49 protein-coding genes, 4 tRNA genes and 1 pseudogene (2 of these 54 cut by a window edge) are annotated in these 56,275 nt (G+C 66.0%); 20 read left to right on the forward strand and 34 right to left on the reverse strand.

From position 1 onward, the window contains the following. The 6 genes from OEJ36_RS04840 to OEJ36_RS04865 form a co-directional block, all read right to left on the reverse strand. Window positions 1-447: the 5' end (the start) of an alpha-hydroxy acid oxidase gene (locus OEJ36_RS04840; protein WP_263400570.1), read on the reverse strand. Its footprint begins 672 nt before the window's first position; the window shows 447 of its 1,119 coding nt (coding positions 1-447); the start codon lies at window positions 445-447; its stop codon lies beyond the left edge, outside the window. Between the two features lie 121 nt (window positions 448-568). Continuing rightward, window positions 569-2,818 carry a TonB-dependent receptor gene (locus tag OEJ36_RS04845; RefSeq protein ID WP_263400571.1) on the reverse strand — a complete coding sequence of 750 codons (2,250 nt, stop codon included), beginning with the start codon at window positions 2,816-2,818 and terminating at the stop codon, window positions 569-571. A gap of 216 nt (window positions 2,819-3,034) precedes the next feature. Then, a complete protein-coding gene (locus OEJ36_RS04850) occupies window positions 3,035-4,198 on the reverse strand; it encodes a type III PLP-dependent enzyme (RefSeq protein ID WP_021217731.1) in 1,164 nt (387 codons plus the stop codon). A gap of 608 nt (window positions 4,199-4,806) precedes the next feature. After that, window positions 4,807-6,756, reverse strand: a complete 1,950-nt coding sequence (locus tag OEJ36_RS04855) for a TonB-dependent receptor domain-containing protein (protein ID WP_263400572.1) — start codon at window positions 6,754-6,756, stop codon at window positions 4,807-4,809. A gap of 87 nt (window positions 6,757-6,843) precedes the next feature. After that, a complete protein-coding gene (locus tag OEJ36_RS04860; RefSeq protein ID WP_263400573.1) occupies window positions 6,844-8,181 on the reverse strand; it encodes a sensor histidine kinase in 1,338 nt (445 codons plus the stop codon). After that, complete coding sequence (locus OEJ36_RS04865) at window positions 8,178-8,876, reverse strand: response regulator transcription factor (protein ID WP_263400574.1); 699 nt, start codon at window positions 8,874-8,876, stop codon at window positions 8,178-8,180. Before OEJ36_RS04865 ends, OEJ36_RS04860 begins: the two co-directional genes overlap by 4 nt. A gap of 166 nt (window positions 8,877-9,042) precedes the next feature. Between OEJ36_RS04865 and OEJ36_RS04870 the strand changes: the two genes are divergently transcribed. Together OEJ36_RS04870 and OEJ36_RS04875 are read left to right on the forward strand one after the other, a co-directional pair. Continuing rightward, on the forward strand, window positions 9,043-10,626 hold the full coding sequence (locus OEJ36_RS04870) for a peptide chain release factor 3 (protein ID WP_263400575.1): 1,584 nt from the start codon (window positions 9,043-9,045) through the stop codon (window positions 10,624-10,626). A 97-nt stretch (window positions 10,627-10,723) separates the two neighbouring features. Continuing rightward, a complete protein-coding gene (locus OEJ36_RS04875; protein ID WP_263400576.1) occupies window positions 10,724-11,512 on the forward strand; it encodes a TatD family hydrolase in 789 nt (262 codons plus the stop codon). A 115-nt stretch (window positions 11,513-11,627) separates the two neighbouring features. Here OEJ36_RS04875 and OEJ36_RS30560 read toward each other — a convergent pair whose 3' ends face one another. From OEJ36_RS30560 to OEJ36_RS04895, 5 genes and pseudogenes are all read right to left on the reverse strand, one after another. Then, window positions 11,628-12,341, reverse strand: a complete 714-nt coding sequence (locus OEJ36_RS30560) for a methyl-accepting chemotaxis protein (RefSeq protein ID WP_411860969.1) — start codon at window positions 12,339-12,341, stop codon at window positions 11,628-11,630. Between the two features lie 144 nt (window positions 12,342-12,485). Continuing rightward, window positions 12,486-13,625 (reverse strand): annotated as a pseudogene (locus OEJ36_RS30565) (HAMP domain-containing protein); the annotation flags it as partial. Window positions 13,626-13,942: 317 nt separating this feature from the next. Continuing rightward, window positions 13,943-14,779 (reverse strand): regulatory signaling modulator protein AmpE, encoded by an 837-nt coding sequence (gene ampE / locus OEJ36_RS04885; RefSeq protein ID WP_263400578.1) that lies wholly within the window; start codon window positions 14,777-14,779, stop codon window positions 13,943-13,945. Then, the gene (gene ampD / locus OEJ36_RS04890; RefSeq protein WP_263400579.1) at window positions 14,776-15,339 is read right to left on the reverse strand and encodes a 1,6-anhydro-N-acetylmuramyl-L-alanine amidase AmpD; all 564 of its coding nucleotides are present in this window, start codon (window positions 15,337-15,339) and stop codon (window positions 14,776-14,778) included. The genes ampE and ampD overlap by 4 nt, the downstream gene beginning before the upstream one ends. Before the next feature lie 105 nt (window positions 15,340-15,444). Then, complete coding sequence (locus OEJ36_RS04895; protein ID WP_021221841.1) at window positions 15,445-17,784, reverse strand: DUF1631 domain-containing protein; 2,340 nt, start codon at window positions 17,782-17,784, stop codon at window positions 15,445-15,447. A gap of 320 nt (window positions 17,785-18,104) precedes the next feature. Between OEJ36_RS04895 and nadC the strand changes: the two genes are divergently transcribed. Beyond that, window positions 18,105-18,953 (forward strand): carboxylating nicotinate-nucleotide diphosphorylase, encoded by an 849-nt coding sequence (gene nadC / locus OEJ36_RS04900; RefSeq protein ID WP_263400580.1) that lies wholly within the window; start codon window positions 18,105-18,107, stop codon window positions 18,951-18,953. A 61-nt stretch (window positions 18,954-19,014) separates the two neighbouring features. On the opposite strand, the gene OEJ36_RS04905 is transcribed toward nadC, so the two are convergent. The 3 genes from OEJ36_RS04905 to OEJ36_RS04915 form a co-directional block, all read right to left on the reverse strand. After that, window positions 19,015-19,090, reverse strand: a tRNA-Thr gene (locus OEJ36_RS04905). Between the two features lie 50 nt (window positions 19,091-19,140). Continuing rightward, window positions 19,141-20,817, reverse strand: coding sequence for a PglL family O-oligosaccharyltransferase (locus OEJ36_RS04910; protein WP_263400581.1), 1,677 nt, complete (start codon window positions 20,815-20,817; stop codon window positions 19,141-19,143). Between the two features lie 70 nt (window positions 20,818-20,887). Beyond that, window positions 20,888-21,376, reverse strand: a complete 489-nt coding sequence (locus OEJ36_RS04915) for a pilin (protein WP_263400582.1) — start codon at window positions 21,374-21,376, stop codon at window positions 20,888-20,890. A 224-nt stretch (window positions 21,377-21,600) separates the two neighbouring features. Between OEJ36_RS04915 and pilB the strand changes: the two genes are divergently transcribed. The 5 genes from pilB to yacG are packed head-to-tail and all read left to right on the forward strand — an operon-like array spanning window position 21,601 to window position 26,206. Further along, window positions 21,601-23,304 carry a type IV-A pilus assembly ATPase PilB gene (pilB, locus tag OEJ36_RS04920; protein ID WP_263400583.1) on the forward strand — a complete coding sequence of 568 codons (1,704 nt, stop codon included), beginning with the start codon at window positions 21,601-21,603 and terminating at the stop codon, window positions 23,302-23,304. Between the two features lie 3 nt (window positions 23,305-23,307). Next, a complete protein-coding gene (locus OEJ36_RS04925; protein ID WP_263400584.1) occupies window positions 23,308-24,525 on the forward strand; it encodes a type II secretion system F family protein in 1,218 nt (405 codons plus the stop codon). A 3-nt stretch (window positions 24,526-24,528) separates the two neighbouring features. Beyond that, on the forward strand, window positions 24,529-25,398 hold the full coding sequence (locus OEJ36_RS04930) for a prepilin peptidase (RefSeq protein ID WP_263400585.1): 870 nt from the start codon (window positions 24,529-24,531) through the stop codon (window positions 25,396-25,398). Then, window positions 25,398-26,009 (forward strand): dephospho-CoA kinase, encoded by a 612-nt coding sequence (gene coaE / locus OEJ36_RS04935; protein ID WP_263400586.1) that lies wholly within the window; start codon window positions 25,398-25,400, stop codon window positions 26,007-26,009. The genes OEJ36_RS04930 and coaE overlap by 1 nt, the downstream gene beginning before the upstream one ends. After that, window positions 26,006-26,206, forward strand: a complete 201-nt coding sequence (gene yacG / locus OEJ36_RS04940) for a DNA gyrase inhibitor YacG (protein ID WP_021221832.1) — start codon at window positions 26,006-26,008, stop codon at window positions 26,204-26,206. The genes coaE and yacG overlap by 4 nt, the downstream gene beginning before the upstream one ends. 3 nt (window positions 26,207-26,209) lie before the next feature. On the opposite strand, the gene OEJ36_RS04945 is transcribed toward yacG, so the two are convergent. From OEJ36_RS04945 to OEJ36_RS04960, 4 genes are all read right to left on the reverse strand, one after another. Then, the gene (locus OEJ36_RS04945; RefSeq protein WP_043244210.1) at window positions 26,210-26,425 is read right to left on the reverse strand and encodes a hypothetical protein; all 216 of its coding nucleotides are present in this window, start codon (window positions 26,423-26,425) and stop codon (window positions 26,210-26,212) included. A 107-nt stretch (window positions 26,426-26,532) separates the two neighbouring features. Then, the gene (locus tag OEJ36_RS04950) at window positions 26,533-27,219 is read right to left on the reverse strand and encodes an energy-coupling factor ABC transporter permease (RefSeq protein ID WP_263400587.1); all 687 of its coding nucleotides are present in this window, start codon (window positions 27,217-27,219) and stop codon (window positions 26,533-26,535) included. Then, entirely contained in the window at window positions 27,216-27,683 is a 468-nt protein-coding gene (locus tag OEJ36_RS04955) for an FAD/FMN-containing dehydrogenase (protein ID WP_263400588.1), read from the reverse strand. The genes OEJ36_RS04950 and OEJ36_RS04955 overlap by 4 nt, the downstream gene beginning before the upstream one ends. Next, window positions 27,680-28,105, reverse strand: a complete 426-nt coding sequence (locus tag OEJ36_RS04960; protein ID WP_263400589.1) for a GNAT family N-acetyltransferase — start codon at window positions 28,103-28,105, stop codon at window positions 27,680-27,682. Before OEJ36_RS04960 ends, OEJ36_RS04955 begins: the two co-directional genes overlap by 4 nt. 113 nt (window positions 28,106-28,218) lie before the next feature. Here OEJ36_RS04960 and OEJ36_RS04965 point away from each other — a divergent pair, with 113 nt between their 5' ends. The 10 genes from OEJ36_RS04965 to OEJ36_RS05015 all read left to right on the forward strand — a co-directional run bounded on the left by OEJ36_RS04965 (window position 28,219) and on the right by OEJ36_RS05015 (window position 35,586). After that, window positions 28,219-28,845 carry a DUF1780 domain-containing protein gene (locus tag OEJ36_RS04965; protein ID WP_021221827.1) on the forward strand — a complete coding sequence of 209 codons (627 nt, stop codon included), beginning with the start codon at window positions 28,219-28,221 and terminating at the stop codon, window positions 28,843-28,845. 86 nt (window positions 28,846-28,931) lie between these two features. Beyond that, window positions 28,932-29,105, forward strand: a complete 174-nt coding sequence (locus tag OEJ36_RS04970; protein WP_021221826.1) for a DUF3094 family protein — start codon at window positions 28,932-28,934, stop codon at window positions 29,103-29,105. 63 nt (window positions 29,106-29,168) lie between these two features. Beyond that, complete coding sequence (locus tag OEJ36_RS04975) at window positions 29,169-30,470, forward strand: NAD(P)/FAD-dependent oxidoreductase (RefSeq protein ID WP_263400590.1); 1,302 nt, start codon at window positions 29,169-29,171, stop codon at window positions 30,468-30,470. Between the two features lie 320 nt (window positions 30,471-30,790). Beyond that, window positions 30,791-31,801 carry a LysR family transcriptional regulator gene (locus OEJ36_RS04985; RefSeq protein WP_271660074.1) on the forward strand — a complete coding sequence of 337 codons (1,011 nt, stop codon included), beginning with the start codon at window positions 30,791-30,793 and terminating at the stop codon, window positions 31,799-31,801. A 26-nt stretch (window positions 31,802-31,827) separates the two neighbouring features. Further along, on the forward strand, window positions 31,828-32,532 hold the full coding sequence (locus OEJ36_RS04990; protein WP_263400654.1) for a 2OG-Fe(II) oxygenase: 705 nt from the start codon (window positions 31,828-31,830) through the stop codon (window positions 32,530-32,532). A gap of 54 nt (window positions 32,533-32,586) precedes the next feature. Next, the gene (locus OEJ36_RS04995; protein ID WP_263400591.1) at window positions 32,587-32,823 is read left to right on the forward strand and encodes a hypothetical protein; all 237 of its coding nucleotides are present in this window, start codon (window positions 32,587-32,589) and stop codon (window positions 32,821-32,823) included. A 10-nt stretch (window positions 32,824-32,833) separates the two neighbouring features. Continuing rightward, on the forward strand, window positions 32,834-33,379 hold the full coding sequence (locus OEJ36_RS05000) for a methylated-DNA--[protein]-cysteine S-methyltransferase (protein WP_031288647.1): 546 nt from the start codon (window positions 32,834-32,836) through the stop codon (window positions 33,377-33,379). Window positions 33,380-33,556: 177 nt separating this feature from the next. Then, window positions 33,557-34,690, forward strand: a complete 1,134-nt coding sequence (ada, locus tag OEJ36_RS05005) for a bifunctional DNA-binding transcriptional regulator/O6-methylguanine-DNA methyltransferase Ada (protein ID WP_184488616.1) — start codon at window positions 33,557-33,559, stop codon at window positions 34,688-34,690. After that, entirely contained in the window at window positions 34,687-35,301 is a 615-nt protein-coding gene (locus OEJ36_RS05010) for a 2OG-Fe(II) oxygenase (protein ID WP_263400592.1), read from the forward strand. Before ada ends, OEJ36_RS05010 begins: the two co-directional genes overlap by 4 nt. A 3-nt stretch (window positions 35,302-35,304) precedes the next feature. Beyond that, complete coding sequence (locus OEJ36_RS05015; protein WP_263400593.1) at window positions 35,305-35,586, forward strand: Ada metal-binding domain-containing protein; 282 nt, start codon at window positions 35,305-35,307, stop codon at window positions 35,584-35,586. A 251-nt stretch (window positions 35,587-35,837) separates the two neighbouring features. Here the strand turns inward: OEJ36_RS05015 and OEJ36_RS05020 are convergent, their stop codons facing one another. The 14 genes from OEJ36_RS05020 to OEJ36_RS05085 all read right to left on the reverse strand — a co-directional run bounded on the left by OEJ36_RS05020 (window position 35,838) and on the right by OEJ36_RS05085 (window position 50,048). Next, a complete protein-coding gene (locus OEJ36_RS05020; protein WP_263400594.1) occupies window positions 35,838-37,088 on the reverse strand; it encodes an acyltransferase family protein in 1,251 nt (416 codons plus the stop codon). 25 nt (window positions 37,089-37,113) lie between these two features. After that, entirely contained in the window at window positions 37,114-37,860 is a 747-nt protein-coding gene (locus tag OEJ36_RS05025; RefSeq protein ID WP_263400595.1) for an SDR family NAD(P)-dependent oxidoreductase, read from the reverse strand. 29 nt (window positions 37,861-37,889) lie between these two features. Further along, window positions 37,890-38,660 (reverse strand): aldolase, encoded by a 771-nt coding sequence (locus tag OEJ36_RS05030; protein WP_263400596.1) that lies wholly within the window; start codon window positions 38,658-38,660, stop codon window positions 37,890-37,892. Between the two features lie 58 nt (window positions 38,661-38,718). Then, entirely contained in the window at window positions 38,719-40,437 is a 1,719-nt protein-coding gene (locus OEJ36_RS05035) for a GMC family oxidoreductase (protein WP_263400597.1), read from the reverse strand. A gap of 56 nt (window positions 40,438-40,493) precedes the next feature. Then, on the reverse strand, window positions 40,494-41,258 hold the full coding sequence (locus OEJ36_RS05040) for an SDR family oxidoreductase (RefSeq protein WP_021221813.1): 765 nt from the start codon (window positions 41,256-41,258) through the stop codon (window positions 40,494-40,496). A 35-nt stretch (window positions 41,259-41,293) separates the two neighbouring features. After that, on the reverse strand, window positions 41,294-42,019 hold the full coding sequence (locus OEJ36_RS05045) for a cupin domain-containing protein (protein ID WP_021221812.1): 726 nt from the start codon (window positions 42,017-42,019) through the stop codon (window positions 41,294-41,296). A 36-nt stretch (window positions 42,020-42,055) separates the two neighbouring features. Further along, a complete protein-coding gene (locus tag OEJ36_RS05050) occupies window positions 42,056-43,786 on the reverse strand; it encodes an FAD-dependent monooxygenase (protein ID WP_263400598.1) in 1,731 nt (576 codons plus the stop codon). Window positions 43,787-43,808: 22 nt separating this feature from the next. Further along, window positions 43,809-44,522: a class I SAM-dependent methyltransferase gene (locus OEJ36_RS05055; protein ID WP_263400599.1), complete on the reverse strand. Its 714-nt coding sequence runs from the start codon at window positions 44,520-44,522 to the stop codon at window positions 43,809-43,811. A 35-nt stretch (window positions 44,523-44,557) separates the two neighbouring features. Beyond that, on the reverse strand, window positions 44,558-47,026 hold the full coding sequence (locus OEJ36_RS05060) for an AMP-binding protein (RefSeq protein WP_263400600.1): 2,469 nt from the start codon (window positions 47,024-47,026) through the stop codon (window positions 44,558-44,560). A 55-nt stretch (window positions 47,027-47,081) separates the two neighbouring features. Continuing rightward, window positions 47,082-47,879 (reverse strand): class I fructose-bisphosphate aldolase, encoded by a 798-nt coding sequence (locus OEJ36_RS05065; RefSeq protein WP_263400601.1) that lies wholly within the window; start codon window positions 47,877-47,879, stop codon window positions 47,082-47,084. A gap of 9 nt (window positions 47,880-47,888) precedes the next feature. Then, window positions 47,889-49,214, reverse strand: coding sequence for a 3-dehydroquinate synthase II (locus OEJ36_RS05070; protein WP_263400602.1), 1,326 nt, complete (start codon window positions 49,212-49,214; stop codon window positions 47,889-47,891). A gap of 585 nt (window positions 49,215-49,799) precedes the next feature. Beyond that, window positions 49,800-49,875 (reverse strand) — tRNA-Lys (locus OEJ36_RS05075). A gap of 11 nt (window positions 49,876-49,886) precedes the next feature. Continuing rightward, window positions 49,887-49,963 (reverse strand) — tRNA-Pro (locus tag OEJ36_RS05080). Window positions 49,964-49,972: 9 nt separating this feature from the next. Continuing rightward, window positions 49,973-50,048, reverse strand: a tRNA-Asn gene (locus OEJ36_RS05085). Between the two features lie 204 nt (window positions 50,049-50,252). Here OEJ36_RS05085 and OEJ36_RS05090 point away from each other — a divergent pair. Both OEJ36_RS05090 and OEJ36_RS05095 read left to right on the forward strand, forming a co-directional pair. Continuing rightward, window positions 50,253-52,565: a DUF1631 domain-containing protein gene (locus OEJ36_RS05090; protein WP_263400603.1), complete on the forward strand. Its 2,313-nt coding sequence runs from the start codon at window positions 50,253-50,255 to the stop codon at window positions 52,563-52,565. A 10-nt stretch (window positions 52,566-52,575) separates the two neighbouring features. Continuing rightward, the gene (locus OEJ36_RS05095) at window positions 52,576-52,908 is read left to right on the forward strand and encodes a PilZ domain-containing protein (RefSeq protein WP_263400604.1); all 333 of its coding nucleotides are present in this window, start codon (window positions 52,576-52,578) and stop codon (window positions 52,906-52,908) included. Between the two features lie 62 nt (window positions 52,909-52,970). Here the strand turns inward: OEJ36_RS05095 and clpB are convergent, their stop codons facing one another. Together clpB and pgeF are read right to left on the reverse strand one after the other, a co-directional pair. Continuing rightward, entirely contained in the window at window positions 52,971-55,535 is a 2,565-nt protein-coding gene (gene clpB, locus OEJ36_RS05100; RefSeq protein WP_021219354.1) for an ATP-dependent chaperone ClpB, read from the reverse strand. A gap of 167 nt (window positions 55,536-55,702) precedes the next feature. Further along, window positions 55,703-56,275, reverse strand: partial view of a peptidoglycan editing factor PgeF gene (pgeF, locus tag OEJ36_RS05105; protein WP_263400605.1) — the 3' portion only. It continues 153 nt past the right edge of the window; only the last 573 of its 726 coding nucleotides appear in the window; its start codon lies off the right edge, out of view — the gene reads right to left on this strand; it ends in the stop codon at window positions 55,703-55,705.

The raw sequence follows: 56,275 nt of genomic DNA on the forward strand, positions 1-56,275 counted from the left end.
CAGGGTGAAGTCGCGGTCCGGCTGGATGTAGAGCTGGAACCACAGTGGTGCCTGCGCCGCCTCGGCGATCGCTTCCAGGCTGATGCCGGCCTGGGTGCTGACCACCATCGCGGCCTTCATCGCCGACGCGCCGAGCACGCTGGCCAGTTCGCCATCCGGGTGTGCCAGCTGCTGGAAGGCCACCGGCGCCAGGAGGATCGGGTAGTCCAACTCCAGCCCGCACAGCTGCAGGCGCGTGTGGCCGCCGCTCAGGTCCTCCAGCACCCGGTTGAGCAGGCGCACGCGCTGGAAGGCCGCGCGGTTCTCGCCCAGGGTGAGTTCGTCCGCCGCGCCGCCGGCCATATAGGCCCAGGCCTGGGGCGTCATGCGCTCACGGGCGAAGGGTTCGTAGTCGGAAACGGCGGCGATGGTGGCGGGTATCTGTTGCAGCGGGGGCAGAGGCGTCATGGGGTCACCTGGGGAAGCGCGGCTGCACATGGTAAGGGCGGGATGCAGCGAGGCAACCGCGACAAGACGCCGCCATCCGCACGACGGCCCTTCCGCGACCACGCGCGGAAGGGCCAGGGGGCTAGAACGACAGGGTGGCGGAGAGCACCGCCGAGCGCGCATCGCCGTACTCGATGGCAGAGGAGCGCGCGCCCTGGCTGCCGGCACCGAGGGGTCGACCGACCTGTGCACGCACGCGCTCGACATAGTCCTTGTCGAACAGGTTGTTCAGGTTCAGCTGCAGGTCGAACCGCTCATTGACCCGGTAGCCGAGCATGGCGTTGTGCAGCCAGTAGGCGTCCAGCTTGGCGCGGTCGGCGGCCGTGACGTTGCGCTCGCTGACATGGCGGGCACCGTAACCGAGACGCCAACGGGCATCGAGGTCGTAGGTGGTCCACAGGTTGAAGGAGCGTGGCGGGGTGTTGGCCAGTGCCTGCCCCTTTTTGGCGAGACCTTCGAGGGTGTCGGCAGCCTTGCGGGTCTCGCTGTCGAGCAGGGTGTAGTTGGCGAACAGGCTCCAATCGCGGGTCAACCGTCCGCTGGCGCCAAGCTCCAGGCCCTGGACCCGCTGCTCGCCGGCCAGGGCCGTGGTGCCGTCGGCCATCTGCTCGCGGGCGTTGATCTTCTCCAGGCGGAACAGCGCGCCCTCCAGGGCCAGGCGCTGGTCCAGCAGCTCCCACTTGCTGCCCAACTCCCAGCTGCGGCTCTTCTCCGGGCCGAGCTTCTCGTTGGCGGCGTTGAGGCCGCCGCCGGTGGTGGCGAGGTTCTCCGCCGACGGGTTGAAGGAGTTGCCATAGGCCAGATACAGCCGGCCGTTGTCCGTCGGTTTGAACACCAGGCCGGCGCGGCTGCTGAGGCGCTCGTCGCTGCTGCGGGTGGTGGTACGCACCCAGTTGCCACGGTTGAGGCTCAGGTTGTCGGCATCGCCGTCGACCCAGTCGTAGCGCAGGCCCAGGCTGAGGTCCCAGCGCTCATCGAGGGCGAGGGTGTCGAACAGGTAGAGCGCGCGGTCGATCAGGCGGGTACGGATATGGGCGGACTCGCCACGGTGGGTGGGGCCGCTCCAGTAGCCGGGCGGCGCGGCCAGGTCGTAGCCGCTGTCGGGGAAGCTCAAGCCATGGTCGTAGGTGGTGCGGTGGTAGGTCTCGCGGGACAGTTCCACGCCGGCGATCAGGGTGTGGTCGATACCGAGGGTGGCGAATTCGCTGGTGAGGTTGGTCTGGTTTATCCACAGGCGGGCGTTGACGTCCCAGCCGTAGCCCTGGGGGCCGGCCGGCAGGTACTTGCCAGGCTCCAGCTGCGGCCCGGTGCCGCTGGCGTTGCGCCGACGGTCGAGGTTGACGTGGGCAGCGGAGATCACCGTGTCGCGGTGGATGTCGCTGTAGCGGCTGAGGTTCTGCAGGGCCAGGCTGTCGCTGAACTGGTGCTCCAGGCGCAGGGTGAGCGAGTCGGCGTCGATTTCCTCCTTCTCCAGGTTGCGCCAGCCGAAGTAGGCATCGCGGCTGACACCGGCCACACGCTTGCCATCGAAGGCCGGCACGCCGTAGTCGGGCAGGTTGTCGTCGGCCTGGTGGAAGTAGCTGAGGGTCAGGCGGGTGTCTTCGCCCAGGCCCAACGTCAGCGAGGGTGCCACGCCCCAGCGCTCGCGCTCGATCTGCTTGCGTTCCGCCACATCGTTCTCGTGGGCCATGAGGTTCAGGCGCAGGGCGCTGCCGCTGCCGACACCCTCCAGGGGCTGGTTGGTGTCGAGGGTGAGGCGCCGGTAGCGGTCCGTGCCGAGGCCGGCGCCAACCTGGGTGAAGGCCTTGCCACTGGGCTGCTTGGTGATCTGGTTGACGGTGCCACCGGTGGTGCCGATGCCGCCGAACACCGAACTCGGCCCCTTGATGACTTCCACCTGCTCGACGTTGAACAGGTCGGTGCGGTTGTTCTGGGCGCTGTCGCGCAGGCCGTCGATCTGCATGTTGGCGTTGGCCGAGAAGCCCCGGATGTTGATGCTGTCGCCCGAGCCACCGCCGCCCTCGCCGGCGTTGAAGGTGATGCCGGAGACGTTCGCGAGCACACTGCGCAGGCTGAGGGCCTGCTGGTCCCGGATCACTTCCTGCGGCACCACGGTGACCGTCTGCGGCGTATCCAGCAGGGCGGCACCGAACTTGGCCGAGGCCGAACGCTCGATGCGGTAGCCGTCGCGCTCACCATCGACGTTGACCTCATCCAATTGCACGGAACCGTCTGCGGTAGCCGGCAGGCTCTGCCCGGCCAGGCCGAGACCGATCGCGGCGGCCAGCAATGGGGCATGGGTGGGTTTGAAAGGTGCTTCCTGATGACTCATGAGAGGTCTCCTCCTTTAGGAGGGAGCGACTCTATTTGCTAGTGATTCTCGATAACAGGTAGTGAATGCAGCATGGGAAATGCCCAGCCGAGTAGCGGATATGGCCTACAGACGAATGCCTGGAACATGACCGCGCGCCCCCAGGGAGCACCGGATCGCAAATCCCGGGCATAAAAAAAGCCTGCCGCGAGGCAGGCTTCTTCGGTTGCGTGGCGCTTACAGGTAGAAGGCCTTCAGCGGCGGGAAGCCGTTGAATTCCACTGCGCTGTAGCTGGTGGTGTACGCACCGGTGGAGAGCCAGTAGAGGCGGTCGCCGCTGGCCAGGTTCAGGGGCAGGCCGTACTTGTAGTTCTCGTACATGATGTCGGCGCTGTCGCAAGTCGGGCCGGCGATGACCACTTCCTCCATCTCGCCTTTCTTCTCGGTCCAGATGGGGAACTTGATGGACTCGTCCATGGTTTCGATCAGGCCGGAGAACTTGCCCACGTCGGTGTAGACCCAACGCTCCACCGCGGTGCGGGACTTGCGCGCCACCAGCACCACTTCGCTGACCAGGATGCCGGCGTTGGCGATCAGCGAGCGGCCCGGCTCGAGGATGATTTCCGGCAGCTCGTCGCCGAAGTCTTCCTTGAGGAAGCGGGTGATTTCCTCGGCGTAGGTTTCCAGGGCGTTGGTGCGCTGGATGTAGTTGGCCGGGAAGCCGCCGCCCATGTTGATCATCTTCAGGGTGATGCCGTCTTCTTCCTTGAGGCGCTCGAAGATCACCTTGACCTTGGCGATGGCGGCGTCCCAGACGTCGATGTCGCGCTGCTGGCTGCCCACGTGGAAGGACAGGCCGTAGGGCTCCAGGCCCAGCTGCTTGGCGAGGATCAGCAGGTCCAGCGCCATGTCGGGGTTGCAGCCGAACTTGCGCGACAGCGGCCAGTCGGCGGAGGTGGAACCCTCGGTGAGGATGCGCACGTAGATCTTCGAGCCCGGGGCGGCCTTGGCGATGTTGCGCAGGTCGGCTTCGGAGTCGGTGGCGAACAGACGCACGCCCTTCTCGTAGAAGTAGCGGATGTCCCGGGCTTTCTTGATGGTGTTGCCGTAGCTGATGCGCTCCGGGCCGACGCCGGTCTTCATCACCTTGTCCAGCTCGTAGATGGAGGCGATGTCGAAGTTGGAGCCCTTGTCACGCAGCAGCTCGGTGATTTCGGTCGCCGGGTTGGCCTTCACTGCGTAGTAGATCTTGGCGAAGGGGAAGCAGCCGACCAGTTGGTCGTAGGCGTCGGCGATGGTCTGCTTGTCGATCACCACGAAGGGGGTCTCGTGCTGATCGGCGAATGCCTTCATGCGTTGGAAAGTAGCGGGTGCGAAATAGTCTTCGACCTTGATCGACATGCGCGGGGACTCCAGATGGCTGAACGTTATAGGTAAGGTGGAGTGGTTCCATTACATAGATATGGAACCGCGAACGCCTGATCAGTTTCCCCACTTTGGTTCGCCTACTTCCCAAGGCATGTCGCCGAGGATCTACAACCTTGCGGTTGCCAACCTCTCGTCGTCAGTACTTGAGCCGGATGGATCGTTGCCAGCATGGGCGTTCGGGCGCGAACTTTAGGACCATGAGCCGTCGATGGCAATCAAAAAATGCCGCTTTCCCGCACGGCTTTGTCGCTTGCCCGGTTGACTGTTTCATATCTTCAACGAAGCGCTCTGGAATGCTGCACACATGCGGGTTTCAAGGGTGATTCAGGGGGCCGATCCGCTCTTAATTCCGGGGCGGTCCATCGGCCCCGGATCGCGCCCATTGGCCCATTGAAAGAGGCGCAACCAGACCCCGGAGCATTCAACAGCCGCTCACTTCGGACGTAGGGTGTGCTGCGCGCACCTGGAATTCGCAGGAAGCACCGAGCTGAGCCCCAGAGGCCGGTCCTTCGGCCCGGATCGCGAATGAATTCGCTCCTACAATTTCGCGCCCCAGCCGGCTGGACCGGCTTCGCTGCGGGTCAGATCCGCAGCGCGACGCCCAGGCGCAGCTCGCGGCCCGGGTCGTAGGCGCCGCGCACGCCTTCGTAGCCAGGGATGTGCTCGAAGTCTTCGTTGCTGGCCTGGTCCAGGTACTGCTTGTCGAAGAGGTTCTTCAGGGTCAGGTTGACGGTCAGGCGCTCCGGCAGGGCCTGCCATTCGGCGTAGAGGTCGTGCACGCCGTAGCCGAGCTTCTCCACGGTGCCGACACCGGTGTGCAGGGTGTCGATGGATTCCACGAAGCGGCCCTGCCAGCCCAGGGTCAGGCTGTCGCTGGCGCGGTAGTCGGCGAAGGGGGTCCAGGTGTCGCCGAAGCTGGCGCCCAGGCCGTTGTGCTCGTAGACGTTGAGGCGCTCGCCGTCGATGCGGGCGCTGTTGTGGTGGTAGCCCAGGCCGATGCTGACCTGCTGCCAGTGGTAGGCGGCCTGCAGCACCACGCCCTTGCTCTTCAACTCACCGACGTTCTCGTAGAGCGCGGGACGCGGCACGGAGTCGGCGATGGCGTCGTCGATACGGGTGACGTAGGCCTTGGCGTCCAGCTCCCAGCCCTGGTGGCGGTACTCGAAGCCGGCCTCGGTGGTGCGTGCCTTTTCCGGCTGCAGGTCGGCGGCGTTGCGGGCCGAATCCAGCTTGAACGCATCACGCACCTGCGCGCCGCGCATGGCCCGGGTGTGGCTGACGAACAACGCCAGCTCGGGGGTCAGTTCATAGCGCAGGCCGAGGTTGGGGCTGAGGCCGTCGTCGCGGAAACTCTGCCCGTCGCGGTCGTCCAGTTCGTAGCGGTCATAGCGCACGCCCGCACTCAGCAGCAGGCGCGAGGTGAGCTGGTAGGCGTCCTGCAGGAACAGGCCGGTGACGTTGCCGTCCTCGTGGTCCAGTTCGCGGTCGCCGGCCGGGCCGAGGGTGGAGCGGTCGTCACGGTAATCGACGCCGTAAGTCAGCTTGTGGGCGCCGAGGTGGCTGGTGTTGCGCAGGTCCAGGCCGGTGCTGCGGGTATTGCCGAAGTAGAGGCCGAAGCGGCCGTCCTGCTGCAGCTCGGTGTCGGTGTGGTAGGTGGTGGCTTCGAGGTCGATCAGTTCGTTGTCGGTGGGGCGCCAGGCGTAGTTCAGGGTCCAGGTCTCGCGCTCGCTCTGCATGGGGTAGAGGCGGTTGAAGCTGCTGGGGATCCACTGCGGGCGCTGGCTGCGCTCGCCTTCGTCGGTGCGCTGCTCGTAGGAGAGGCGCAGGGTCTGCTCGTCGGTGAGCTTGCCCACCAGCTTGGCGAAGCCGAGCTTCTGCCGTGCACCGGTGCCCGGCACGTCGTCGTTGTTGCCGTCCTCGTAGTCGTTCTGGTCCTGGTAGCTGGCCACGGCCAGGGCCGACCAGTCGGGGCTGAAGCGGCCGAACAGGCTGGTGCTGGCCTTGTAGCCCTCGCCGTTGCCGAAGTAGCCGCTCTTGATCAGGGCGCCGAAGTCCTCGCCCTCGCGCAGCAGGTCGTCCGGGTCCTTGGTGACGAAGCGGATGGCACCGCCCAGGGCGCCGGCGCCCGCGGTGGCGTCGCCGGTGCCGGCCTGGGTCTCCACGCGCTTGAGCAGCTCCGGCTCGACGCCGATGCGGCCGGTGTGGTGGAAGGTCTGCCCCGGCTGGTTGGCACCGTCGATGGTGATGTTCAGCTGGGTGTCTTCCAGGCCGCGCATGTAGAGCTTCTGGGCGATGCCCGGGCCGCCGCTGACGTTCACCTCGGGGCTGGCTTCGAAGACGTCTTCCAGGTCATTGGCCTGGAGCTTCTCGATCTGCTCGGCCTGGACCTGCTCGCCGCGCTTGATGCGCTCGGCATTGATTTCGCTGACCGCCAGCTCCAGCGGCTTGGTTTCCGCCTGGGCCGCGCCGGCCAGCAGGCCGCTGAAGGTCATGGCACCCAGCAGGGTCAGGGGACGGGGGCAACGGAGCATGGCGGTTCCTCGGGGATAGATGAAAATACTTCGCATTTGCAAATTCTCATCCGACCGCCCGCGTCGGTGATATCACTTTTACAACTGTTACGCGTCCACCGGCCGGGGCAGCAGCAGCTCCATGGACAGGCCACCCGGGACACGGTTGCGCGCGCGGATGCAGCCGCCGGTGGCCTTTACCTGGCGCTGCGCCAGGGCCAGGCCGAGGCCGAAGCCCTTGCGCTCCCCCGGGGCGCGGAAGAACGGTAGGAAGATGCGTTCCAGCCATTCCTCGGGAACCCCGGGCCCTTCGTCCGCCACCTCCAGGCGGTAGTGCGCGCCCTGCACCGCCAGGCCGACCTGCACCCGGCCGCCGGGTGGCGTGTGGTCCAGGGCGTTGCGCACCACGTTCTCGATGGCCTGGCCCAGGGCGCGATGGTTGCTGGCCGCCAGGGGCGCTTCCCCCGGCAGCTCGGTGTCGATATGGCGATCGGGGTACTCGAAACGGGCATCGTCGAGGATGCTGTCGAGCAGCTCGGTGAGGTCCAGGGCTTCATCGCGCAGCTGCGGCCGCTCGTTCTCCAGCCAGCTGAGGGTGAGGGCGTCCTCCACCAGCCGGCGCATGTCCCCGCAGTCGTCGCGGATGCGCGCCAGCAGCGGGCCGCGACCGCCCTCCTGCTCGGCCAGGCTGACCGCCATCTCGATGCGCGTCAGCGGCGTACGCAGCTCGTGGGACATGTCCGCCAGGCGCTGGCGCTGGTCGATGATCAACTGGCCGGTGCGCTCGGCCATGGCGTCGAAGGTATCGGCGAGGCGGGCCAGCTCGTCGTTGCGCGAGCCCAGCAACGAGCGCACCCGCACATCGAAGCGGCCCTCGCTGAATTGCCGGGTGGCCTGCTCCAGACGCCGCAGGGGCTGCATCAGGTGGCGGTAGAGCGCGAGGCTGACGATGGACAGCAGCACCAGCGGCACCACCAGCTCCAGCAGCAGGCGCGCGTAGTGCCAGTAGAGGCCGGGGCGCATGCGCTGGGGCAGGACGATCAGCAGGTGGCTGCGCCCGTCGGCGAAGGGCAGGTCCATGATGGGGTTTTCCGGGAAGTACAGGTGGATCTTCCAGGAGACGTCGCGGCCCAGGGTAAAGGTGTCGACGAAGCGCCGCGACAGCTCGCTGCCCGCCAGGGCGCGCACCTCGGAATCCACCACCGCTGCCCAGGTCTGCTCGCGCTGCTGCAGGTCCGCCACCCAGCGGCCCAGGGCTGCCTCGTCGCCGGCACGGTACAGCGCCTCGGCCTGGGCGCCGTAGTCGCGCAAGGTGCGCTGATGCTCGGGGGCGATGAAGCTCATGCTCTCCTCGGTCTGCCAGGCCAGCCGGGCGATGCCCCAGACCAGCGCGACCCCGCCCACCGCCAGGAGGAGGGCGAGCTTCCAGAACAACGGCCGATTCATGGGAAGACGTAGCCCCGCCCGTGCAGGGTCTGCAGGCGGTCGGCGCCCAGCCCGGCCTCCACCAGGCGCCGGCGGATGCGGCTGACGTGCATGTCCAGGCTGCGGTCGTAGCTGCTGTAATCGCGCTCGAGCACGCTGCGGTAGAGGTAGGGCTTGCTCAGGGCCTCACCCCGGTTGACCGCCAGCAGCCAGAGCAGGCGGAACTGGATGGGGGTGAGTGCCAGGTCGCGCTCGCCGACCCGCGCCGCCAGGGCGTGGCGGTCCAGGTGCAGGCCGTCCAGCTGCAGGGATTGCGGCTGCTGGGCGCGGCCACCGTCCTGGGGGCGGGAGCGGCGCAGCACGGCGTCGATGCGCAGTTGCAGCTCGGTGAGGTTGAAGGGTTTGGCCAGGTAGTCGTCGGCGCCATGGCGCAGCCCGCGGATGCGCTCTTCCTCGGCACCGCAGGCGGTGAGCATGATCACCGGCGTCTGCTGTTGCTCGCGCAGCCGGCGCAGCACGGAGAAGCCGCTGGTATCCGGCAGCATCACGTCCAGCAGCACCAGGTCCGGCTGTTCGGCCAGGGCCAGCTCCAGCCCTTCCTCGCCGCGCAGGCAGGCGTGGGTGGCGTAACCCTGGCCGCGCAGCAGCTCGGTGAGCTGGCGGCTGAGGGTGAGATCGTCTTCGATGATGAGAATGCGGCCCAGGCTGGCGTTCATGCCATCCGCTCCTTGGGGGACAAAGAAGCGAAAGATAATAATTCTCATCTATCCAGGTAAAGCCCTGCGCGCCCGGTGGCGCTGATCGGCGCGGCGTTTCCCGCTATAATTCCGCGCTTTTCGGGCCGCACATGGCCCGCAACCGTTTCCAGCCAGGCACATATACATGACCATCCAGGCCGCCGAAGTCGCCAAACGCCGCACCTTCGCCATCATTTCCCACCCTGACGCCGGTAAGACCACCATCACCGAGAAGCTGCTGCTGATGGGCAAGGCGATCGAGGTCGCCGGTACGGTGAAGTCGCGCAAGTCCGACCGCCACGCCACCTCCGACTGGATGGAAATGGAGAAGCAGCGCGGCATCTCCATCACCACCTCGGTGATGCAGTTCCCCTACCGCGAGCACATCATCAACCTGCTCGACACCCCCGGCCACGAAGACTTCTCCGAAGACACCTACCGCACCCTCACCGCGGTGGACTCGGCGCTGATGGTCCTCGACGGCGGTAAAGGCGTAGAGCCGCGCACCATCGCGCTGATGGACGTGTGCCGCCTGCGCGACACGCCCATCGTCAGCTTCATCAACAAGCTCGACCGCGATATCCGCGACCCCATCGAGTTGCTCGACGAGATCGAGGCGGTGCTGAAGATCAAGGCCGCGCCCATCACCTGGCCCATCGGCTGCTACAAGGACTTCAAGGGCGTCTACCACCTGGCCGACGATTACATCATCGTCTACACCCCGGGCCACGGCCACGAGCGCACTGCGGTGAAGATCATCGAGAAGCTGGACTCCGACGAGGCCCGTGCCCACCTGGGCGACGAGTACGACCGTTTCGTCGATCAGCTGGAGCTGGTCCAGGGTGCCTGCCATCCCTTCGACCAGGACGAGTTCATCAGCGGCCAGCTGACCCCGGTGTTCTTCGGCACCGCGCTGGGCAACTTCGGTGTCGATCACGTGCTCGACGCCGTGGTCGACTGGGCGCCCAAGCCGCTGCCCCGCGCAGCCAACGAGCGCAGCGTGGAGCCGCAGGAAGAGAAATTCAGCGGCTTCGTGTTCAAGATCCAGGCGAACATGGACCCCAAGCACCGCGACCGTATTGCCTTCATGCGCATCTGCTCGGGCAAGTACAGCCAAGGCATGAAGATGCGCCACGTGCGCCTGGGCAAGGACGTGCGCGTCGGCGACGCCCTGACCTTCTTCTCCAGTGAGCGCGAGCAGCTCGAGGAAGCCTTCGCCGGCGACATCATCGGCCTGCATAACCACGGCACCATCCAGATCGGCGACACCTTCACCGAAGGCGAGGCCCTGGGCTTCACCGGCATCCCCCACTTCGCACCCGAGCTGTTCCGCCGCGTGCGCCTGAAGGACCCGCTGAAATCCAAGCAGCTGCGCCAGGGCCTGCAGGAACTGGCCGAGGAAGGCGCCACCCAGGTGTTCTTCCCCGAGCGCAACAACGACATCATCCTCGGCGCGGTCGGCGTGCTGCAGTTCGACGTCGTCGCCAGCCGCCTGAAGGAGGAATACAAGGTCGAGTGCGCCTATGAGCAGATCAACGTCTGGTCGGCCCGCTGGATCGAATGCAAGGACGAGAAGAAGCTCAAGGAGTTCAAGGACAAGGCCTTCGAGAACCTTTCCGTGGACGGCGGCGGCCACCTCACCTACCTGGCCCCGACCCGCGTCAACCTGGCCCTGATGGAAGAGCGCTGGCCGGACATCCAGTTCCGCGCCACCCGCGAACACCACTGATCGCACCGCATCGATCTGATGCACGACAGGGGCGCCGCTTCCCGGCGGCGCCTCTGGGCTAGGCTGACACCCATCCCCTGATGCGACCGCCGCCCCGATGCTGATCGACACCCACACCCACCTGGACTTCCCCGAGTTCGACGCCGACCGCGCCGAAGTGCTGGCCCGTGCCCGCGCGCTGGGGGTGCAGCGCCAGGTGCTGATGGGCGTGACCCGGGGCAACTGGCAGCGCATCTGGGAGCTGGCCACCACCGAGGGCGACCTCTACGCCGCCTTCGGCCTGCACCCCATCTACCTGGACGAGCACCAACCAACCCATCTGGACGAGCTGCGCGAGACGCTGCTGACCCATGCCGGGCACCCCAAGCTTTGCGCAGTGGGCGAGATCGGCCTGGACTATTACCTCGAAGCGCTCGACCGTGACGCCCAGCAGGCGCTGTTCGAGGCCCAGCTGGCCATCGCCGCCGATGCACAACTGCCGGTGCTGCTGCATGTGCGCAAGAGCCACGCGGCGGTGATCGCCACCCTCAAGCGCTTCCGCCTGCAGCGCGCCGGTATCGTCCACGCCTTCGCCGGCAGCTTCGAGGAAGCCCGCGAGTACCTGAAGCTGGGCTTCCGCCTCGGCCTCGGCGGCGCGCCCACCTGGCCCCAGGCCAACCGCCTGCGCAAGGTGGTGCCGCAACTGCCGCTGGACGCCATCGTGCTGGAGACCGATTCCCCGGACATGGCCCCCTCCATGCACCCGCACCAGCGCAACAGCCCCGAGTACCTGCCGGACATCTGCGCCAACCTCGCCGAGCTGCTGGGCATCACCCCCGATGAGCTCGCCGCCGCCAGCAGCCGCAATGCCTGCGAGCTGTTCGGCTGGCCGCCCCTCCCGGGCTGAAGCCCGGGCTACGAAGCTCCACAGGCCAGATGTAGGGTGGGCTTCAGCCCACCGGCGGCGCCTCCAATAAACGAAAAAGCCCGCCAATCGGCGGGCTTTTGCATGGCGCACTGGATCAGACGCGGAACGCGCCGATCAGCTGCTTGAGCTGCGCCACCTGGTCGGAGAGCTGGCGGCTGGCCTGCTCGGTCTGGCTGGCGCCTTCGGCGGTGCGCTCACCGGCGCTGTTGATCTCGACGATGTTCTGGTCGATGTCATGGGCCACGGCGGTCTGCTGTTCGGCAGCGGCAGCGATCTGCTGGTTCTGGTCGACGATCATGCCCACCGCACCAAGAATGTTCTCCAGTGCCTGCTGCACGCGGCCGGACTGGTTGACGGTGCCGTCGGCCATCTGGTGGCTGGTGTTCATCGCCTTGACCGCCGCACCGACGCCGCCCTGGAGGCGGACGATCATCTGCTCGATCTCTTCGGTGGACTGCTGGGTGCGTTTGGCCAGGGTGCGCACCTCGTCGGCCACCACGGCGAAGCCACGGCCCTGCTCACCGGCCCGTGCAGCTTCGATGGCGGCGTTGAGGGCCAGCAGGTTGGTCTGTTCGGCGATGCCCTTGATCACTTCCAGCACGCGGCTGATGGAGGCGCTGTCGGAGGCGAGCTGGTTGATCACGTTGACCGACTGCTCGATCTCCTGGGCCAGGCGCTCGATGCTGCCCAGCTGGGATTCCACCAGGGCGCGGCCGCTGACGGTTTCCTGGTTGACGCTCTGGGCGCTGTTCACCGCGGCGGCCGCACTGCGGGCAACTTCCTGGGCGGTGGCGGACATCTCGTTCATCGCCGTGGCCACCTGCTCGATCTGGCTGCGCTGGCCGGCGACGGCCTGGTTGCTCTCTTCGGACACGCTCTGCACGCGGCCGGCCTGGCGCTCGACCTCGGTGACGGTCTGGCCGACCAGTTCGATCAGGTCGTGGATCTTCGCCACGGTGCCGTTGAACACCTGGCCCAGTTCGCCGAGCTCGTCCTTGCTCTGGGCGCGGAAGTTGACGGTCATGTCGCCGGCGGCGACCTGGTCCATCACCCTGCCCAGGCTCTTGAGGGTGGTGCGGGTGGAAACGTAGAAGCCGCTGTAGAGGTAGACGATGGCGAGGAACACCACCAGCAGCGCGACGACCAGCAGCACGGTCTGGGCGCGCTTCTCGCCGAGGCGCTTCTCCAGTTCGCTCTTGAGCAGGCCGAGGGCGGCGTCGTTCAGTTGGTAGGTCTTGTCCATCTGCACGGTGACCTGGTCGTAGAACTGCGGCCAGGGCGTGTCGAGGGTGTCGGCCATGATCACCTGGTCCTCGAACAGCGTGGCGCTCTGCTTGAGGGTTTCACGGCTGGCGGTGGCCAGGTCGCCCAGCGCGGCCTGGGCGCGGGGGTTGCCGTTGAGCGCGTCCTGGACCTTGAGGCCGTACTCGGAACCGATCTTCTCCAGCTCCAGCAGCAGGTCGTCCAGCTTGGTGCTGGCGGCGGAGTTGAGGAACCCCTGGCCCAGGGAATAGGCGCCGATGGCGCGGCCCTTGCTGATGGCGGCGGTGACGGTCGGCGTAACGCCGGTGACCAGCTCGGCCACCTGGCGCACATCGCGCTGGCTGTCCTGGCTGAGGCCGGCCTGGCTGGCGACCAGCTTGATGAACACCTGGGCATTGCCCAGCTGCTTCTCGATCATGGCGCTCTTGCTCTGCAGGGAGGTTTCCGTCTCGGCGGCCTGCAGGCCCTTGAGCATCTCTTCGCGCTTGTTGTTGAACTCGGCGACCTGCTCCGGCTCGGAGGTGACGGGGGCGAGGTTCTCCAGCGCGCCCGTGAGGTCCTTCTCCAGCTTGCCGATGCGTGTGTCGAGGTCACCGGACTGGCCGGACTGGCCGATCAGCGAGTTGATCAGCACCAGGTCGTTGAGGTTTTCCAGGTTGCGGCGGATGCCCTGGCTGGTACCCAGCAGGTCGAGGCTTTCCAGCTCGGAGCGGGTACTGACGAACTGGTCGTAGGACTCGCGCACCAGGTAGAAGTTGGTGACCAGCATGGGCAGGAAGAACAACACGCTGATCAGACTGAATTTCATGCCAAAGCTGAGGCGATTCATCAGCGCGATGGCCGGATACAACACGGTCTTCACAAGACGTCTCCTGTTTCCTAATTATTCTTATGGGTCGCCTCGGGGGCGGCCAAGGATCGCATCTGGCAGTGCGGCCGTCCCAGATCGTCCGACCTGTGGGTGACAGATAAGGACTACCAATGCCGGATAATAATCGTGACGCATTTCACGAAAAAGCCGGCGAGGTTCAAGAACTGTGTACCTGATATCGGCGGAAGTTTCTGTAACTTAAGGTTAAGAAAGCACCGTGAGCAGGAGCGGAAAAGGTAGCGGCGGGCCGGCGGCATTGCACCGCCGGCCATCCGTCAGAACAGCAGGGTCCAGACCGCGAAGCCCGCGTACCAGAGCACGGCGGCGCGCACCAGCAGATGCCAGAGCGCGTCCAGGCTGGCCACGCCCGCCTCGCCGGCCGTGTCATCCGGCAGCTCACCGGCAGCACGCCCGGCGATGACCACGAAGCGCTCGGCAGCGATATCCCAGTTCAACAGCTCGTGCAGCAGCACGCGGCTGACCGCGACGAAGTTTCCCACCAGCGAAAAGCTTGCGGCCAGTACCCGTACCGGCAGCCAGTCGAAGGCGTGGCGCATCTGCGCGGCCCGCTCACGCAGGGCCGGCTCTTCGGCGTGGTCGGCGGCCAGCGCCAGGAGGCGATAGGCCAGGGCAGCCACCGGGCCGAGCAGGAAGTACCAGAAGATCACCGCGAAGAAGCTTTGATAGGCCTGCCACACGAGGTGGCCCTGGACCCGCAGCAGCAGGTCGTCGCCCTCCTCCACTTCCAGGCCGAGGTCACGCTCGGCGACGTGGTAGGCGCCCTGTACGTCGCCCCGGCGCCAGGCATCGCGGAAGGAGCCGAGGTCCGCCTGCACATCGCCACGCCCCAGGGCGTAGATCACCACCAACAGGTGCAGCGGCAGGGCCAGCCAGCCATAGGCCAGGGGCTGCAGGGCCATCAGCACCAACGTCAGGAGCACCAGCGGCAGCACCACCAGCAGACCCAGCACCGCCCAGGGGCGACCAGCCAGGCGCGGGTTGGCGGAGAGACGGACCAATTGGCGGAGCCAGGGCCCGTCCTGCTGGATGCGCTGGCGCAGGCTGGAGAACTTCTCCACCCACAGCACCAGCAGGAGAACCAGGAAACTCATGGGTGTACCTCCTTGTCGAGCAGGCTGGCGCGGAATCGCGCCCAATCGAATGCGGGGCCGGGATCGGTCTTGCGCCCGGGGGCGATGTCGCTGTGCCCCTGGATGCGCGCCGGGGTGATGCCGGGGTAGGCGCGCAGCAGGCCGCGAGCGAGCTGGCCGAGCACGGCGTACTGGACATCGGAATAGGCCTGGTCATCAGTGCCTTCCAGTTCGATGCCGAGGGAGAAGTCATTGCAGTTCTCACGGCCGTCGAAGAAGGACTTGCCGGCGTGCCAGGCGCGCTCCAGGCAGGAGACGAACTGGGTGACGGCACCGTCGCGCTCGATGAGGAAATGCGCCGAGACCTGCATGGCGGCGATATCGGCGAAATAGGGATGCTCGTCGGCATCCAGGCGGTTCTGGAAGAACTGCTGGACCTTGCCGGTGCCGAACTGCCCGGGCGGCAGGCTGATGTTGTGGATCACCAGCAGGGAGATTTCCCCCTCCGGGCGGGCATTGAAATTCGGCGAGGGGCAGTGGCGGGCGCCTTGGCACCAACCTGTTGAGGGGTCCGGCTGCATGAAGGGCTCCTTGGTTGGCGGACACTCTAGAGCAGGCCGCGCCCAGGGCCAAGGCCCGAAAACGACGACGCCCGGCAAGCCGGGCGTCGTGGAGGGAGCGATGACTCAGGCGCCCTTGAGGCGGCGCAGGTTGCCGATGACCGATTCCAGCGCACGGTCGAACAGCAGGGCATCGTCCAGCAGGCGGATGGCTTGGCGGCGGAACTCCACGGCCAGGCCCATGCGGGTCTTTTCCAGCACCTTCATGCCGGTGCGGTTGACGAAGATGTACTTGCCGGTGGGCTTGATGATCGCAGCCAGCTTGCAACGCACCTTGTGCTCTTCGTCTTCCTGGAACTCGACCCAGCTGCCGACGCGCAGGTTGTCGACGTGACCCAGCGCCTCGTCGTCATCCGGCAGGGCGGCATCGGGCTCGGGCGCACGGGTTTCGCCGGGGGCGAGCAGGACGATTTCCTCGACCACCTCGACCATCGTCGGCGCTTCGGCGGGCATGCCCACTTCCAGGTCGGCGGGCAGATCGAGCAGGGGCATTTCGACTTCCGCGGTCAGGCTCTCGCCCTCGCCTTCGGTGGCCGCCGGCACGCTGACCGGCTCCGGCTCGACGCGCTTGAAGCGCTGGAAGGCCTGCACGTGCAGGGTTTCCAGCTGACTGAAGAATTCACTGGTGGAGAAGGGATCGAAGGCAGCGCTGGTCAGCCCCTCGCGCAGGGCCTTGAGCAGCCCCGGTACCAGCTCCAACAGGCGCATACGCGCCTCGGGCGCTTCGTGGGATTCCACGCTCCAGATCAGGTCGTCCATGGTCGACAGGGTGGCCTGCCATTCCTCGGAGTCGACACCGTGCTTGAGGCAGGTCAGCAGCATGACCTTGCTCCAGGCTTCCTGCAGCAGGCGCACCACCACTTCGGGCAGGGTGCGGCCCAGCAGGCGCTCGTTCAGGGCCTGCTCGACCTGCTGGCGGGCCAGTTCGGCCTTGGCACGGCCCTCCTCGGCGTCGCGGGTGCGCTGCTCCAGCAGGTCGCTGCGGCGGCGCTCGTCGCCGGTGTAGGCGAGGAAGTCGGACAGCAGGTCGGAGAAGATGGTCGGGTCGTCGACGAAATCGTTCAGCAGGCGCAGCACTACCTGTTCGATGCGCTGGTAGAGGGCATCGCGCTGGACATCGTCCTGCTCGTTCCAGCCCATGGCCGCCGAGGCGATTTCGTTGAGCAGGCGACGCGCCGGGTGGCTGCCGCGGCTGAAGAAGGTCTTGTCCAGCACCGCGACCTTGAGCATCGGGATCTGCAGACGGCCGATCAGGGCCTTGAGCGAATCCGGCAGGGAGCGGTCGTCGAGGATGAACTCGAAGAGCATCGACACCAGGTTGATGACGTCGTCATCCACCTGGCCCACGACACGGGACTTGCCACTCTTGGCGCTGGCGCGGGTGAGCAGGTTGTCGAGCTGGAAGCGCAGGTCGACATCGCCGGCGTTCTGCACGGGCAGGTGCTGCTGCAGGTGCGAGAGCAGGCGCATCAGGTCGTTGCTGGTGATGGGCACCGCATCGGCGGGCATCTCGCGGCGCTGGCCGCCCATGCCCATTCCCACACCGCCGCCGGAGCCACGGACCTGGGACAGCAACTCCTGCAATGCGCCGAAGACTTCCTGCACGCCCTCGTCGGCGTAGGCGCCATCGCCCATTGCCTCGCCGCCTGCGGCAGCCTGAGCAGAGCGGGCGGCACCCGGGGTACGCCCCTGGGGACGACGGGCCGGCGGCGCGGACTTGAGTTCGGGAAGCACCCCGGCGGTGATCAGCGCCAGGTTGGATTCGGCGTAGAGCTGGTCGAGGTCGCTGAGAACGTATTTCTCGAACAGTTTGAAAATGATCAGCTTGACCTTGATCTCCACGCCCAGGCTGCGGCAGGCGTCGAGGAAGGCTTCGCACAGGGCGCGCGGGCCGAGCGGATTGCTCTTGTCCTCGATCTTCTTGGTGACCAGGGTATTGAGGCGGGTGGTCAGGTGGCCGAGGGCGACGCCGTCACGGCTCATCACCTTGGCGACCATGGCATCCAAGGCGACGGACTCTTCCAGCTCGTCGTTCTGCACCAGGCTCAGGCTTTCGAACGACACCGCATCCAGCACCGGCGCCTTGCCGATCTCGTACTGGTTGAGGTTGGCGAAGGTCTCGAACACTTTTTGCAGGAAGCCGCGCTCGATGCTCTTGCGCTTGAGGCGCAAGTCGCGCATCGCCTCGAAGAAGGCGTTCTGCTCGGCGTTGCTGGTCGCACGGTCGGCCATCTGGAAGAGGGTGTCGTCCGCGTTGTCGAACAGCGCCTGCAGCGCTTGCTTCAGCTGTTGTGCAGCCTTGTCGCGCACCTGAATAAGTGCCACGGGCAGCCTTCCTACCGGCGAAGTTGGCGATTGCTCGGAGGCGCCCTTGTTCAGGGGCACCACGTTCGCGTCGGTCTGCATAGCGAATCTCCCGCAACCAGCGTCCGATCTAGTGGGCTTCGCTGGCTGCACAGCTATAAACGGGGAGTTATCCCTAACGTCAAGCTTCTGGCGTCAAATAGAGAAAGTCAGAATCATTATAGGGATACTCTCGTCGCAACCAAGGGGAGATTTCCTACAGACATGAAATACGTCACAGATGTCCCAACCCTTTGTGGGCCGACCTCTGACAGACCGGCCCATCCCTTGAATATCTAGCAGAAAGCTCAAGACAGTTGCCACCGGCGCTGTACCAGCGGTCGCCTGCCTTTATAATCGCGCCATTCTGCACGGAGCCTCCCATGCCCAACCTGAAACTCGCCGACCTGAGCGCGGAAATCGAAGCCAACGTCCGCCGAGCCCTGACCGAAGACATCGGCAGCGGCGACATCACCGCCCAGCTCATCCCCGAAGAGCGCCTGGCACACGCCACCATCATCACCCGCGAGGCCGCCGTGATTGCTGGGACAGCGTGGGTCGACGCGGTGTTCCGCCGGCTCGACCCGCGCGTAGCGGTGCACTGGCAGGTAGCCGACGGCGACAAGGTGCAGCCCAACCAGCCGCTGTTCCACCTCGAAGGCCCCGCCCGCGCACTGCTCAGCGGCGAGCGCAGCGCGCTGAACTTCCTCCAATGCCTCTCCGGCGTCGCCACCCGCGTGGCCCACTATGTGGAGCTGGTGCAAGGCACCCAGGTGAAACTGCTCGACACCCGCAAGACCCTGCCCGGCCTGCGCCTGGCACAGAAATACGCGGTCACCTGCGGCGGCGGCCATAACCACCGCATCGGCCTGTACGACGCCTTCCTGATCAAGGAAAACCACATCGCCGCCTGCGGCGGCATCGCCGAAGCCATCGCCACCGCCCACCGCATCGCCCCCGGCAAGCCGGTGGAGATCGAAGTGGAAAGTCTCGACGAGCTGAACCAGGCCCTGGCCGCCGGCGCCGATATCGTCATGCTCGACGAACTCAGCCTCGACGACATGCGCACCGCCGTCACCCTCACCGCCGGCCGCGCCAAGCTCGAAGCCTCCGGCGGCATCAACGACACGACCCTGCGCACCATCGCCGAGACCGGCGTCGACTACATCTCCATCGGCACCCTGACCAAGGACGTCAGGGCCGTGGACCTGTCGATGCGCCTGAGCATCTGACCCTCTCCTTTATATAGCGCCCAACAAAAAGCCCCGCAGAAGCGGGGCTTTTCGTTTGAGCTGGTGCCGGAGACAGGAATCGAACCTGCGACCTTCGCGTTACGAGTGCGCTGCTCTACCTACTGAGCTACACCGGCGGCGGGCATAAGGTACTTACAAAGCGGAACCGACTCAAGTGCAGGGCAAACTAGTCGGGCATGCCGGACACGACATCCCCCAATTGAGGGTAAGTAGCGACCAGCCCCCTCATCACGCCAAGCCCCTCGCGATACTGAACATTGCCGTGGAGCAATTGGAGGATGCGCAGATGATCCTTGGCCTGCTCAGTCTTGCCATTCAGGCCAGACGCCAGCGCATAGCGATAAATACTCGAAGGATAAGGGTAGCGATAGGCAACCTTCCTCATCCATTCCAGTTCCTCGTCCGACATATCCGGGTGCGGGTACGTCCGAGCGAAACGCAGGTATTCCCTGAGCTGGGTCAGAATGAATACCTCGGGTGTGGCGATAGCGCCCTGAGACTGCGCCAATCGTGCGCTCTCGAAGCGTATCTGGCGATAGCTGTCCTCGATAGCCCGGTACTCATTCCATACCAGCCCCCAGATGATGCCTCCTACAGCTATCCCTCCCGCCAACAACCATTTCGGCATATGAAATGAAGAACGGGCCAGGCAATCTGCACTCACACCACCCAGGATAAGGCCAAGGGGAAGCAGGAAGAATCCGTAATCCAGTGGGTACTCCAGCATTCCATGGGTAATCAAGGCTCCGCATGCCAGCAGCCCCAAGACCCCCTCGATCCGACGGGCCCTGACTCCTAGCCAGGCAAGCCCACTCATCAACAAGGCTATTAGCACCGCACCCACTACCGGACCATTCCAGACCAGAATATCCAGAAGAACGTTATGGCTATGCTCCGTAGGCAGAGCCAGCGGATAAGCAAGCGTGACGCTGACCTGCGCCACACTCACCTGATTCCACCCGAATCCCGACAATGGCCCATTGATGACGGCATGGAAAAGCTGTGACCACATGCCCAGCCGCTCAAGTGCCGCCGCACGCTTCAAGGGGTCGATATCGGGAAGAAGAAGAAAATCAGAGATATAGGGCAGCCCAAAGACGAATACGATATAGAGGGCAACCCACATCATCAGGCGGCCAATCGTGAGCCGTCCAACGTAGCGGGACTTCCAAGCCCAGAATACGATAGCTGCAGCAGCAAACACCCAGGGAGTACGAGACTGCGTCAAAGCAATAGCGAAAAGGAGAAGAACCGAAACAAAAGCGGAAAAATACCGCCCAACGACCCGAGCTTCGAACAAGTACCATGCTGCAACCAACCCCAGCATCAACAGCAAAGCCAGGTTGTTAGGTTGCCCGAAATTGGCAAAAGGACGACCGCCTGGCTTCATATCGACAAACCAGATGCTTCCCGTGACCTCTAGCCATTGTCCCAGCGCAATAAGCCCCGAGAGGACCGCCCCCAACAAAAGACACCAGGCCCCATAAACGAAGAAGCGAGTTGAGTGGCCTTCACGGAAGCCAAGATTGAAGCCCACGATCAGGCTCCAGCCGAAACCAAGCAGATAAAAGAAGGTAATCCAGGCGTCTCCAGAGAAATAACCTCTTCCACCGAGCTGCAACAGTGGCAAGAAAGCAACCAAGGCAATCGGAAGAACGTACTTTGGGACTGCGACCGCATCGCGCCTGATCAACAGGAAGACAGATAACACTATAAGTGCAGCGAAGCTGGAAAAATCCTGGTAAGCCGTCAACCACGGCGAGTAATGGTTGGGCAATAACCATCCCATCAGCATGAGCAATATCGCCGCTGCTGCTGCCCAAGTAGCCGAACGACTAACCACCGTATTCCTCCATAAAAAACATAAAAAAATGCCCCGCCAAATGGCAGGGCATCTTTAGATCAAGCCCGAGTTAGCGGCAGCTAGCCGGCAGGTACTTGGCCTCGATACCAGTGGTACCACCGCCAGTGCACTTCCATGCACGAACGGGCTTCAGGCTAACAGAAGCGAAGTCGGCGGCAGCAGATGGGGTTTTCGCATCAGCATCGCTGTAGGGAGTCAGGGTCAGTACAACCTTGGTAGTGCCCAGTTGGCTAATATTCTGAGCAGTGATGTTGATCACGCCAGCAGTGGAGGTGTGGATCTCTTTCACGTATTGCGATACAGCAGAGCCGGTCTCGCCGCAACCAAAGGAATCGTTAACGCTAGGTGCAGAAGAAAGGCCAGTCTGCGAAGCTTCAGAGATAGCAGCACGGCAGGAGGAAGCAGCGAGCACCACTTCAGAAACCTTGGCGCGAGCGGTGTAGTCCTGGTAGGCCGGCAGAGCGACAGCGGCCAGAATACCGATGATCGCAACAACGATCATCAGTTCGATAAGGGTAAAGCCTTTTTGAGCCTTCATATGTTTCTCCAAGAATGTTCGAAGGTCGAGTGACCTGAAACCAGAGAAAGCATTTGCCGTGCCAACTCTGAAAAGGCACCAGATGCAGCATGCCAGTGCAACCACGACACAAGGCCACAGACTCTATCGGCAACTAACTGACAAAAAGCGTCATGCCTCAGGTTTCAATTTGGCAGGCCCCTCCATCTAGGCTATAAACCTTTCATTTTTACGAAGACTTCACCATGAGCGAATCGCCCACACTTTCAGGCTTGGCTCGGCAGTTGGTACACGCCAACCTGCTGGACGAAAAAGCCGCGCAAAGCGCATTTATCCAGGCCCAGCGCAACAAAATCTCCCTCGTTACCTACCTCGCTCAGAACAAGCTACTGAAGAGTCGCGACCTGGCCGAACTGGCTGCGGAGCAGTTCGGCATTGCCTTCATGGACTTGGCAAGCATCGACAAGGACTCTCAGCCGAAAGACCTTGTGGCAGAGAAGCTCCTGCGCCAACACCGCGCCCTGCCCCTCTGGCGACGTGGCAACAAGCTGTTCATTGCGGTCTCCGATCCAACGAACCACCAGGCGACTACTGACATACAGTTCAGCACCGGCCTGACCACCGAAGCGATACTCGTCGAAGACGACAAGCTCGGTGCCGCCCTCGACAAGTTCTTCGAAGGCGACGCTTCCGGCATGGAGGACCTGGCCGACGTCGACCTTGATGGCCTGGACGTTGAAGCCGTCGATGATGACAAGCAAAGCTCCGATGGCGGAACGGACGCCGACGACGCCCCCGTGGTGCGCTTCGTCAACAAGATGCTGCTGGATGCCATCAAGGGAGGCTCATCCGACCTCCATTTCGAACCTTATGAAAAAAGCTACCGGGTACGCCTGCGTACCGACGGCATCCTCCATGAGGTGGCCCGCCCGCCCATCCAGCTTGCCAGCCGAATTTCGGCCCGCCTGAAGGTCATGGCCGCACTCGACATCTCCGAGCGCCGCAAGCCCCAGGACGGCCGGATCAAGATGAAGATATCCAAGACCAAGTCCATCGACTTCCGCGTCAACTCGCTTCCCACCCTGTGGGGCGAGAAGATCGTCATGCGGATCCTGGATCCTTCGAGCGCCCAGATGGGTATTGATGCGTTGGGGTATGAAGAGCGCCAGAAGGAGCTTTACCTGAGCGCACTGAAGCAACCCCAGGGCATGATCCTGGTAACAGGGCCGACCGGTTCGGGCAAGACGGTGTCGCTCTATACCGGCCTGAACATCCTGAATACGGTCGATATCAACATCTCCACGGCGGAAGACCCGGTGGAAATCAACCTGGAGGGGATCAACCAGGTCAACGTCAATCCCAAGCAGGGCATGGATTTCGCCCAGGCGCTGCGGGCGTTCTTGCGTCAGGACCCTGATGTGATCATGGTCGGCGAGATCCGCGACCTGGAAACCGCCGAGATCGCCATCAAGGCCGCCCAGACCGGCCACATGGTGATGTCGACCCTACACACCAACAGTGCTGCCGAAACCCTTACCCGACTGCGCAACATGGGGGTGCCAGCGTTCAACATCGCCACCTCCGTCAACCTGATCATTGCCCAGCGCCTTGCTCGCAAGCTGTGCAACAGCTGCAAGAAAGAGGTGGAAGTCCCTCGCGATACGCTGCTGAAAGAAGGGTTCCCCGAGGACAAGATCGGCACGTTCAAGATCTTCGCCCCCACTGGCTGCGAAAACTGCAAGGGTGGCTACAAGGGCAGGGTCGGTATTTATGAAGTAGTTAAAAACACGTCCTCTCTGCAACGCATTATCATGGAGGAAGGCAACTCCATCGATATCGCCGCGCAGATGCGCAAAGATGGCTTCAACGATCTGCGCACCTCGGGCCTACTGAAGGCAATGCAAGGCGTCACCAGCCTCGAGGAAGTCAACCGCGTGACCAAGGACTAATCCATGGCGGAAAAAGCAGTAAAAACGAGTGTCTTCAAATGGGAAGGCACCGATAAGAAAGGAACCAAGGTCACCGGTGAGCTCAGCGGTATCAACCCCTCGCTGGTCAAAGCCCAGCTGCGCAAGCAAGGCATTAACCCGCTCAAAGTACGAAAGAAGGCAGTATCGCTCTTTGGCTCGGGAAAAAAGATCAAGCCCCTGGATATCGCACTTTTCACTCGCCAGATGGCCACCATGATGAAGTCCGGTGTTCCCCTCTTGCAGTCTTTCGACATCATTGGCGAGGGGTTCGACAACCAGAACATGCGCAAGCTGGTCGACGACGTCAAGCAGGATGTCGCAGCGGGTAATAGCTTCGCCGCCTCCCTGCGCAAGAGGCCTCTTTATTTCGATGACCTATACTGCAACTTGGTTGATTCGGGCGAACAATCAGGCGCACTTGAAACGCTGCTTGATCGAGTGGCCACCTATAAGGAAAAGACCGAGGCACTGAAATCCAAGATCAAGAAGGCGATGAACTACCCAATCGCTGTAGTGTTGGTCGCGGTTATAGTCTCTGCCATTCTGCTTATTAAAGTTGTTCCGCAGTTCCAGTCTGTTTTCGCAAACTTCGGTGCCGAGCTTCCTGCCTTTACTCTAATGGTCATAGGTCTATCCGAGGCCCTGCAAGAGTGGTGGTACATCGTAATTTTCGCCTTCATCGGGATCGTCATAGGATTCAAGCAGGCTCATCAACGCTCAGAAGGGTTTCGCAACTGGCTGGACAAGTTCGTCCTCAAGCTCCCCATTGTGGGCGACATCCTCTACAAAGCCGTAGTTGCACGTTTCGCCCGAACACTCGCCACCACATTCGCCGCAGGCGTTCCGCTGGTGGATGCCCTTGACTCAGTGGCTGGCGCTACTGGCAATATCGTATTCAAGAATGCCGTTGCCAGAATCAAGCAAGACGTCTCGTCCGGCATGCAGCTGAACTTCTCCATGCGTACCACCGGCGTATTCCCAAGCATGGCCATTCAGATGACTGCAATTGGTGAGGAGTCAGGCTCGCTGGACCTGATGCTGGACAAGGTCGCAACATATTATGAGCAGGAAGTAGACAACGCCGTAGACGGTCTTACGGCCCTGATGGAACCCATGATCATGGCGGTCCTCGGTGTCCTGGTGGGCGGTTTGATCATCGCCATGTACCTGCCCATCTTCCAACTCGGTTCCGTGGTCTGATACATGCCCCTCGTTGAATTTTTGGCCGGCAATTTGCCGGCCTTTGTTTTCTGCATCTTCCTCCTCGGCCTTCTCGTCGGCAGCTTCCTCAACGTCGTTATCTACCGCCTGCCGGTGATGATGTTCCGTGACTGGAAGGCGCAGGCACGGGAGGCGCTGGAGCTGCCGGCAGAGCCCAAGGGCGATACCTTCAACCTGATCCTGCCGAACTCGCGTTGCCCTCATTGCAGCCACGAGATCAAGGCCTGGGAGAATATTCCCGTGGTCAGCTGGCTGGCCTTGGGTGGCAAGTGCTCGTCGTGCAAGGCGCCGATCAAGAAGCGCTACCCGCTGGTGGAGCTGACCTGCGGCCTGTTGTCGGCCTATGTGGCCTGGCATTTCGGCTTTACCTGGCAGGCCGGGGCGTTCCTGGTGCTGACCTGGGGCCTGCTGGCGATGAGCATGATCGACGTCGACCACCAGTTGCTGCCGGATTCCCTGGTACTGCCGCTGCTGTGGCTCGGCCTGATCCTCAACAACCAGGGCATGTTCGCCACGCCCGGCGATGCGCTCTGGGGCGCGGTGGCGGGCTATCTCAGCCTGTGGTCGGTGTATTGGGTGTTCAAGCTGGTGACCGGCAAGGAAGGCATGGGCTATGGCGACTTCAAGTTGCTGGCGATGCTCGGTGCCTGGGGCGGCTGGCAGGTGCTGCCGCTGACCATCCTGCTGTCGTCCCTGGTGGGCGCGATACTGGGGATCATCATCCTCAAGCTGCGCGACGCGGACAGCAGCACGCCCATCCCCTTCGGCCCCTACCTGGCGATTGCCGGCTGGATTGCATTGCTCTGGGGTGATCAAATAACCGGGACCTATCTCCACTTCGCCGGTTTCTGATGAACAAACCCTGGATCCTTGGCCTTACGGGCGGCATTGGCAGCGGCAAGAGCGCTGTCGCCACCCACTTCGGCAACCTCGGCGTGCACCTGGTGGACGCCGATCATGCGGCGCGCTGGGTGGTCGAGCCCGGCCGCCCTGCCCTCACGCAGATCACCGAGCACTTCGGCCGCGATGTACTGCAGGCCGACGGCCAGCTCGATCGTGCCACCTTGCGCCAACGCATCTTCGAGCACCCGGAAGAGCGCCGCTGGCTGGAAAACCTGCTGCACCCGCTGATAGGCGAAGAAATCGTCCGCGACCTGGCCAGCGCCCAGTCGCCCTACGCCATCCTTGTTTCGCCGCTGCTGATCGAATCCGGCCAGCACCGCATGACCCAGCGCGTGCTGGTGGTCGATGCTCCGGAAGCGGTGCAGATCCAGCGCACCATGGCCCGGGACAAGGTGTCCGAAGAGCAGGTCGGCGCCATCCTCAAGGCCCAGGCCAGCCGCGAAAAGCGTCTGGAAGCGGCGGATGACGTCCTGGTCAATGACCGTGACCTCGAATGGCTGCAGCGCGAAGTCGAGCGCCTGCACGCTTTCTACCTGACCCTGCGCGGAGGCCAAGCATGAGCCAGCCCATGACAGTCGAATGCCCCACCTGTGGCGCCCCCGTCGAGTGGGGCCCGCAGAGCCCCAGCCGGCCCTTCTGCAGCGAGCGCTGCAAACTGATCGACCTGGGGGCCTGGGCCGCCGAGGAACATGCGATCCCCGGCGACGTCCAGGAAGACGAACTCTTCACCAGCGACCTGCCTGAACGGGGCCACTGAGCCTCAGGGGCGCATGAAGGCGTAATCGCGGTCGTCATCGAGGTTGTCAGCCAGGAAGCACAGCTCCTGGGCCAGATCATCGATGGGCCGCACCGCCTTGCTGCGCTCCACCACCTCGCTGAGCAGCGCCCGCAACGCCAGCGCCTCGCTCATCCCCGCACCACTGGCCACGGCCAGCTCCCGGTCCAGCATCTCGCGCGCCCATTTGTGCATGGTCATCTCCCGCTCTTCGTCTGTGAAGGCGCCATGATCGGCGTGCGGAGGGCTGTGGATAATTGACCGGGATCAAGCCGCCAGGCGTCATGCTCGCGGTGAATTCCCGACCATCACTTCGGCTCGTCATCCTTCCAGGGCGCCTGCAGGTAGCGCGAGCGGTTGAAGGTCTCCAGCCAGTCCGGGTAGAACACCACCAGCGCCGTCACCGCGGTGCCGTTGATAAAGGCCTCGGGGAACATCACCAGCCAGAGGTAGCCGACGAAATCCTCCAGCCAGGGCGGCATCGGGAAGATGCCGTCCAGCCAGAGCACACCCAGCCCCACCAGCGTGCACAGCAGCGCCGCCAGCGCAGCGGGAAAGAAGCCGCAGCAGAAGATATAGACGAACAGGTTGCGCGGTTGATAGCGCTCCACCCAGAGGGCGCAGCACTCGGTCACCAGCACCGGCAGCAGCACCAACAGCGCGCCGTTGAGGCCCAGCGCGGCGAAGTCCTGGCGCCCCAGCGCCAGCAGGCCAAGCTGCGCCACCAGGCCGCCAAGCACCGCCAGCGGCCAATCCAGCAGCAGCGTCACCGCCGTCATGCCGATGAAGTGGTAGGAGACGCCCGAATCGAAATCCCGCCGCACCAGCCACAGCAGGAACAGCGCCAGCACGGTGCCGAACAGCAGGTGCTGCCGTCGCGTATCGCTGAACAGCTCGACCCAGGGCGCACGCCAGATCGCCCAGGCAATGACCGGCAGGTAGATCGCCCAGCCCAAGCCCAGGCTGGTGGTGGACAGCAGGTGGGAAGCGATCACTCCGCCGAAGACTCCAGAATGGCCTGCAAGGCATCGCTATCGATGAACTGCAACGACTCGACCACGACGCCCTGATCCAGACGCAACAGCAGCACGCTGCCAGGCTCTGCCGAATAGCGCGGCGTCACGCGGGACTCGCGGTCCAGCAGCACGCGGTAGCTGTAGTCACGCATCGCCGGCACCGCGAAGAGCGTGGAGATGATTGCCGGCATGCGGCTCACATCGGCGAGGAACACGGCCTTGCGCGCTTCCAGGTAGCCCTTCGGCTTGCCCTCCAGCGCCGCCTTCACCAACTTCGCGCCATCCATGTCACGAGCCACCAGCAACAGCTGCAGCCCATTATCGAGGGTGTAGGGCTGGTCGTACTGGTCCAGCAGGGTCCAGGGCGCGAGCCGCGTACCCGTCTCCACCGCCTGGGCCAGGCCCGCAAGCGTCATCAGCAACACCGCTATCACCGCTCTCATTCACTTTTCCCCAAGGTGGAAAACACGTCGATATCGTCCCGCTCGCCCCAAGCGTCCTGCGCCCGCCAGAAGGCCAGCGCCTGCGGTGCATCACGCAGGACGAAGACATGGGATTTGCCGATGCCCTGCTTCGCCAACCGCGCCAGCACCTCATCGAGCATCCGCCGGGCCAGCCCGCGCCCGCGAAAGGCCTCGTCGACCACCAGGTGCTGCAGGTAGCCGCGCCGGCCGTCGTGCCCGGCCATCAGGCAGCCAACCACCTCGCCCTCGGCTTCGACCAGCAGGCTCAGCCCCGGGTTTCGTGCGAGATAGGCGCAGAAGGGCGCGTACTCGTCCTCCGGGCGCAGACGGATGCCCGGCGTCCGGCTCCAGAGGGCCAGCAGTCGGGAGTGGTCGGCGGGCGTGGCGGGGCGCAATGGCATGGGCAGGTTCCAGGACAAGGCCCGGAGTTTATACCAAGGCCCGTTATAGGGCGCCGTGCCCGGATGCCGCGTCGGGCTACCACAGCCGGGCGCGACGAGGCTAAGCTCCGACCATGGACGAATCCGACTACCTGCGCCTGCTGACCCGTCAGGCGGAACAGGCCAACGACTTCCTCTCCAACGCACGCAAATGGGAGCGCGAGCGCTGGGTCTGCCAGCGCCTGCTGCAGGCCCTCAACGTGCCCCATCGGCTGGAAGACTTCAGCACCGGTGGCGAGCCGCCGGATGTGCAGTTCCGCGATGCCGCCTTCGAGGTGTTCTTCGTCCTCGATGAAGGCCGGCGACTCAATGATGAATGGCGCGCCGAACTGGAGCGCCGCCGCAGCGCCTTCTCCCTCGCCCAACTGGTGCGCCGCGAAGCCCGGCCCAAGCGCATCGCCACCGCCGAGCTGCAGGCCCGCCTGGCGCCGACGCTGCGCAAGAAGGCCCACAACTACACCGAGCGAGGCCTCGAGCTGAACGAGCTGGACCTGGTCGCCTTCGTCAACCTCAAGCGCTCGGTGCCCGACTTCAACAGCCCCTTCCCGCCGCCCACCGAATTCCTTCGCCAGGGCTGGCGCTCGCTGTCCATCGTCGGCTCCACCTACGCCCGCGTGCTCTTCGCCCACCCGGATGCCCCGGAATTTTTGCGCGCCAACCTGGGTCGAACGGTGATCTTCGACGCCGGTATCGGACTGTGACGCGGCAGTCGAATTATTCGCGCCGTCGATTGAGCCTTCTCGAAACACGCAGCTAGAATGAGCTCATTCCCCCGTCGAGGCTTACCATGAGCAGCCGCCTGACACCCGAAGACCAGCAGAAGGTCGACCAGTACCTGAATCTCCCCCAGCACCAGGTGGAACGCGAGCCGTTCAAGCCTTGGCGCCTGCTGATGATTCTGCTGGTGATGGTGGTCGGGCTCGGCATCCTCAGCCGCCTCCTCGCGCGCCTCGTGCTATGAGCAGCCTCCCCCGCTCGCCCGGCGCCAACCATAAGAATTCTTATAGCCTTGTGAGATGTTCCCATGACCCATCGTATCGTTATCGTCGGCGGCGGCGCCGGCGGGCTGGAGCTCGCCACCCGTCTGGGTAGAACCCTGGGCAAGAAAGGCCAGGCCAAGGTGATCCTGGCCGACGCCAACCTGACGCACATCTGGAAACCCCTGCTGCACGAAGTGGCCGCCGGCTCCTTGAACTCCACGGAGAACGAGCTGAACTACGTCGCCCAGGGCAAATGGAACCACTTCGAGTTCCAGCTCGGCCGCATGAGCGGGCTGGACCGCACGCGCAAGGCCATCCAGCTCGCCGCCACCCTCGACGAGGACGGCCGCGAACTGGTGCCCGCCCGTGAAGTGCCCTACGACAGCCTGGTGATCGCCGTCGGCAGCACCACCAACGACTTCGGCACCGAAGGCGCCTCCCGTCACTGCATCTTCCTCGACACCCGCGAGCAGGCCGAACGCTTCCACCGCCAGTTGCTCAGCCACTACCTGCGCGCCCACGCCCGTGAAGGCAACAGCGACCAGATCAGCGTCGCCATCGTCGGCGCCGGTGCCACCGGTGTGGAACTGGCCGCCGAGCTGCACCACGCCGCCCACGAACTGGCCGCCTACGGCCTGGACAGCATCCAGCCGGAGAACATGCGCATCACCCTGATCGAAGCCGGCCCGCGCGTCCTGCCGGCGCTGCCCGAGCGCATCAGTGCGCCGGTGCACAAGACCCTGGAACAGCTCGGCGTCACCGTGATGACCGGCGCCGCGGTCAGCGAAGTCACTGCCGAAGGCCTGCGTACCGCCCAGGGCGAGGTGATCCCCGCCAGCCTCAAGGTCTGGGCCGCCGGCATCCGCGCGCCCGCCTTCCTCAAGGACCTGGACGGCCTGGAAAGCAACCGCATCAACCAGCTGGTGGTCAAATCCACCCTGCAGACCACCCGTGACGACGCCATCTTCGCCTTCGGCGACTGCGCCGCCTGCCCCCTGGGCGATGGCAGCGACCGCAGCGTGCCTCCGCGCGCCCAGGCCGCCCACCAGCAGGCCTCGCTGCTGGTGAAGTCGCTGAAACTGCGCATCGCCGGCCAGCAGGAACTGCCCGAGTACCGCTACAAAGACTACGGTTCGCTGATCTCCCTCTCCAGCTTCAGCGCCGTCGGCAACCTCATGGGCAACCTGATGGGCAGCGTCAAGCTCGAAGGCTGGCTGGCGCGGATGTTCTACATCTCGCTCTACCGCATGCACCAGATGGCGCTCTACGGCGGCTTCCGCACCCTGCTGCTGATGCTCAGCGACCGCATCGGCCGCAGCACCGACCCACGCCTGAAGCTCCACTGATCCACCCGGCCGGCATCCCCGCGATGCCGGCCTTCCCTCGCCTCTCCCCCGTCGCTCCACGCCTCTTTCCGCCCCTTGCCGCCCCACCGTCCGTCGCCCTTTCCCGCCCTGCAGATTCGACCGCAAGAAACGGAGTGCGAGGCGCCCCCGTCACGCCGATATTGAGCCCCGCAACGCGTCTGGCCAGGGCGTTCTCGCCATCGGACAGGCGCCACCCGGGCCAACGCGCCAGGACCACTACGCAGTAAGGGCTGGAGGAACGCAGCACACCGGGCACGGCCCGGAACCCGGAGTCGATGACAGACAGGAGAGATTCACACATGGAACTACGTCATCTTCGCTATTTCCTCGCCGTGGCCGAGGAGTTGAACTTCACCCGCGCCGCCGCGCGCCTGCACATCGAGCAATCGCCCCTGTCGCGGGCCATCAAGGAGCTGGAGTCGGACCTCAACACCCTGCTCTTCGAACGCAACCCGCGAGGCGTTCAGCTGACCTGGGCCGGCACCGTCTTTCTGGAGAACACCAAGCGCATCTTCGCCGCCCTGGAGCAGGCGCGGATGGACATGCGTGGCGTCGCCATGGGCTTTCGCGGCACGCTGCGGGTCGCGGTTTCCGACGGCATCGCCCCGCAAAAACTCGCCGACCTGCTGGCGCGCTGCCGCCAGGAGGAACCGGAAATGGAGATACGCCTGTTCGAGGTGAGCCACGCCCAGCAGGTCAAGGGCATGCTCGACCACAGCTACGACGTCGGCTTCGCGCGAACCGACAACGCCATCGATGGCCTGTGCGTACGGCCGATCTGGAGCGACCCCCTGGTCGCCGCCCTGCCCGCCCGCCACCCGCTGCTGTCGCACCGCAAGATCCCGCTCAAGGAACTGGCGCGCCACCCGCTGATCCTCAGCCACCCCGAAGTCCACGAAGGCCAGCACCAGCAGATCAGCCGCATGCTCAAGGCCAACCTCAGCGAAGCCGAGGAGGCCTCGCTGAACATCGTCGAGCAATACATCTCCCGCGAAACCATGCAGGCCCTGGTCTCGGCCGGCTACGGGGTCGCCCTGATCTGCGGCACCGAGCAGAGCTACCTGCCCGGCAGCGAGATCGTCACCCGCGCGCTGTCGGTGCCCGACTCGGTGCTCACCACCTACCTGCTGCGCCCGGACAGCGAGCCCTCGCCGCACCTGGCGCGTTTCCTCGAACGCATCGAGCAGGTGTGCAACCAGCAGGAAGAACCGGAAACCTGCCTGTTCTCCGAACTCCACCCCCTCGCCCCCGTCTCGCGGCTGGCGCGGGTGGGCCTGTCCTTCAGCGCCGGAGATTTCTCCACGCCATGACCGCGCTCGCCACCCTCGAACACCCCATGCCCGATGCCGCGCTGGAGCGCCTCGACTGGCAGGCCCTCGAAGCCGAGCTGGAGGCCAACGGCTGTGCCCTGATCCCGCACCTGCTGGATGACGCCGCCTGCGCCCAGCTCGCGTCGCTCTACAGCCGCGACGAAGGCTTCCGCTCGCGCATCGTCATGGAGCGCCAGGGCTTTGGCCGGGGTGAGTACAAGTACTTCGCCTACCCGCTGCCCACACTGCTCGGGCGCCTGCGCCACCGCCTCTATCCGCCGCTGGCGGCCATCGCCAACCACTGGAACCAGCGCCTGGGCGTCGACACCCGCTACCCCGCGCGGCTCGACACCTTTCTCGCCCGTTGCCACCGCGCCGGGCAGCGCCGCCCCACGCCCCTGCTGCTGCAGTACGGGCCGGGCTGCTACAACCGCCTGCACCAGGACCTCTACGGCGAGCACGTGTTCCCGCTGCAGCTGGCGATCCTGCTGTCGGCGCCGGATGCGGACTTCAGCGGCGGCGAATTCGTGCTCACCGAGAACATCGCCGGCCAGCAACGGGCAGAGGTCGTGCCCCTGGGCAAGGGCGACGCGGTGCTGTTCCCGGTGGACCTGCGCCCCGTACCCGGCAAGCGCGGTGGCTTCCGCCGCGCCGCCATGCGCCACGGCGTCAGCCTTGTCAGAAGCGGCCAGCGCCGCACCCTGGGGCTGATCTTCCACGACGCCAGCTGAGGCCACGACGATGAACACAGCCTTCACGCACAGCCCCCACAGGGTGGGCTGACCATGCCACTTCACCCCTGGGAGAGCAGCACGCTGCCGTCGTTCGAAGCCGGCACGCTGGCGGTTGGAACGACGACCGGTGACCCGGCCGCGCGCCTGCGGGTGATCAGTGCCTTCCAGGCACTGGTGGATGCCAGGCAGGCCCGCTGGCACACGGACGATTCGGGCCGGACCGAGCTGCACCTGGACAGCGGGGAAGTCTTCCTGCTGCGCCCCCACAGCGTCACTCGACTGCGATAAGGAGATTGCCATGACATTGATGATGAGCCGCCTGAGCTCGCCCCTGCGCGAGCTGCTGCTGGTGACCGATGAACAACGCCGCATCTGCGCCCTCGGCTTCGCCGACTACAAGCGCCAGCTCACCCGCTCGCTGAAGGACCGCCCCAGCCCCCGGGACCTCCCGGAAATCCCCGCCCCCAAGGAGATATCCACAGCCCTGCGCCGCTATTTCGAAGGCGACGGTGATGCCCTCGACGACCTCGTCATCGAGCCCACCGGCACGCCCTTCCAGCTTCAGGTCTGGGCGGCCTTGCGGCGCATTCCGGCCGGCACCACCCGCAGCTATGGCCAGCTGGCCCGCGAGCTGGGTCTGGAAGACCCGCGCGCCGCCATCGACGTCGGCGCCGCCAATGCCGCCAACCCCATCGCCTTGGTCATTCCCTGCCACCGGGTGATCGCCGCCAACGGCGAACTCCGCGGCTACGCCTGGGGCCTGGAGCGCAAGCGCTGGCTGCTGGAGCACGAGAAAGCCCTGCGCCCCCTCGCCGCCGAGCCGCAGACCGCCGCGCTGTTCTGACCGAACGCGCAGCGCTGGACGCTGGAGAGGCGCATCATCTATACCCTCCAGCGCCCCCTCCGCCCGCATCGGAACGCCTCGGCGGAGCCACGGTGGATTCGAACGCAAGAACCGGAGTTCTTGCGTTTGAATTCGGTTTTAACCTGCAATAGTCAACGGTACTTCTGGATAGCCACCATGAGCAGGAACCCGCACGAAACCGCTCTCTACCTCACGGACGATCAACGCTGGGCAGCCGTCATCGCCCGCGACAGCGCCGCCGACGACCAGTTCGTCTACGCGGTGAAGACCACCGGCGTCTACTGCCGCCCCAGCTCCTCGACCCGTCTGCCCAACCGCAAGAACGTCGAGTTCTTCGATAACCCGGCCGCCGCCGAAGCCGCTGGCTATCGCGCCAGTCGCAGCCTGGCCGGCGACCGCACCAGCACCGCAGCCCGACGCACTTCATTGATCGCCGAGGCGTGCCGTGCCATCGAAGCCGCCGACACGCCGCTGAACCTCAACCAGCTGGCGCAGCGCTCGGGCATGAGCCCCTCGCACTTCCACCGGGTGTTCAAGACCGAAACCGGGCTGACCCCCAAGGCCTATGTCTCGGCCTACCGCGCCCGCCGCCTGCGCCAGGAGCTCAGCGATGTCGGCACCTCGGTGACCGACGCCATCTACGGCGCCGGCTTCAACTCCAACAGCCGCTTCTACGAAACCTCCGACCAGCTGCTCGGCATGCGCGCCAGCGAATACCGCGATGGCGGTGCCGGCGCCTCCATCCACTTCGCCGTGGCCCAGTGCTCGCTGGGGGCCATCCTCGTTGCCCAGAGCCAGCGCGGGGTCTGCGCCATTCTCCTGGGCGACGACCCGGACGAACTGGTGCGTGACCTGCAGGACCAGTTCCCCAAGGCCCAGCTGGTGGGGGGCGACGCCGACTTCGAGCGCCTGGTGGCCCAGGTGGTCGGTTTCATCGAAGCGCCCTCCCTGGGCCTCAACCTGCCCCTGGACGTGCGCGGTACGGCGTTCCAGGAACGGGTATGGAAAGCCCTGCGGGACATCCCGCCAGGCACCACCGTCAGCTACACCGACATCGCCGAACGCATCGGCGCGCCCAAGGCGGTGCGGGCGGTGGCCCAGGCCTGCGGTGCCAACCACATCGCGGTGGCCATCCCCTGCCACCGCGTGGTACGGCGCAATGGCGATCTCTCCGGCTACCGCTGGGGCATCGACCGCAAACGCGAGCTGCTGTTGCGCGAAGCCAAGCCGGCCAAGGCCGCCAGTGCCAGCGCAGCCCCCCGTAGCAAGCAGGCCGTGGCCCAGCCATGACGCTGGACTGGCCGGCGCTCACCCGCAGCCTGGAAGACGACGGCTACGCCCTGCTGCCCGACCTGCTGGATGCATGCAGGGTGCAGCACTGGCGCAGGCTGGCGGAAACCCCAGGCGCCGGCCTCGCGCCCCCGGAGCCCGGCCGTGGCGAGTGGATCGCCACGACCGGCACGTCGTTCGCGGACGCGTACCCTCTCGAGCTCGCTGGCCTGGCCAACCGCTGGAACGATGAACTGGGCGAGGCACACCGCTACCCACTCCAGGGCATCACAGTCGATGCACAGCTGTGCCGGCTGGAGGTCGGCGACTACCTGGACCTGCGCCAGGGCGACGGCACGGCCCTGCCGCTGCGCATCGCCATCCTGCTGTCCTGCCCCGGGCAGGACTTCAGCGGTGGCGAATTCGTCGTCACCGAACAGCGCCCACGCATGCAGTCGCGCGCCACGGTGCTGCCCCTGCGCCAGGGCGACGCGGTGCTCTTCAGCACCGGCCGCCGCCCGGTGCGCAACAGCCTCGGCCAGCTCTACGGTGCCGGCCTCAAACACGGTACCAGCCGGGTGCGCAGCGGCCAGCGCCTGAGCCTGGAGCTGGGTTTCCCCGCCAGGCACTGAGCCATGCCCGACAGAACCTGGACCCTGATCGGCGCCGACGGCCGCCCCTTTGCCAGCAACCGCCCCGGCACCCTCGGCGGCCACCGCCGCAACAAGCTCTACGGCCGTCTCGACTGCCGCAGTGCCCTGCAGGCCCTGGCCCGGGGTGGCTACCGGGCACACCGGGTGTTCTTCCTCGACGAAGCCACGGCGCTCAGCGCCGGCTACCGGCCCTGCGCGGTGTGCATGCCGGAGCGGTACAGGATGTGGAAGGCGGGGGGGCTGGGTGCCCAGGATGACGCCTGATCGCGAATGAATTCGCGCCTACAGGCGGACGGCGCTGCGCGCCGCTGGGCGACTGAAGTCGCCCCTACAAAAAAACCGCAAGACAACGCCGCCGAATGGAGGTGACCGCTGCGGGTGGAGGTCGCTCTTTACCTCCACCAGGCGGGGTCGAACAGGGCACGCCGTTATGCCCGAAGCGTTGCATTGAAACCCGCCCCCGCACGGTGGATGGGTAAAGCGTCATCCACCCAACCCGGCGCCGCGCCGGCGACCTATGGGGCCGGCGTGGGGGCCAGGGCTTGTGGGGCCGGTTCGGCGGGCAGGCGGGAGCGTTCGGTGATGCGCTTGCCGAGGGCGATCATGGGTTTCTCCACGGTGCGGTGGATCAGTTCGGTGGCGCCGAATACCAGCACCAGCATCAGCGCCGTGTACTGCGGCCAGAGCGCGTCGGTGATGGCGATGCCCTCGCTGCGGGTGTAGCGGAACATCAGCTCCAGGGTCAGGTAGAACATCGGGATGTGCACCAGGTAGAAGGTGTAGGAACGCTTGCCGAGGTAGTCCAGCACCCACTGCAGCGGCTGCGGGAAGACGATCAGGTTGCCCTCGCAGGCCGCCATGAACACCAGCGCCAGGGACAGTGCGCAGACCACCGGCACCGCCAGGGTGTTGCCGAAGCCGATGGCGGTGACGCTGCCCAGCACCAGCGCCAGCAGCGTCACCACCAGCGCCCCGGCGTAACGATGGCGGCCGGCACGCACGCGGATCGCCTCGAACCAGCTCTGGGTGGTGGCCAGGTACAGCAGGCAGCCATAGATCAGTCCGTCGCAGCGGGTCTGGGTGAAGAAGAACACCTTCATCGGGTCGGAGAGGCTGAAGGGCCGCAGCACCAGGCTGACCAGCAGCAAGCCGCCCACCAGAGCAATCACCCGCGCGCGGGTGCTTTTCAGCAGCAGCAGGAACAGCGGGTAGAACAGGTAGAACTGCTCCTCCACCGACAGGCTCCAGTAGGGCGCCAGCGGCACGCCGCCGGCGATCTTGTTGTCCGGCAGCCAGAAGTTGAAGGTGTAGGTGAAGATGCCCAGCGCCGCCTGGGCGTTGTACACCGGCGGGGCGAAGTACTGGCCCTGGTTGAGGAACAGGCTGAACAGCATCACCAGCGCCACCACCAGCCAGGCCACCGGCAGGATGCGGAACACCCGGCGCACGTAGAAGGCGCGGATGCAGGCCGCCCGCTGCACGCCATTGCGCAACCCGTCCAGCTGTTCCAGCAGGGTGCGCGAGATGATGTAGCCGGAGATCACGAAGAACAGGTCGACCCCGGCCCAGGCGTTGCCGAACAGGTCGAGCACCGACTCGGGCTTGGGGTAGTGCATGGTGAAGGTCCAGGGGTAGAACACCTGGTACAGGTGGACGTAGAAGGTCAGCAGCACGGCGATGGCGCGCAGCCGGTCGAGTTCGAGGTTCCTCGACGTGCCGCCGTGGGCAGCGAGCCCGGTGGCGGGCAGTTCGGTCTTCATGTTCATGGTGTCTACCCCTGGCGGCCCGTGATTACAGCTTGGTGCCGCCGTCGACGCTGAGGATGTCCCCGGTGATCCAGCGCGAGGCGTCGGAGGCCAGGAACAACGCCGCGTCGGCGATATCCTCCGGCTGCGCGATGCGCTGCAGGGCCTGGATGCCGAGCACGAAGTCGCGCCCCTCGTCGCTGCGCACGAAGCTGGACATCTCGGTGTCCACCACCCCCGGGGCCAGGCCGTTGACGCGGATGCCGCGCCCGCCAAGCGCCTGGGCGAAATGCAGCACCAGGGTGTCCAGCGCGCCCTTGGTGGCGGCGTAGGCGGGAATGTCCCCCACCGCCGAGCGCGCGCCCAGGGAGGAGATCAGCACCAGGCTGCTGCCCTCGCCCAGCAGCGGCAGCAGTTGCTGGACCAGGAAGAACGGCGCGCGCACGTTGACCGCGAACAGCCGATCGAAGTCCTCGATGCGGGTCTCCTCCAGCGTCGCGGTCTGGGCGATGCCGGCGCTGGCCACCAGCACGTCCAGGCGGCGCACGCGCTCACCCACCTCGGCGGCGAGGATGCGCGGCCCTTCAGCGCTGGCGAGATCGGCCACCAGCACATCGGCGCGGCCGCCCCGATCGCGGATCTCGGTGACCACGCCGTGGGCCTCGTTGACCCCACGGTTGCAGTGCACCAGCACATAGGCGCCGGCGGCGCCGAGGGCCAGGGCGGTGGCCTTGCCGATGCCACGGGAGGCCCCGGTGACCAGGGCGTTCTTGGAAAGCAGGGATTGCTGCATGGCGGAAACCTCGTGAAGAAAGTGAAGGGTCAGAAGGGCAGCTCGCGCAGGGCGCGGCGGGCGAAGTAGTCGAAGGTGGCGCGGCTGCGTGTGGGCTGGAGGATCCAGTCATGGGCCTCGCGGGCCAGGGCCGGGTCGATGTCACGGATTTCCCCCGCCGCCTCGGCCAGCAGTTGCATGCGCGCAGTGCGCTCCACCTGCACGGCGAGCACGCAGGCCTCCTCGACACTGCGGGCGGCGATCACCAGGCCGTGGTGGGCCAGCAGGGCAGCACGGCGGTGCTGCAACACCGAGGCGATCAACTCGCCCTCCTCGTTGCCCACCGGCACCCCCGGCCAGCGCGCGAGGAAGGACACCTCGTCGTAGAGCATGCAGCTGTCCATGTGCGCCACCTTCAGCGGGCGCTCCAGCAGCGACAGCGCGCTGGCGTGCATGGGGTGGGTGTGGACGATGCAGTTCACGTCCGGGCGCGCACGGTAGATCCAGGAATGGAAGCGGTTGGCCGGGTTGGCCATGCCGTCGCCGGCCATCACCACCAGGTCCTCGTCCACCTCCAGCAGGTTGGCCGGGGTGATCTCGTCGAAGCCCAGCCCCAGGCGCTGGGTCAGGTAGCGCCCCGGAGCCCCGGTGCGCGCGGTGATCTGCCCGGCGAGGCCAGAGTCGTGCCCGTGGGTGAAGAGCACGCGGCAGGTCAGCGCGACCTTCTCGCGCAGCGGCCGCTCCGTCGCCACCAGGTGGGTGTTCATGGCGTCGACGCTCTTATCGATCAGCTCGGCCTTCTCGGCCAACAGGGTCTTCATGGCGTTGCCTCGGGTTCGGGTTGGGAAGGCCCGCGCCGATCATGGCGCGGGCATCGGCTCAGGCCGTGGCGTGGTGGGGGTGCGAGCGGCGTTCCTCCACCAGCACCTTCGCGGCGAGCTGGGCGACCGAGAGCACCGAGGCGTGGATATTCACCGCCGGCATCTCGGGGATCACCGAGGCGTCTACCACCCGCAACCCGTCCACGCCCCAGACCCGGAAGCGCGAGTCCACCACACTGCTGGCCGGGTCGCGGCCGGCGGAGCAGGTGCCGGTGTAGTGCAGGCCGGGGCCGGCGTTGCGGGCGATGAAGGCGAGCTTCTCGGCGTAGGTGCGCAGCGGGTCGGCCGGGTAGAGGCCGCCATTGAAGCCGGCCAACGCGCGGCTCGCGCCCAGGGCCAGGCCGCGCTCTAGAGCGAAGACCATGTTGTCGCGGTCGACGCGCTCGGCGAGGTAGCCCGGGTCCAGCAGCATGCTCTGCCGTGGGTCCGTGCCGGCCAGCCGCGCACGGCCGCGGCTGCGCGGCTTGGCGAGGAAGGGGATCAGCGTGTAGGAACCACCGGCCGGCGCCTGCAGCGGGCCGAAGGGGTACTGCATGCCGGCCACCTGCACGTCCGGGGCGAGGTGCGCCGGGCCGTTGCTGTAGTACGACATGGTCGACACGCCATTGGAGAGCTGCGGCGGCACGAACACCCGGGAGCGGTACTGCAGGCTCAGCAGCAGGTGGTCCTGCAGGTTGCGGCCCACCGCCGACAGGTGCTGGCGCACCGGGATGCCCTGGGCGCGCAGCTCGTCCAGCGGGCCGATGCCGGAGAGCATCAGCAGCTTGGGCGACTCGCAGGTGCCGGCACAGAGAATGGTTTCGCGGTTGGCGCGGATCTGCACCAGGGCGTTGTCCACCAGCGCGCGCACGCCCCGGCAGCGGTCGCCCTGGATGATCAGGTTGGTGATCAGCGCATCGGCCAGCACGCTGAGGTTGGCGCGGGCCAGGGCCGGCACCAGGAAGGCCTGGGCCGGGCCGACCCGGTAGCCGTCGGCGGTGGCGTTGACCTCGGTGACCCCGGCGCCATTGAGCGGGCGGCCGGCATTCAGTTCGATGGTGCGCAGCCCGGTGTCGCCGCTGGCAGCCAGGTAGGCAGCGGTGAGCGGGTGCGGGTCGGCGTAGCGGCCGACGCGGATGCGTGACGGGCCGTTGCCGGGGCTGCCCACCGGCCGTGCCATATCGTCATAGGCGCGGAGCAGCGCCTCGGCAGTCCAGGGGCCGCCGACATGGCGTTGCCACTGGGCCAGGTCGCGGGGGTCGCCGCGCAGCCAGATCATCGCGTTGATGCTGCCGGAGCCGCCCACCACCTTGCCGGCGGCCAGGGCCTGCTGGCGGTTGTCCAGTTGCGCCTGGGCGGTGCTCTGGCGGGCCCAGTCGGTGTCGCTGCCGATGTTCTGCAGCCACAGGGCCACCTCGCGGACCTTCGGTTGGTCGATGCGGTGGCTACCGGCCTCGATCAGCAGCACCGAGGCGCCGGTGGCGGACAGGCGATCGGCCAGCAGGCAACCGGAGGAACCGGCGCCGACTATCACGTAGTCGTAGTCCAAACGGTGGGCCGGACGGCCATCGCGCTCGCCAGCCAGTGCGGCGGCGGGCAGCAGGCCCATGCCGGCGGCACCGGCGCCCGCGCCGAGGGCCAGCAGGCGGGTAAGGAAATCGCGACGGCCGGAGGCGCCGAAGCCGGCTGCGCCCTCCCGGATGGCGTCGAGCGACGGGGAGTCGTTGTGCTTCTTCATGTTCGTTCCTGAACGAGGTCGGCTTCCTGGGGCGGGGGCGCGAGGCCCCCGCCGGTTCACGTGCGGGTGATGGTCACGCCGCCTTCCACGAACAGGGTCGTGCCGGTGACGAAGCTGGAGGCATCGGAGGCCAGGTACAGCGCCGACTGGGCGATCTCTTCCGGGCGCGCCATGCGTTTGAGCGCATGGATGCTCTCGACGAAGGCCTTCTGCTCCGGGGTGGAGGCGGCGGCGCGGCCCATCTCGGTGTCGGTGCCACCGGGCAGCAGCACGTTGACGCGCAGGCCCTGGCCGCCGTACTCGGCCGCCAGGGTGCGGGTCAGGCCCACCAGCCCGGCCTTGCTCGCCGCGTAGGCGGCCATGCCCGGGAAGCCGACGCTGTGGCCGACGAAGGACGAGGTGAAGATCAGCGAGGCGCCGGGGCGCTTGAGCAACTCGGGGATCTGGTGGCGCGCACAGAGGAAGGCGCTGGTCAGGTTGGTGTCGATCGTGTCGTGCCAGCCTTCGAGGGAGATATCGGTCACCGCGCCCAGGGCGCCCATGGAGCCGGCGTTGTTGAAGGCGATGTCGAGGCCGCCGAAGCGGCTCACCGCCAGGGCCACCGACTCACGCACGCACTGCTCGTCCTTGATGTCGCCGGCCAGGGCGACGGCCACGCCGCCAGCAGCGGTGATCTCGTCCACCAACCGCTCCAGGGCCTCGCCCCGACGGGCCACGGCCACCACCTTGGCGCCCTCTTTCGCGAAGAGCTTCGCGGCCTCGAAGCCGATGCCGGAGCTGGCCCCGGTCACGATCGCGGTCTTGTTCGCCAGAATACTCATGTGTCACCTCGTTCCTTGTTGGGTTGTCCCGTGTTTCACGCCTGCTTGGCGGATTCGAACAGCCTGATCAGGCCGTCCAGGTTCTTGCCGAAGGGCGCCTCGCCCTCCTCCACCTTCTCGGCGTACTGCCAGAAGTCGGTGCTGAACATCATTCCGTAGTCGCGCGCCTCGCTGACCGCCTTGAGCTGCACGATGGGGTTGTTGCGTGCGCCACGGACGCCCGGGAGGATCGGCCGGGCGATGGATTCGAAGTAATCCTTGAGGGTTACTTCGGGTGTATCCGGGGTCCACACCAGCCACATCATCACGGTCTTGTCGGAGATGTTGAGGAAGCCATGGATGTGGTTGCGCCGGCCGAAGACCATGGCGCCCTTCTTCATGGGGATCATGCGGATGGTGTCGCGCCCGGAGACGTCCGGCGGGTTGTCCATGTCGGTGTAGGTGCGGGTGCCCATGAGCATCACCACGCCGCCGTCGGGGGCGTAGAACCACTCGTCCGTGCGGGTGTGCACGTGCAGCGGCGGGCCCGAGCCCGGGGGGATTTCCACCTTGGCCATCAGGTAGCGGCCACGGGTGGTCTCGCCGGTCTTCACGAAGCGGATCGAGGCGCCTTCCGGTTCGCCGTTGACCACTTGCGGGTTGGGGTCGTCCTCGATCAGGGCGAAGGCCGCCGCGTTCTCCTCGGCATCCTCGGCGTAGTCCGACTGCAGGTCCTGTTCCAGCATCTCGCCGGTGTCGAAGCCGGCTTCCAGTGAGCTCATACATCCTCCTTGCGGGTCAGTGACCCGGTCGTTGATCTAGCCAACCGCACCCAGGACGCTACCCAGCGCCTGGCCATCCTTCGGACTCACGGCACAGCCGTGGCCCACGAGCTTTTCCAATACCGCGCCGGCATCCTCCGGCACCGCGTCGCCACGCCAACCGATGTGCTGGTCGGGGCGCACCAGCAGCAGCCCGCAGCGGTAGCAGTCGCGGGCGCTGGCCGGCAGTTCCACCACCGTCAGCGGAATGCCACGGGCGGCGGCGGCATCGCGCAGGCGCTCCACCGACGGCGCATCGGGGCCGTTGCGCAGCAAGGTGAAGCCGCTGCCGAGCAGGTCGAATACCGAGCGTCGCGAACCCTCGCCCGCCGGCAGCCACAGGTGCGGCAAGCGCCCGCCGGGCACGGTGCTGGGCCGGTAATGCAGGGGGTCGTCTTCGGGCGGCTGGCCCTGCTGCCAGACGATGGGCGAGCCGTCGTAGCGCGCGCCCAGTTCCACACCGATGGAAGTGAACTGGCCGCGAAAGCCGCGCAACGAAACACCCAGCCGGGCGCGAGCGCGCTCGCCCTCGGTGCCCCGTGCCTCGACGGCGGCGGGCACTTCCACCTTGCCCACCCGTTGGGTGAGCTGGCGCGCGGCCTCGGTATTGCGCAGGGTGACCGGGCGCCGCTCCGCCTCGTAGGAAGCCAGCAGCCCCTCACCGGCCCAGCCCTGCACCGCGGCGGCCAGCTTCCAGGCGAGGTTGGCGGCGCCGTCGATGCCGGTGTTCATGCCAAAGCCGCCGGTGGGCGAGAACAGGTGGGTGGCGTCGCCGGCGAGGAAAACCCGGCGATCGGAGAAGCGCTCCGCTACCAGGGCCAGGCCGCCATGCCAGACGGCGTGGGCCAGCACCTCGACGCCGACCTCGGCGCCGATGCCCTGGCGGATGGCGGCGATGACCCGGTCGTCCTGGGGCATCTCGTCGTGGGAGCGCGCCTGGGTCATGAGCAGGAACTCGTCCTCGCCGTCCAGGCTGATCAGCAGCATGCGTGCATCGGGCGCCACCACGTTGTACATCCAGGCCTTGCGCCCGGCGAGGATGTCGCGGTGCAGCGCGGGGATGCGCACGTGGCTGGAGAACATGCGCCCGCTGAGGAAGCCGCCGCTGGAGCCATCCGGCCCCAGGTAGCCGATGCCGAGGGTGCGACGGACGAAGCTCTGGCCACCGTCGCAGCCCACCAGGTAGTCGGCGGTCCAGTGCTCGATGGCTTCGCCGCTGGCGCTTTCCACGGCGATCAGGCGCACGCCGTCGGCGTCCTGTTCGAAGCCGCTGACCCGCCAGCCGAAGCGCAGCTGGATGTTGGGGCGGGTGCGGATGTGTTCGAGCAGGAAGCGCTCGACGTACATCTGGTTGGCCCGCAGCAGCGGCTCGGGCACCTGGTCGGTGTCCTCGGCGCTGCGTGCGGCCGCCATGCGTTCGCGTTCGGACGGCATGTCCAGGCGCGCCAGTTCCCAGGCATTGAGGCGGGTGAAGTAGGCGACGTCGCGCGGGTGGTCCAGGGGCAGGCCGAGGCGGCGGATGGCCTCCGCCAGGCCCAGGCGCCGGTAGTGCTCCATGGTGCGCGAGTTGTGGGTGTTGCCCTTGGGGTGCCAGCGGGTGTTGCGCTCGCTGTTGAACAGCACTACGGGCACGCCGTGGTGGTCCAGGAACAGCGCGAGCATCATGCCCACGGGGCCGCCGCCGACGATGGCCACGGCGGCGTGCTGGGTCTTCTGGCCTGTGCTCACGATGAGCCTCCGTCGCTGCCGGTCAGGCGCCTGCGGATGCGTGCGCACCCGGCAGGAGCTGGAGGATGTCGTAGCGCGGTGCACCCGTGCCCTGGCCGGTCACCGAGGACAGCAACCGCGAGCCGTAACCGTGCTCGGCGAGCATCGTCTCCAGCGCGCTGCCGTCGCCCTGGCTGCTGAAGCCCATCAGCAGCAGGCCGCCTTCGGCGAGGTAGTCCGGCGCCTCGTCGAGGAAGCGCTTGTGGGCGGCGTAACCCGGGTCGCAGAAGGCCAGCATGATGGCCTTGTCGAACACGTGTTCCGCCTCGACGAAGACGAAATTGGAGTTCCAGAAGATGACGTCGAAACGCTCGCCCGCCTCCAGCACCTTGAACAGATCGCCCTGGCGGACCGACATCACCCCGGTGACGCCATGCCGCGCCGCATTGGCGCGGGTGTTGCGCACGGCGGCCTCGCTGATGTCGCTGGCCACCACCGCGCGGCAGCCCTCCAGGGCGGCGGTGACGGCAGTAACGCCGGCGCCGCAGCCGATCTCGAGGAAGCGTCCGCCCCGTGGGTAGGGCAGGTGGCGGGTGAAGATGCCGGTGGACTGGAAGTGGGTCGGCGGGAACACCCCCTCATGCACCACGAAATCGCGGCCCATGCATTCGTATTCGGTCTGCCCATCGGCCTCGGCGGCCGCGAGGCGCTGGCGGACCGACGCCAGTGCGCCGGCCTCCTGGATTGCTTGAGTCATGCTGAGATTCCTTCTGTGGATAACCGGCGAGGGGCTCAGAGCCCGTGCCCGGCAGCGGCGAGTTGGCGATCGGCGAGGGCCGGGCGCAGCAGGTGCAGCACCTGGTGCCCGCCCTCCCCGACCAGCAGTGCCTGGGCCACGCCACGCAGGTGACGCTTGAGCACCTTGCCGGTGGCGCCGACCGGCAGGAACGCCAGGTCACTGACCACGGCGACGGCGATGAAGCCCTCGGCGACGATCACGCCACGCTGGGCACAGGCCTCGTGCAGGGTGCGCAGCACGCGGGAGGCGATGGTGGCCGGGTCACCCGCATAGCGGTCGGGCAGCACCAGGGCGACCAGGCCGACACCACCGCTGCGGGCCGGGTCGACGCCGACCACGGTGACGTCGCAGACGCTTTCCACCTGCTGCGCCGCTTCCTCCAGCTGAAGGGTGTGCAGGGCGCCGGCCGGCGATTCGATGACGTCCACGGCGCGGTCGATCTGGAAGAACTCGCCGTCCTTGCAGAAGGCGATGTCACCGGTGAGGAAGTAGCCACCGCGCCAGGCGTCGACGGTCTTCTGCGGCTGCTTCCAGTAGCCGGAGGTGACGGTGGGCGAGCGCACGGCGAGCAGGCCGACTTCGCCGGGTTTCACCTCGTCGCCGCTGTGCGGGTCGAGCACCTTGGCCACGGCGATGTCCACCGGGCGGCCGATGCAGCGCTGGGCGGCGACGGCATCGAGGGTCGATTCGCTGCGGAACAGCGCCATGCCCAGTTCGGAGCTGCCGAAGGCGTCGATGAAGCGCGATTGCGGCGCGCCTTCAAGTACCTGGCGGATATGGCTCTGGTGCGAGGCATCGCCCATGGCGAACCAGCGGCGCACGGTGGGGAACTCGTCATGACCGATGCCGCCTTCGACCAGCAGCACATAGCTGCGCGGGAAGGCTGCCACCGTGGTCGGCGCAAAGCGCTGGATGGCTTCACGCAGCGCCTCACCCTGCTGGGTGCCGAGGACGAAGGTGGGGATGCCGTGGAGGATGGCGGTTTCCAGGTGGCTGATGGCCGCCGAGTGGGACTGTGGCAGGGCGCTGAGGAAGCGCTCGTCCGGGCCTTCGGCGAAGCGCCCGATGCGGGCACGCTTGCCCATGAAGAACTGCCGGTGCTCAAAGCGCACCGCCTTGGGCAGGCCGGTGGTGCCGGAGGTGTGGCTGAGCATCACCAGGGTGGAGTCCTGCGGCTCCAGTGGCCACCAGGCGGGCATGCGCGGTGCCGGGTCGAGGGCGGTGCGGGTTGCGTCGAGCACCGGGCGGCCGGCTTCGCGCCATTGCCGGGCGAAGTCGCTGGTAATCAGGGTGACGGCGTCGGTCACCAGGCGCTCGAAGCCGTTCTCGTCCATGTAGGCGATGCCGAACTCGGCCGGCATGGCCGGGTTCATCAGCGAGATGGCTGCGCCCAGGCTGGTCAGCGCCAGGTAGTGCAGCAGCGGCGCGAGGCCGTCTTCGACCGTGACCGCGACCACATCGCCGGGCTTCACGCCCTGCTCCAGGTACCAGGCGGCCAGGGCCATGCGGTGGTGTTGCAGGTCATTGAGCGACAGGGCGCCGACCGGCGTGCCGCGCAGCAGGGTCAGGGGCTTGTCGAGGAACAGGAACGGCTCGTCGGGAGTGGTGCTCAGCGCCAGGCAACGGTCGAGGAAGTTGCCGCTGCCGAGGGAGGCGTCGGCGCGCAGCGTTTGCAGGGCGTCGGCGCCCATCAGGGTGCTGGCGGCGCCCATCAGGGTGCTGGCGGCGCCGAGGGGCTGGCTGCTGGGGCCCTGGGCCAGTTCGGTGAGCATGGCCATGCGCAGGTGCACCATCTCCTCGCCGATGGCGATGACACGGGCACGCAGGTAGGGCCGCTCGACGAGCATGCGGTCGATGATCTCGCGCATGACGATGGCGTGGTCCTCGTCCTCCTCGATATGCAGCACGAAGAAGTGCTCGGCCTCGCGGGGTGCGTTGTGGCTGCGCAGGGCGTCGAGCACCGGGCCGTAGATCAGCGGGACAATGGCCTCGGCGCCGAGGCACAGGGCAGCCAGGCCGTCGATGGGGTCGCTGCTGCGGCAGTGGCGGAACATGCCGTCGATGAGCTGGCGGGTGCCGGGCAGCATGGGGCGGCTGCGCGGCGGTGCCGACATCAGGTCCATGGAGCGGCGGTACAGCTCGGCGTGGGAGATGTCCATGCTGTCGCCGCCGGAGAGCTCCTCGGTGAGGTTGCAGGACAGCGACTTGAACTCGCCCTGGTCGGCGATGCCGCCCATCAGCGCGCAGAGGTAGCGGGTGAAGTACTGCGAGTAGTAGTGGTGCTGGATGAGGAAGTGGCGCAGCTGGTCGAGGCTGACCGCGCCGTTGCGGCAGGCCACGAGGAAGGGGTTGGCATTGAGCCGGCCCAGCAGCCCCTCGGGGAAGAGGTCCTTCCAGAGCGGCGAGAGCACGTATTCGTTGCGGGCACCGATGGGCGCCGCGTTGTCGTCGAGGTATTCCATTGACCTGTCTCCCGGGGTTGATCGCTTGTGGCGATCGCGTGGGGTTGAGTTCCGTTCAAACGGCGCGACTGAGGTATTCCGTCTCGCCCTTGATGCAGTCGGCGAGGCGCCGCAGCAGTTCGAGGGGGCGTGGGTGCTGGAAGACGTTGCGCCCGACGCAGAGACCCGCCGCGCCACTGGCGAGGATGGAGCGGGTGAGGCTGAGCAGGCGTTCGTCTTCCGTGCGTTCGCCGCCGGCGAAGAAGATGCGGATGTCGCGGCAGTGGGTTTCCACCAGTTCGGTGCAGTCGCTGGCGGATTCGGGCATCGCCAGCTTCACCGCGTCGGAGCCGAGTTCGGCCACCACCCGTACCAGGTGGCTGAGGCGCTTCTGCCGATCACTGGCGGAGAGCCCACGGACCTTGTCGTAGAGCATGGTGAGGATGGGGAAGCCGGCGCTGTGGGCGGCGTCGGTCATGGCGCCGAGCAGGGCGACGTTGTGCTGGAAGTTGTCCTCGGTGAAGTTGATCTGGATCGACACCGCATCGGCGCCCAGCTCCAGCGCCGTGTCGATGCTCGACACCATGATCTTGGTGTCGGGCTCGGGGGCGATGCTGGCCATGCCGTTGAGGTGGAGGATGACCCCGGTGGAGGGGTGCAGCATGTCCCGCAGGATCAGCCGCTCGATCAGGCCCTTGTGGCCGATGACCGCGCTGATGTGGTCGCTGGCGATCCATTTCTCGAAGTCGGCGGTGTGGGTCATGCCGGCGATGGGCCCGAGGGTCAGGCCGTGGTCGATGGGCACGATCAATCCGCGCCGCGAGGCCGGGAACAGCAAGCGCCGCTCCCTCAGTACTCTGCTGACGTAGCTCATGGCGCGCCCCTATTTCTCGATGATCGATTCGTTGATCTTGATGCCCACGTGGCGGCCGGGCTCGGTGACATAGCCGAGGACCTTGTCGCCGGGCTTGAGCTCGGAGATGTTCAGCGGCTTGGCGGCGTCGGAGAAGATGCGTACGTGCCAGTCGTCCTGCATGAGGATGTTGACCCGCTCCTTGCCGGGGAACTCGACCTCGATCAGGCGCAACGGGCGCTGCTCGATCTTCATGCGGCCCACGGCGGCGCGGCGGACACGACCTTTGGAGTTGACGATCATGATCGGCGAGCCGGCCTTCAGCTCACTCATGTAGTCGGTGCGGTTCTCGGTGTTGAACACGTAGCAGTGCACGGCGCCGGCGTTGACGCGGAACGGCCGAAGCTCCATGTAGGGCAGGAAGTAGACCTCGGGGCAGCACAGCAGACCGCCCTGGGAGGTGCTGCCGACCAGCATGCCCTCGTCGGGCTCGAACAGGGTGGAGGCGTCGATGCAGGCGCGGTAGCCCATGCCCACCGGGCGGCTTTCGATCACGGTGCCGACCTGGATATTGAGGTTGGCGGCGCTCTGCGCCTGGGACATGCGGGCGAGGAATTCACTCATCACGCCGTGGTCGCGGGGCGAGAAGATCACCCCCTCGGCGCCGTATTCCATCACCCCGTAGGAGACGATGGCGTCATCCACGTCGGTGGGCGCCTTGATTTCCTTCATCAGCACGGTGGAGGTGGATTGCAGCGAGGCGATCACCAGCTCCAGCGGGATGTTGGTGGGGTCGCGGAAGAGGATCCACAGGTAGTTGCTGCGCAGCCCCAGGTCGATGGCGGCCAGCAGGCTTTCGCGATCATCGACGTAGCTGGTGTAGCAGGTGAGCAGGCCGTCGCGGCTCAGTTCGGCCAGGACGTCGGCGTCGTTGTAGGCGACGGAGCGGTTGCGGGCGGCGACGCCCTTCTTGAAGTCCTCGAACTGCGGGCCTTCGCGGAAGGCCTTGAGCTCGGCCGCGTTGCGCAGGCGCAGCACCACGTGCATCCGCGAGGGGACGGCGGGGAGCAGTTCGGCGAGGTTGTCCATATAAAGGACGATGCCGGTGTAGAGCGAGTTGATGACGCGGACGAAGATGCCATCGTCGGGGCGGCGGGTCGCCAGCTGGGCGCTGTCGAACCAGACCAGCTGGCTGTCATTGGCGGTGCGTTTGCTTTCGCCGCTGCTGCGGATGTTGGTGAGCCGCACCGACGTTCGCTTGGATACCGTTTCGGGGGTCTCGAAGGCCTGGTCGGCGGCGTCTTCACGGATCACCGGGACCTCCTTGCCTTTCACCCCTGCGCTTGCGTTGCTCATGTTCCCTCCAGGCTGCGAGCCATTCCATTCAACTTGGTCATGTAGAGGCATCCAGAATCAGCTGCGTACAGCATCTGCATCGCGCAACCACAATCGGGAGTTCCTCTCCCGCTGGAACCGTTCTCGTGCACCCGGCGCGGTAGTGCGTCTGGGCAAGCGTGCAAAAAGCCGAAGGGGACGAACGGTTCGTCTCCGCCTGCTTTTGCGTGGAGCGGAGTCTTTCCCAGGGGCAGGGGCGAGGAAAGACCATGTGGGCGATGGGGTATTCACTGAGGGGGATGGGGCGCAGGCAGACGCAACAGGTCCGCAGGCAGACCAGCCGTAGACAGGCGAAAAACAACGAAGCGGCACGGGCAGCCGGGAGAGAACCAGTCCCGTGAGGTCGGGTGTCAGACCCAAAAAGAATGTACAGAGCTGCGACAACTCGCCGCAGCAGCGGATCGACCGCTCAAACACGGGACTCTGGAGGTCTGGCACCAGTGCGCAGGTGCAGGAATGAACGGCCGGAAACGAAAAAGCCCACCTCGAGAGGTGGGCTTCTTGAGGAAGCCCGGCAACCTGACGGCTACCGGGCATTCCTGAATATGGTGGGTCGTGTAGGATTCGAACCTACGACCAATTGGTTAAAAGCCAACTGCTCTACCGACTGAGCTAACGACCCATAAAAAGGAGTGGTCGGGGTAGAGAGATTCGAACTCCCGACATCCTGCTCCCAAAGCAGGCGCGCTACCGGACTGCGCTATACCCCGTTTGGAAGTTGGCTCCGCGACCTGGACTCGAACCAGGGACCCAATGATTAACAGTCATTTGCTCTACCGACTGAGCTATCGCGGAACTTCTAACTTTCCAATCTCATCCGCTTTGAACCGTGGTTCGCTGCATCTGAGGCGCGCCATTTTACGTTTCCAGAACGAGCTGTCAACCCCTGAAAAGCGAATTTATACAATGCTTTGCAGTTGTCTGGCCGACTGCTATATCTGTGCCTATTCAAGATCACCTACAGGACGCGCCGGCCAAACGGCCCCGGCAGGACAGTCCATGAGCACCCAGGACACCCCCCCTCCTCCCTCCCGCCCGCAAACCATCCTTGCCAGCCGTGGTATCCAGCCACGCTTCGGCGAATTGGTGCAGAGCTGCCGCAAGCTGGTGATGAACCGGCTGGCGGAACACCTGACCGGCGTTTTCGCCCAGGTCGACGACACCTTGTTCGAATGCGCCGAAAAGGCCGAGAACAACCAGGTGCAGACGCTGTTCTTCGACAGCATGCGCGACGTGCGCAAGCAGCGGCCGCAGATCGAGCGCGCCTATCACCAGCGCATCGCCCAGCAGTTCGCCGACTTCCTCGATGGCACCCTGAAACCGGAACAGACGGCGGCCGAGATGGACGCCGACCGCCTGGAGCTGGTGCAGAACGAGGAATATGAAGAGAGCCTGCTTGTCACCAACATGGTCAGCCGGGTCAAGGCACGCTGCGCGCAGTCGCTGTTCGCCCTCGACCAGCGCCTGGCGCTGCTCAACAACGGCAAGAAGATAGGCGAGGACAGCAACCCCTTCGGTCCCCAGGCCATCGCCCAGGCCTTCCGCGAAGCCCTGGAGCCGACGCCCTTCCCGCTGCGCATCAAGACCATCCTCTACATGCTCTTCGACCAGCATGTGATGCAGGGCCTGGAGACGCTCTATGACGCGCTCAACAAGCGCCTTATAGAAGCCGGCGTGCTGCCCAACCTCAAATACACCGCGCAACGAGCCCCCAGCCCGGCGCGCAGCGCAGCGGTGAATGGCCAGCCCGCACCGGCTGTCCGCAGCGAGCCGCCCATGCCGGCCGCACCGCTGCCACCGCCCCCTGCCGACCTCGGCGCGCCGCCGCCCCTGGACCCGGGCGCCCTGTTCAGCGGCCTGGCCGCGCTGCTGGAGGAGCACCGCCAGCGCAACCTCGATACACCGCTGCTCGGCGGCACCCCCAGCATCGCCAGCTACGCCCCGCGGGGTGCCACGCGCACCTACAGCGCAGCGGAACTGCTGGAAGCGCTCAACCGCCTGCAGCAACAGTCGGCCCACGAACTCGCCGCACGCCTGCAACAGCCGCAGCGGGTGGACGGGCTCAAGGCCGACCTGCAACAACAACTGGAAACCCACAGCAGCCTGCCGGGACAGCAGAAGCTTTCCGACCAGGAAGCCGACGTCATCGACCTGGTGGGCATGCTCTTCGACTTCATCCTCGACGACGACAACCTGCCGGACAGCTGCAAGACCGCCCTCTCCCACCTGCACACGCCTTATCTGAAGGTGGCGCTGCAGGACAAGGCGCTGTTCACCCAGCATCACCACCCCGCCCGGCGCCTGCTCAACACCATGGCCCAGGCCGGCGTGCTCTATGGCGGCGAAGGCGAGGAGCGCGGGCTGCTGTCGAAGATGCAATGGGTGGTGGAGCGGATCATCCACGGCTTCATCGGCGACCTGCAGCTGTTCGACAGCCTGCTGGACGAGTTCAACGAATACGTCGCCACCCTGCGCCACAAGGTCGAGCTGCGCGAACGCCGCGCGGTCGAGGCGGCCAAGGGCCGCGACAAGCTGCTCAGCGCGCGCCAGCAGGCGGTGGACGCCATCGCCAAGGTGCTGGCCGGGCGCGAGCTGCCGAGCATCATCCGCAACTTCCTCGAACAGACCTGGAGCGACGTGCTGGTCTTCGTGCTGCTGCGCCACGGCGATCGCGGCGAGGAATGGCGACGCTCGCGGGAAGTGGCCGAGCAGTTGGCCTGGAGCGGCACACCGCTGGATGCCAACGGCCGCGAGCGCCTGCAAGGCTTGCGCGTGGCGCTGCTGGAGGACCTGCGCAAGGGCCTGGAACTGCTTGGTGGCTACCACGAGGACGGCATCCGCCGCCTGCTGCAGGACCTGGTGGCCTGCCAGCACGCTGTGCAGGGCCAGCAGCCGCAGCTGGCGGCGCAGATCAACCCCGACCTGCCGAAGAGCCAGCTCAGCGAAATGCTCGGCGAAGATGCCGGGCTGTTGGCGCCGGCACGCCCGTCGGGCCTGTCGCCGCGCGCCCAGTTGCTGGTCAAGGAACTGGAGAGCCTGGAGTTCAACACCTGGTTCGAGTTCGTCGAGGAGGGCCAGGGACGCAAGCTCAAGCTGTCCTGGTACAGCCCGACCACGCGCAACTACATGTTCGTCGACCACAGCGGCCAGCGTGTCGCGATCAAGCCCATCACGCTGCTGGCCAGCGAGATGGAACAGGGGCTGGCACGCATCATCGCCCCGGAACACAACGCACCGCTGGTGGACCGCGCCCTGGGCGCCATCTACCGCGTCCTGCAGCGTTTCACCGGCCGCAATGCCGAGCCGAGCTAAGGAGTCCCCCATGGAAGACCGTCGACATCGCAGCCGCCACGCCACGGAACTCCAGCTGGAGGTTTACGACCTGCACTCCGCCCAGCGCCTGGGCCGGGTGGTGGACCTCTCCGCCGATGGCTTCATGCTGTTCAGCGAATCGCCACTGGCCACCGATTCGGTGTGGGAATGCCGCATCGTCTCGGCCACGCCGGTGGAAGGCGTCAGCGAAGTACGCCTGGGCGCCGACTGCCTGTGGAGCCGCCCGGGCGCGGACGGCCAGCACAGCTGGGCCGGCTTCCACATCATCGACCTGGCCGAAGACCAGGCCGCGTCCCTGGAAGTGCTGCTCCGGCACATCTGAGGCCGCGCACCATAAAAAAGCCCCGCAATGCGGGGCTTTTTCTTTCCGGCTGGGCGGCATCATCAGACGAAGACGATGTCCTCGCCTTCCACCTTGCCGCTGATGGCGATGCCCGGGGCGAACTTGCCGGCCAGGATCAGTTGCGCCAGGGGGTTCTCGATCCAGCGCTGGATGGCACGCTTGAGTGGGCGAGCACCATAGACCGGGTCGTAGCCAACGGCGATCAGCTTGTCCATCGCCTCGCTGGACAGCTCCAGGTTCAGCTCCCGCTCGGCCAGGCGCTTGCGCAGGCGCTGCAGCTGGATCTCGGCGATGCCGGCGATCTGCTCGCGAGCCAGCGGCTCGAACACCACCACCTCGTCGATACGGTTGATGAACTCGGGACGGAAGTGGTTGCTCACCGCATCCATCACCGCCGCGCGCTGGGCTTCGCGATCCCCTACCAGTTCCTGGATCTGCGCGGAGCCGAGGTTGGAGGTCATCACCACCACCGTGTTGCGGAAGTCCACGGTCCGGCCGTGGCTGTCGGTGAGGCGACCGTCCTCCAGCACCTGCAGGAGGACGTTGAAGACGTCCGGGTGGGCCTTCTCGACCTCGTCCAGCAACACCACCGAGTAAGGCTTGCGCCGCACGGCCTCGGTCAGGTAGCCGCCTTCTTCATAGCCCACGTAGCCCGGCGGCGCGCCGATCAGCCGTGCCACGGAGTGCTTCTCCATGAACTCGGACATGTCGATGCGTACCAGCGCCTCCTCGGTGTCGAAGAGGAACTCGGCCAGGGATTTGCACAACTCGGTCTTGCCGACACCGGTCGGGCCGAGGAACAGGAAGGAGCCGCTGGGGCGGTTCGGATCGGACAACCCCGCACGGGAGCGGCGCACGGCGTTGGCCACGGCGACCACCGCTTCGTCCTGGCCGATCAGGCGCTTGTGCAGCATGGCCTCCATGTTCAGCAGCTTCTCGCGCTCGCCTTCGAGCATTTTCGAGACGGGGATGCCGGTCCATTTGGAAACGACCTCGGCGATTTCCTCATCGGTGACCTTGTTGCGCAGCAGCTGGTTCTCGGTCTTGCCGTGCTGGTCGACCATCTGCAGGCTGCGCTCGAGGTCGGGGATGATGCCGTACTGCAGTTCGGCCATGCGCTGCAGGTCACCCTTGCGACGGGCGGCCTCCATGTCCAGGCGGGCTTGCTCGATGCGCTGCTGGATCTGCGCCGAGCCCTGCACTTCGGCCTTTTCGGACTTCCAGATCTCTTCCAGATCGGCGTACTCGCGCTCCAGGCGGGCGATGTCGTCCTTGAGCTTTTCGAGGCGCTTGAGGGCGGCGTCGTCGTCCTCCTTCTTCAGGGCCTCCTGCTCGATCTTCAGCTGGATCAGGCGGCGCTCGAGACGGTCCAGCGCTTCCGGCTTGGAGTCGATCTCCATGCGGATGCGGCTGGCGGCTTCGTCGATCAGGTCGATGGCCTTGTCCGGCAGCTGGCGGTCGGTGATGTAACGGTGCGACAGCTTGGCGGCGGCGACGATGGCACCGTCGGTGATGGTCACACCGTGGTGCACCTCGTAGCGCTCCTTGAGGCCACGGAGGATGGCGATGGTGTCTTCCTCGCTGGGCTCGTCCACCAGCACCTTCTGGAAGCGGCGCTCAAGGGCTGCGTCCTTCTCGATGTACTGGCGGTATTCGTCCAGGGTGGTGGCGCCGACGCAGTGCAGCTCACCGCGGGACAGCGCGGGCTTGAGCATGTTGCCGGCATCCATCGCGCCTTCGGCCTTGCCGGCGCCGACCATGGTGTGCAGCTCGTCGATGAACAGGATGATCCGGCCTTCCTGCTTGGACAGCTCGTTGAGCACCGCCTTGAGGCGCTCCTCGAACTCGCCGCGGAACTTGGCGCCGGCGATCAGCGCGCCCATGTCCAGGGACAGCAGGCGCTTGTCCTTGAGGCCGTCCGGCACTTCGCCGTTGACGATGCGCTGGGCCAGGCCTTCGGCGATGGCGGTCTTGCCGACGCCGGGTTCGCCGATCAGCACCGGGTTGTTCTTGGTACGGCGCTGCAGGACCTGGATGGTGCGACGGATTTCATCGTCACGGCCGATCACCGGGTCCAGCTTGCCGTCCTCGGCGCGCTTGGTCAGGTCGACGGTGTACTTGTCCAGCGCCTGGCGGGATTCCTCGACGTTGGGGTCGTTGACCGCCTGGCCGCCACGCAGGTTGGCGATGGCGTTCTCCAGCGCCTTGCGGGTGACGCCCTGGCCGAGCAGCAATTTGCCGAGCTTGGTGTTCTCGTCCATGGCGGCGAGCAGCACCAGTTCGCTGGAGATGAATTGGTCACCCTTCTGCTGGGATAGGCGGTCGGCCTGGTTGAGCAGGCGCGCCAGGTCCTGGGACAGGTTCACGTCGCCAGTGGGGTTCTGGATCTTCGGCAGCCCGTCCAGCTCCTTGGTCAGAGCGCTGCGCAGGGCGGCGATGTCGAAGCCCACCTGCATGAGCAGGGGCTTGATGGAGCCGCCCTGCTGGTCGAGCAGGGCGAGGATCAGGTGAAAGGGTTCGATGGCCGGGTGATCGTGGCCCACGGCCTGGGACTGGGCATCGGAGAGCGCCAGTTGCAACTTGCTGGTCAAACGGTCGATTCGCATAGGGCAGTCCTTCCTTTAAAGAGCGGGCTGGAGCGATGAAGGCTCCGGAGACGAGAAGCCCGCCGAGATGAAGTCTAGATAAGGACGATTCTGGGCGATTCAAGCCATCGCGACTTGACGGGGGTCAGTCGACGACGGTCGGTGCAGCGTTCAACTGAGGGGAAAAGTCAGTCGGCGAGCCAGACGAGGCTGGCAAATCGCCCGGTGCGCGAGGCACGGCGGTAGGAGAAGAAACGCGGGTCGTTGACGGTACAGAAGCCGCCACCGTAAACGGCGGTGACGCCCCGTGCAGCGAGACGGATGCGCGCCAGGGCGTAGATATCGGCGATCAGCCGGCCTGGGTTGTGGCTCGGGCGGAAGGCCGATTCGGCTTGCGGGTGCTGGGCGATGAAGGCGTCGCGAACTTCCGGCCCAACCTCGAAGGCATCGACGCCGATGGCCGGGCCGAGCCAGACCAGCACCTGGTCCGCCGGGCGGTCCAGGGCATCCAGGGTCGCTTCGAGCACGCCATTGGCCAGCCCGCGCCAACCGGCGTGGGCCGCCGCGACACGGGTACCGGCGCGATCGCAGAACAGGGCGGGCAGACAATCGGCGGTCATCACCAGGCTGGCGATGCCGGGCGTCGAGCTCCAGCTGGCATCGGCCACCTCGACACAGGTCGGATCGGCCTCGACCACACGCACGCCGTGGACCTGACTGAGCCAGGCGGGCTGGCATCCAAGCGTCTCGACCAGGCGCTG

Origin of the sequence: Pseudomonas sp. PDM13, assembly GCF_025685765.1 — a bacterium.
In the GTDB taxonomy this organism is placed as follows: domain Bacteria; phylum Pseudomonadota; class Gammaproteobacteria; order Pseudomonadales; family Pseudomonadaceae; genus Metapseudomonas; species Metapseudomonas solani.

Coding starts and splice junctions, on each gene's coding strand:
- OEJ36_RS04845 (WP_263400571.1), bottom strand. CDS start 2,818: ATGAGTCATCAGGAAGCACCTTTCAAACCCACCCATGCCCCATTGCTG.
- OEJ36_RS04850 (WP_021217731.1), bottom strand. CDS start 4,198: ATGTCGATCAAGGTCGAAGACTATTTCGCACCCGCTACTTTCCAACGC.
- OEJ36_RS04855 (WP_263400572.1), bottom strand. CDS start 6,756: ATGCTCCGTTGCCCCCGTCCCCTGACCCTGCTGGGTGCCATGACCTTC.
- OEJ36_RS04860 (WP_263400573.1), bottom strand. CDS start 8,181: ATGAATCGGCCGTTGTTCTGGAAGCTCGCCCTCCTCCTGGCGGTGGGC.
- OEJ36_RS04865 (WP_263400574.1), bottom strand. CDS start 8,876: ATGAACGCCAGCCTGGGCCGCATTCTCATCATCGAAGACGATCTCACC.
- OEJ36_RS04870 (WP_263400575.1), top strand. CDS start 9,043: ATGACCATCCAGGCCGCCGAAGTCGCCAAACGCCGCACCTTCGCCATC.
- OEJ36_RS04875 (WP_263400576.1), top strand. CDS start 10,724: ATGCTGATCGACACCCACACCCACCTGGACTTCCCCGAGTTCGACGCC.
- OEJ36_RS30560 (WP_411860969.1), bottom strand. CDS start 12,341: ATGAACGAGATGTCCGCCACCGCCCAGGAAGTTGCCCGCAGTGCGGCC.
- ampE (WP_263400578.1), bottom strand. CDS start 14,779: ATGAGTTTCCTGGTTCTCCTGCTGGTGCTGTGGGTGGAGAAGTTCTCC.
- ampD (WP_263400579.1), bottom strand. CDS start 15,339: ATGCAGCCGGACCCCTCAACAGGTTGGTGCCAAGGCGCCCGCCACTGC.
- OEJ36_RS04895 (WP_021221841.1), bottom strand. CDS start 17,784: ATGCAGACCGACGCGAACGTGGTGCCCCTGAACAAGGGCGCCTCCGAG.
- nadC (WP_263400580.1), top strand. CDS start 18,105: ATGCCCAACCTGAAACTCGCCGACCTGAGCGCGGAAATCGAAGCCAAC.
- OEJ36_RS04915 (WP_263400582.1), bottom strand. CDS start 21,376: ATGAAGGCTCAAAAAGGCTTTACCCTTATCGAACTGATGATCGTTGTT.
- pilB (WP_263400583.1), top strand. CDS start 21,601: ATGAGCGAATCGCCCACACTTTCAGGCTTGGCTCGGCAGTTGGTACAC.
- OEJ36_RS04925 (WP_263400584.1), top strand. CDS start 23,308: ATGGCGGAAAAAGCAGTAAAAACGAGTGTCTTCAAATGGGAAGGCACC.
- OEJ36_RS04930 (WP_263400585.1), top strand. CDS start 24,529: ATGCCCCTCGTTGAATTTTTGGCCGGCAATTTGCCGGCCTTTGTTTTC.
- coaE (WP_263400586.1), top strand. CDS start 25,398: ATGAACAAACCCTGGATCCTTGGCCTTACGGGCGGCATTGGCAGCGGC.
- yacG (WP_021221832.1), top strand. CDS start 26,006: ATGAGCCAGCCCATGACAGTCGAATGCCCCACCTGTGGCGCCCCCGTC.
- OEJ36_RS04945 (WP_043244210.1), bottom strand. CDS start 26,425: ATGACCATGCACAAATGGGCGCGCGAGATGCTGGACCGGGAGCTGGCC.
- OEJ36_RS04955 (WP_263400588.1), bottom strand. CDS start 27,683: ATGAGAGCGGTGATAGCGGTGTTGCTGATGACGCTTGCGGGCCTGGCC.
- OEJ36_RS04960 (WP_263400589.1), bottom strand. CDS start 28,105: ATGCCATTGCGCCCCGCCACGCCCGCCGACCACTCCCGACTGCTGGCC.
- OEJ36_RS04965 (WP_021221827.1), top strand. CDS start 28,219: ATGGACGAATCCGACTACCTGCGCCTGCTGACCCGTCAGGCGGAACAG.
- OEJ36_RS04970 (WP_021221826.1), top strand. CDS start 28,932: ATGAGCAGCCGCCTGACACCCGAAGACCAGCAGAAGGTCGACCAGTAC.
- OEJ36_RS04975 (WP_263400590.1), top strand. CDS start 29,169: ATGACCCATCGTATCGTTATCGTCGGCGGCGGCGCCGGCGGGCTGGAG.
- OEJ36_RS04985 (WP_271660074.1), top strand. CDS start 30,791: ATGGAACTACGTCATCTTCGCTATTTCCTCGCCGTGGCCGAGGAGTTG.
- OEJ36_RS04990 (WP_263400654.1), top strand. CDS start 31,828: ATGCCCGATGCCGCGCTGGAGCGCCTCGACTGGCAGGCCCTCGAAGCC.
- OEJ36_RS04995 (WP_263400591.1), top strand. CDS start 32,587: ATGCCACTTCACCCCTGGGAGAGCAGCACGCTGCCGTCGTTCGAAGCC.
- OEJ36_RS05000 (WP_031288647.1), top strand. CDS start 32,834: ATGACATTGATGATGAGCCGCCTGAGCTCGCCCCTGCGCGAGCTGCTG.
- ada (WP_184488616.1), top strand. CDS start 33,557: ATGAGCAGGAACCCGCACGAAACCGCTCTCTACCTCACGGACGATCAA.
- OEJ36_RS05010 (WP_263400592.1), top strand. CDS start 34,687: ATGACGCTGGACTGGCCGGCGCTCACCCGCAGCCTGGAAGACGACGGC.
- OEJ36_RS05015 (WP_263400593.1), top strand. CDS start 35,305: ATGCCCGACAGAACCTGGACCCTGATCGGCGCCGACGGCCGCCCCTTT.
- OEJ36_RS05020 (WP_263400594.1), bottom strand. CDS start 37,088: ATGAACATGAAGACCGAACTGCCCGCCACCGGGCTCGCTGCCCACGGC.
- OEJ36_RS05025 (WP_263400595.1), bottom strand. CDS start 37,860: ATGCAGCAATCCCTGCTTTCCAAGAACGCCCTGGTCACCGGGGCCTCC.
- OEJ36_RS05030 (WP_263400596.1), bottom strand. CDS start 38,660: ATGAAGACCCTGTTGGCCGAGAAGGCCGAGCTGATCGATAAGAGCGTC.
- OEJ36_RS05035 (WP_263400597.1), bottom strand. CDS start 40,437: ATGAAGAAGCACAACGACTCCCCGTCGCTCGACGCCATCCGGGAGGGC.
- OEJ36_RS05040 (WP_021221813.1), bottom strand. CDS start 41,258: ATGAGTATTCTGGCGAACAAGACCGCGATCGTGACCGGGGCCAGCTCC.
- OEJ36_RS05045 (WP_021221812.1), bottom strand. CDS start 42,019: ATGAGCTCACTGGAAGCCGGCTTCGACACCGGCGAGATGCTGGAACAG.
- OEJ36_RS05055 (WP_263400599.1), bottom strand. CDS start 44,522: ATGACTCAAGCAATCCAGGAGGCCGGCGCACTGGCGTCGGTCCGCCAG.
- OEJ36_RS05060 (WP_263400600.1), bottom strand. CDS start 47,026: ATGGAATACCTCGACGACAACGCGGCGCCCATCGGTGCCCGCAACGAA.
- OEJ36_RS05065 (WP_263400601.1), bottom strand. CDS start 47,879: ATGAGCTACGTCAGCAGAGTACTGAGGGAGCGGCGCTTGCTGTTCCCG.
- OEJ36_RS05070 (WP_263400602.1), bottom strand. CDS start 49,214: ATGAGCAACGCAAGCGCAGGGGTGAAAGGCAAGGAGGTCCCGGTGATC.
- OEJ36_RS05090 (WP_263400603.1), top strand. CDS start 50,253: ATGAGCACCCAGGACACCCCCCCTCCTCCCTCCCGCCCGCAAACCATC.
- OEJ36_RS05095 (WP_263400604.1), top strand. CDS start 52,576: ATGGAAGACCGTCGACATCGCAGCCGCCACGCCACGGAACTCCAGCTG.
- clpB (WP_021219354.1), bottom strand. CDS start 55,535: ATGCGAATCGACCGTTTGACCAGCAAGTTGCAACTGGCGCTCTCCGAT.